We start from the raw sequence: 57,671 nt of genomic DNA on the forward strand, positions 1-57,671 counted from the left end.
CAAGATTGTAGTGCAAGTATGTTTGCAGCATTCCAATCGTTAGCAATGGTTTCATTATCTGTTCCATTACATTCTATGGTTTCATCTACAACCGTACAAGCAGTAAGGTCTGGACCGATAGAATCTTCAAGGGTAAGTGTCGCAGTAATAGATGCTTCGTTTCCACAATCATCTGATCCTGTATATATAACTTCAATACTACCACCCGAACCGCAAGTAGAAACAAGATTTGAAAAATTATAATTGGAAACAACAGTATAGGTAGCAGTAGCATTGCAATCATCGACAGGACAAGTTTGTAACGCTAAAATGTTTGCAGCATTCCAATCGTTAGCAATGGTTTCATTATCTGTACCATTACATTCTAAAGTTTCATCTGTAATAGAACAATTTGATAAGTCTGGTCCAATAGAATCTTCTAGTGTAAGTGTCGCAGTAATTGATGCTTCATTTCCACAATCATCTGATCCTGTATATATAACTTCGATCGTACCACCAGCACCACAAGTAGAAACAAGGTTGTTAAAATTATAATTAGAAACGATAGTATATGTTGCAGAAATATTACAATCATCAATTGGACAAGTTTGTAACGCTAAAATATTAGCAGCATTCCAATCGTTAGCAATGGTTTCATTATCTGTTCCATTACATTCTAAAGTTTCATCTGTAACAGAGCAATTGGAAAGATCTGGGGGTGTAGTATCTTCTATTGTAAGCAAAGCAGAAGTTGTAGTAGTATTTCCACAAGTATCTGTAGCAGTAAAAGTTACAGTTGTAGATCCAGCTGCACCACATTGGTTATCTGATAATCCAGTGTAATCATTAGTCCAATTTATTACACAATCACCAACAACACTGGCACCACCAGCTGTGGTTAACCAATCATTTACTTCTGTTGTATTCCCTGAGCCATCACATTCTACAGTAAGATTTGAAGCTGCGCTATCGATTTCTAAAGAAGGAATAACAGTTATTATAATTGGTTCTGTGATTGGGTAAGCTACACATGGAGCATCTTGATAACCACTATTAAATTTTATAAAAAATGGGCTATTAGAAACCGCACCAGTACCTGTCATTAATGCACTTGATAAGGAAATTATCGGGCTACAGTTAGGTGGGTTAAAAGCTTCACAGTTCGTAGAAGCTTCTATATCAAAAGATAGAGTAGCTAGTACATCACTAATATTATTTGCTTCCGGTAAATCTCCAAATTCCCATATAATACCTCCATTAGTACCAAAAGCGGCATCATAATAAGGTACAGCAGAAGTGCTTGCTGGAGCATTTACTTGGTATTGAATACTTCCAGGATTAAAAACACCAGTTTCTGGAATTGGTATTTGTATTAAAAAATCTTCTAATGCTTCATTACCATTATTATGAATATCAATGTCAAATTGTACTGTTTCTCCAGGATTAATAGTATAAGGTTCAGTAACTGAATTGTCGCCGTTTATATTATTTATAGCTACTTGGCCATCAATAGAAGGAACAAATGCATCAATAGCCATTGCAATATTAAAAATGATATAAGTATCTTGAATGGATCCATATCTAAAGCTAGTATTAGTTGCTCCATTATCAATAATATCATTGTTGGTATTGTCAATATAAAACATACTAATATCTAAACCAGTATTGTTTGTTAAGTTTGGATTTCTAGCATTACCTCCAGTTTCTATAGAAGAATTAAAAAAGTTTCCGGTAGAATTTCCGGAATGAGATAAAGGAGTCCATTCATCAATAGCAGGGATTATACTCGTATCTATAACACCATCGTCATCTTTATCTTCCCAGATTTCTAAATAATCTCCAGCAATTCCTCGATCACCTTCCCCAGCAATTAATCCTAGTTTTACATTTACAGGGCCGTTTTGTATTGCATTGAAACCGCTAACATCTAAAGTATTACTAGCTATTCCACCAACTACATATGCATACCCATCAAAAACAGTAATATCTCTCCATTCCATTAAATCATTGTCGTAAACAACAACCATTGCCCAACCACCATAATAACCTGTTCCACCACCATTACCAGTACCTACTTCTACATTTCCAGTAAAATACTCACCAGTACCATTTGCGATAACTATATCTGTTACTTCAGCATAAGCAGCATACATATTACCATCTCCAGGATAATATATATCATTAACATCTGCTACAATATCTTGATAACTTGTTTGACTTGCATGTCTAAACTTTACACTTCTTTTTGCAAGAGATACATTTGAATTATTTGTTCTACCAGTCCAATATAAACCTGCATAAATAATATTAGAACATTCTGGTATAGCACCATTTTCTGTACTAAAATTTAACGTTGCAGAGGAAGAGTTTGTTGTCTCTGGAAAACTAACTCCATCTACATCTACTTCAACCATAGTATTATTACCATTTTGAGTATTTACACCATAATTTTGTAATGTTAAATTGGTATTTCCAATTAATGTAAAATCTCCTTTTATACTATAAAGAGTTTGACCAGGAGTAGCTGCTGCAGTTCTTTGGGTAAAAGGGACTCTAACTTGACTGTAAATATTATTTAAACTAAAAAAGCATAGACATAAAATGACTACTACTTTTAAAAATGAATTAGTATATGTTTTCATAGTCTATGTTTTAAGAAGCTAATTGTTTCGTGTAATATTGTTTTACTGTAACTGGTAAACAATTAAACTTTTGTAATTCACTATTATTTTTAATATCTATTTGATATCTATAGTAGATGTACTTTAGGTTATCAAATTGTTTAAGTTTAGAGCAGTCTATTGCTTCTAAATTTAAATTTGGTTTTAAAATATCTATGATTATCATTTCTACAGAACTGGAGAAATTTAAGGATGTATTTAATTTATCAATATTACTACTTGTAACTCGAATTAACTTAATACTATTTTCGGTATTGTAAGTCTTTGTTTCATTTTGCTCTAAGTAAGCAACACCAACTTCTGCTTCAGTAGCTAAGTATTTAAATCCTTCTAGAGAATTACTTTTCATATATTGACTATTCATAAAATCAGAATAATCAAGTTTAACTAATTCTTGTGCGAAACCAAATTGTGATATTAGGCATACCACAAATAATAAGATTACTTTTCTCATAATTATATAAATCTTAAATTTTTAACTAATAAAAATTACTTTATTGTTCAATACCGTTTTTGACACAAAAATAGTATAAAAGTCACTTTTATAAATTAAAATAATTATATTTTAAAAATAAACCAAAATGTAAAGTAAGACGTTAATCTTTAGAGAGGGAAGTACATTATTTTAAATGTGTTTAGATTAAGTTTAATTATTAAATTTGGGTTATTAATTAATAGCTTATGTAACAAATTAATAGCGATTTTAGTTTTCCATCAAATAAAAGTGCTAAGTAACTCAAAAATTCGACAAAAGGAATAGCGATTACATTTAATCGTTAAAATATCATAATTTAACGAATAGAAAAATGAAAAAAATCACAATAATTAGACATGCAAAATCCTCCTGGGAACACCAAGTGATAGATTTTGAGAGACCGTTGAAAAAGAGAGGGTTAGAAGATGCTTTTTTAGTTTCAACACATTTAGATAATCAAATTATAAAACCAGATTTAATTGTTTCAAGTGATGCAAATAGAGCTAGAACGACTGCAGAGATTTTTATTAAAACACTAAATTTTCAACACATTGATTTTCAAACAAATAGTAAATTGTATGATTTTTCTGGAAATGATTTAATTCAAGTCATAAAAAACTATGATAATCGTATTAATCATTTAATGGTTTTTGGTCATAATTTTGCTATCACATCTTTTGTAAACACCTATGGTTCTGTTATATATGATAACGTACCAACTAGCGGTTTAGTTAGTATAGATTTTAATATAGATAAATGGAAGCATTTAGTACCTGGAAAAACGGTATTAAAAATTTTTCCGAAGGATTTAAAATAACTTAAATCTATATCTTTTTTGAACTAAAAAAAGTATTAATTAATTTATATTTGTTTAAGAAAACACTACTAAATGACTAAAGCAGAAAAATTAAATAACATATATATTAATAGAGAAGTTAGCTGGTTACAGTTTAATGCTAGAGTTTTACAAGAGGCAGAAGATGAGGATGTTCCGTTAATTGAAAGGTTACGTTTTTTAGGGATTTTTTCTAATAATTTAGATGAATTTTTTAAAGTAAGATACGCCACAGTAAAACGTATTGTTGAAGCTGGAAAAGGAGGTAAAAGCGAACTAGGAGGAATAAAAGCTAATGATTTATTAGAAAAAATAACACAAATAGTTATTAAACAACAAAGTGAAAGCTTAAAGATTTTACAGGTTATTCAAAAGAAGTTAGAATCTGAAAATATTTTCATAATTAAGGAAAATCAAATAAATAAAGAGCAACATCAATTTATTAAAAATTACTTTCTTCAAAAAGTAAGTCCAGCATTAGTAACTATCGTACTTAACGAGTTTGTAAAACTTCCAAACCTTAAAGATAGTGCGGCTTATTTAGCAGTAAATATGATGCTTAATAATAATGAAAATCAGTATGCACTAATTGAAATATCTAAAGCAATGAATAGGTTTGTTGTTTTGCCTAAACAAGATGACAAAAACTATATTATTATGGTAGACGATTTACTTCGTTATTGTTTGGATGATATTTTTAACATATTTGATTACAAAAGTATTTCTGCTCATATGATTAAAATCACCAGAGATGGTGAATTAGATTTTGAAAGTGATTTAAGTAAAAGTTTTATTGAAAAAATATCAGACAGTGTAAAAGACAGACAAATTGGAGATCCAGTTCGTTTTGTATATGATAAAACAATAGACAAAACAACGCTTCAATATTTCATGACAAAAATGGATATTGAAAATACAGATAGTATTATTCCAGGTGGAAGATATCATAACAGAAGAGACTATATGAGCTTTCCTAGTTTAGGAAGAACCGATTTACTCTACAACAAAATTGAAGCTTTACCAATAAAAGGTTTAAGTCTTGAAAAAAGTATATTTAGCGAAATAGCAAAAAAAGATTATTTGCTATATGCACCTTATCACACCTTTTCATATATCGTTAAATTTTTACGGGAAGCTGCTTTAGATCCTTCTGTTAAAAGTATTAAAATAACGATCTATCGATTAGCGCAAATATCGCATGTAGCAAGCTCACTAATTAATGCTGCAAAAAACGGCAAAAAAGTTACGGTATCTATAGAAATTAGAGCCAGGTTTGATGAACAAGCGAATATAGATTATGCCGAACAAATGCAACAAGAAGGCATCCATCTATTGTTTGGAGTTCCTGGTTTAAAAGTGCATAGTAAAATGTGTGTGGTAGAGCGCGAAGAAAACAATAAAAATGTGCGTTACGGATTTATTAGTACAGGTAATTTTAACGAATCTACAGCAAGAATATATACCGATTATACCCTTTTTACTTCCAACCAAAAAATATTAAAAGACATCAATAAAGTGTTTAGTTTTTTCGATACGAATTATCGTGTTTTTAGATACAAACATATTATTAAATCACCACATTATACCAAGTCGGCATTTTTTAAATTAATTAATCAAGAAATAGAAAATGTAAAAGCAGGTAAACCAGCATATATTAAGCTTAAAATGAATAGCATGTCTAGCTATAAAATGATAGATAAACTATACGAAGCTAGTCGAGCTGGTGTGAAAATTCAATTAATAATTAGAGGTCTTTGCTGTTTAATTCCTGGTAAAAAAGGAATGAGTGAAAACATAGAAGCTATTAGTATAATTGATAAGTTTTTAGAACATACAAGACTCTTCGTTTTCTGTAATAATAACAATCCTAAAGTTTATATTTCTTCTGCAGATTGGATGACAAGAAATATAGAAAATAGAGTAGAAGTAAGCTGTCCTATATATGATGAAGAAATTAAACAGGAATTAATAGACACCTATAATATTTGCTGGAATGATAATGTGAAAGCAAGAATATTAAACGCAAGTCAAAATAATAAATATAAACGTAATGATAAACCAAAGGTTAGAACACAATTTGAGACCTATAATTATTACCTAAATAGACAATAAATGTTATCTATAAAAAAATACGCAGCTATAGATATTGGATCAAATGCTGTAAGACTATTAATAGCAAATATTATAGAAGAAAAAGGGAAAGCGCCTCGATTTAAAAAAAGTTCGTTAGTACGTGTGCCAATTCGTTTAGGAGCAGATGTTTTTGTAAAACAAAAAATATCAAAAGAAAACACTAAAAGAATGCTAGATACTATGCTAGCTTTTAAATTATTAATGCAATCGCATAAAGTAGAAAAGTATAAAGCATGTGCAACATCTGCTATGCGTGAAGCAGTAAATGGAGAAAAAACTGCAGCACTTATTTTAGAACAAACGCAATTAAAAATAGATATTATTGATGGTGAAGAAGAAGCTGCAATTATTGCTGCAACAGATTTACATGCATTTATAGATAAAAATAAAACCTACTTATATGTAGATGTTGGTGGAGGAAGTACAGAATTTACAGTTATAAGAAACGGGGAATCTGTTACCTCAAGGTCCTTTAAAATTGGAACCGTTAGATTGCTAAACGATATAGTTAAAAAAGAAACCTGGTACGAGTTGGAGCAATGGATAAAGGAAAAAACGTCTATTTACGATAAAATAGATGTCATTGGTTCTGGTGGGAACATTAACAAAATATTTAAAATTTCTGGTAAGGCATTTGGTAAACCGTTAACCTATTTTTATTTAACAAGCTACTATAATATGTTGCAAACGTATTCTTATGAAGAACGTATAACAGAACTAAATTTAAATCAAGATAGAGCAGATGTAATTATTCCAGCAACAAGAATATATTTATCTGCAATGAAATGGAGTGGGGCAAAAGACTTATATGTACCTAAAATTGGTTTAGCAGATGGTATTATAAAGAGTATGTATTACGATACTGTTTCAAGTAATATACAGTAAAAATTTGCTTTTTATCTTTTATATGACTGAAATTTAGGAATTTAATTTATATTTATCCACCTTATATAAACATCACTTATAAATTTTGTGTGTATTATAAAACAAAATTTAAAATGAATAACAAACCATTTTTAACCTTAATCAATACTTTTATTAAGATGAAAAAAACAATACTATTTATAACCCTTTTATGCAGTTCTTTTTACGGTTTTTCACAAGAAAAAGATGTGCTTTATGGTGTTAGAGGAGGACTAAATATTTCTAATTTAGATTTTGATCCTGCTCCAGAATTTACAAACCAACACAGAAATGGTTTTGCTTTTGGATTTTTTGGAGAGTTTGATTTAAGTGATACAATTGCATTGATGCCAGAACTTCAATTTTCTGCTGAAGGTGCTAAAGAAAAATCGTTACGTATTGACTATATTCAAGCACCAATTCTTTTTAAATATAGAATTACAGATAAAATTTCGGCAGGTGCAGGACCTTTAGTAGGTGTGAAAATTCATGAAGAAAATGATGGGTTTAAAAACTTTGCGCTTTCTGGAATTATAGGAGGAGAATATATGATTACAAGCGAAATATTTGTAGATCTAAGATATAGTTATGGTTTTACTAATAAAATTGATAAAGAATCTGATTATAAGGTGAGACAAACAAATATTCAATTTGGAGTAGGGTATAAAATCTAGTTTTATTCTTTTAGAAACTTTTTTATTATTACTTTAGTCTTTTAATTTATAATTTATAAACAATGAGAAAAAATTTACTATTAATAGCTTTTTTATTTACTGGTTTTTTAATGCAAGCACAAGATGTTACTTCTGGTGTTCGTGTAGCAGTAAACATTTCTAATTTAGATTTTGAACCAGATCCAACTTTTGATAATACACATAGAAATGGTTTGGCTATTGGTGCTTTTGTAGACTATGCTTTTTCTGAAAAAATATCGGTTATGCCAGAATTAATGTATTCTGCAGAAGGAGGAAAAGACAGAAGTTTAAGAGCTAATTATATACAATTGCCTATTACTTTACGTTATCATATTGGTCAATTATCTATTGGAGTTGGACCGCAAGCAAATTTAAAAATTTGGGATTATGAAGATGGTTATAAAACTTTTACTTTTTCTGGAGTAGGAGGATTACAATATGATTTATTTGAAAATTTCTTTATAGATGCTAGATTTAGCTATGGATTTGGTAATATTTTAGATGATAATGAAGCAAATTTGGAAGCTAAAAATTCAACCATTCAATTAGGTATTGGTTTAAAAATATAAGTAGTTAATACATCCTATAAAAAAAGCCTTCAAGAACTATCTTGAAGGCTTTTTTAGTTAACCATGTATACTTTCGCTTTTACTTAAATCTTTCATTATTTCTGCTTCATAATCTAATAAGCTTTGCCATTTTTCATCTACTTCTTTTCGGTTTCCGTATTGCCTTGCAAAGCCTAGAAACATGGTATAATGATTTGCTTCACTAACCATTAAGTTTTTATAAAAAGTAGCTAGTTTTTTATCTTCTAACGCTTCCGAAAGTAATCGAAAACGTTCACAGCTTCTTGCTTCAATTAAAGCTGCATAAAGTAACCTATGCACTAATTGTGTTGTTCTGCTTCCTCCTTTAGGAAAGAACTTTAATAGCGCTATTACGTATTCATCTTTTCTATCTCTACCAAGTGTCCAGCCTTTTTCAAGAATAATATCATGTACCATTTTAAAATGGCTAATTTCTTCTTTTACCAAAGCAACCATTTCTTGTACAAGTTCTGTGTACTCTGGAAAACTTACAATTAATGAAATTGCTGTACTTGTTGCTTTTTGCTCACAAAAAGCATGGTCTGTAAGAATATCTTCTATATTCTTTTCTACAATATTTACCCAACGCGGATCTGTTGGTAGTTTTAATCCTAGCATATTATTTTACTTCTTCAACTATTAAACCTTCTTCATGAAAGTTAAATCGAAACAACCTGTTTTTTTTAGATTTTGGATTTACATATTTTAAAACAAGAATAGGAAATCCATCTTCTTGATCTAGGTTTTCTAACCAAAAATCGGAAACCAAATAGGTTGTAGTTTCGTCTTTATTTAATATTTTGTTTTCTAATAAAAAAGCTTTGTCAATAGTATTATTAAAAATTTCTTTATTGTCTTTAGATACTTTTATATCAATTAAAATATCTCTATAATAAGTTTTTAAATCTGCACTATCTTTAATAATAAGACCACTTTCCATACTAGAGTAAAATTTAGTATGTATTTGGTAACCATTACTAAATAACGTGTCTGTAACGTTTTCAAAATACGTTTCTGGAACAATAGTAATAGCTCCAGAAAAAGTATCCAATACTTTGTTTTCAATTAAATCTTGTTGTGCAGTTCTGTGTTTTTTGTCACGGCCATCACAACTAAAAAGTAGAATGATAACTAGTAAAAAGAGTAGTGGAAGGTATTTTTTTAAACTAGACATCTAAATCAAATGTTTTTCTAAGCAATTCCATATTAGGGTTTTTCTCCATTAACTTTTCAAATTTATCTTTAGAAGTGTATGCGTATTTTTTCTCCAATTGTTCGTTTACAGTAACTTCTAAATGAATATCATAATTGTTAAGTTTCTTCCTAATAAAACCTAAAAGTGGATATTGTTGTCTTTCTACTTCCACTTTATTAGTAGCATTTGGATATTCTACATGAATGGTATTTCCAGAAATTTTTGGTTTGTCTATAGATAAAATAGAAGCGAGATTATATTGTCCGTTTTCTTCTATTTTTTTAACAAAAGCATACCAAGCTTCAATAGCTGCTTCTTCTGTAAATGCGTCTGATGGTAAGTCTTCTTCATCAAGAACAACTTCCATTTGTTTAATTTGATGCTCTTTTTTAAGTCTAATACTACGTAATGATAAACCAGAAGATGATTTTTTTTGAGAATTTAAATCAATTTTTGGTGTTTGTGTAATACTAGTTTTTTTAGCAATAGGCTTTGAAGTATTGGTGGATACCGCTTTGTTTTCTTCTTTCTTAGGAAGGCTTTTTTCTTCCGCTTTGGGTCTTTGTACAGGAATTGGAGTAATTCCTTTTTTTATAAAGTAGGAAGCTGGAATTATGTAGTTTTTGCTATTTTTTTTTTCTCCATCGAAAGTGATAGAGGCAAGCTGCATTAAAGTTAGTTCAACGAGTAATCGTTGATTTTTACTGCTTTTATATTTTAAGTCACAATCATTAGCGAGTTCAATTCCTTTTAGCAAAAAAGCTAGTGAAGCTTTTTTACTTTGCGCTATATATTTTGCTTTAGTTTGTTCTCCAACTTCGAGAAGTTCTATGGTTTGTTCATTTTTACAAACCATTAAATCTCTAAAGTGACTTGCTAATCCAGCGATATAATGATGTCCATCAAAGCCTTTAGATAAAGTGGTATTAAATTGAATTAGTAATTCTGGTATTTTATTTTCTAATATAAAATCGGTACTTGTAAAGTAGGTCTCATAATCTAAAACATTTAGATTTTCAGTAACAGCTTGACGTGTTAAATTTTTTCCTGAGAAACTAACTACACGATCAAAAATAGAAAGTGCATCACGCATTGCTCCATCTGCTTTTTGAGCAATAATATGAAGCGCATCATCTTCGGCTTCTACTCCCTGTTCTTTAGCGATGTACTTTAAATAATTTTTTGCGTCTTTAACGGTAATCCTTTTAAAATCGAAAATTTGACAACGTGAAAGAATAGTTGGAATTATTTTGTGCTTTTCGGTAGTTGCAAGAATAAATATGCAATGTTTTGGCGGTTCTTCTAAAGTCTTTAAAAAAGCATTAAAAGCAGCTTGAGAGAGCATATGTACCTCGTCAATAATATATACTTTATATTTACCAACTTGTGGTGGAATACGAACTTGATCTGTTAAATTTCGAATATCATCTACAGAGTTGTTAGATGCAGCATCTAGTTCAAATATATTAAAAGCAAAATCTTCATCTTCCTTTTCTGTACCATCACTATTTATCATTTTAGCAAGAATACGAGCACATGTTGTTTTACCAACACCACGAGGACCTGTAAATAATAATGCTTGTGCTAAGTGATTGTTATCTATTGCATTTAGTAAGGTATTTGTAATAGCTTGTTGCCCAACAACGTCTTTAAACGTTTGTGGTCTGTATTTTCTAGCAGATACTACAAAGTGTTCCAATTTGTTTTTACGTGTTTTAGCATCTTTACATGCTAGTTAATGAATAGAATAACAAAGTTAAAAATTAAGCGTAAAATATAGAATAATGAATGCGAATTTTAATAGGAGTTATTAACAATTTATTTCGTTAAATGAGGGAATCTTGTGTATTCCTTTTTTGATCTTTATTAGTTGTATTTTATAAAATTTCTATTGTAACTTTGCAACAAGTATTTCGCCTTATCGCTGTCCCGATAAATCGGGATGGAGGAAAGTCCGAACACCATAGTGTAACATAGTGGTTAACAGCCACCAGTCGTGAGATTAGGAAAAGTGCAACAGAAAGTATGTACAGGTAATGCTGTAGTGAAACCAGGTAAACTCTATGTGGTGCAATGTCATGTAAACTAATGCTTGAGCGTACACGCGCGATGTTAGAGGGTAGGCAGCTAAAGTGTATTGGTAACAATACACGTAGATAAATGATAAGGACTCTTTTAGAGTACAAAATTCGGCTTATAGATTTACTTTATCTAACAAGCCCTTTGCTTTGTGCAAAGGGCTATGTTTTTTGCTATAAAATCAACTCTTCCTTGAGAGGAATTATTGTTATTTCTTTGGCTTATTTAATTAGGATACTTCTAAGGTAATAAAAAAAAAAGAATATAAAAACATACGCATAGTAATAGGCGTATTAATACGTAGGAAAAGTAAATACTTTTTAAATAAATTTACTCGTTTTCTGCTATTTCAAAAAAGCTAAACATATTCCCTCCATAGCCTTTAGAGTGTGAGTAGTTAGCTAGGTGAGAAATATCTGTATGTTTAGAGTGTTCTATAATAAGTAATCCTTCTTGTTCTAATAAGTTATTTTGAAAAATTAGTTCTGGTATTTTAGAAAACTTTTCAACTGGAAAATCGTAAGGAGGATCTGCAAAAATGATAGTGTGTTTGGTAGAAGATTTTTCTAAAAAGCTAAATACATCACTTTTTATGGTTTGTATTTGCATATTAAAAGCTTCAGCAGTTTCATTAATAAACTTAATACAACCATAGTTAGCATCTACACTTGTAATTTGTTCTGTTCCTCTGGAGGCAAACTCATAACTTATATTTCCACTTCCGCTAAATAAATCTAATACAGATACATCATCAAAATAATATTGGTTATTTAAAATGTTGAATAGAGATTCTTTGGCCATATCTGTTGTTGGCCTGATTGGTAATTTTTTTGGAGCAGTTATTCTTCTGCCTTTGTATTTGCCGGATATTATTCGCATTAAAAGCTATGCTTTAAAATATAATTAGAATGTTTTGTTTCTTGGTCTACGATGTAGTTGGTATTTGGTGTGCCAAATGCTATATGCCTTATGTACTTAAATGCAATGTTATAGAGTTCATTTTCTGCAACAATATTACCTAAAAATACAAGTTTTAACGTTTCAGGGTTAAGTTGTAATTGCTCTGCTGTAAAAAGAATATAGTATATAAAATCTTCTTTTGTTGTAAATGTAAATGTATTGTAAAGATCTAAGTTGCCTTGGTTGGTTACAATTATTTCAAAATGGTTATTGTTTACATGCACATACATTTTTTTATCTTGTGCATGTTTTTCTTTAAGCAAAATCTCTTCAACTAAAATAGTTGAAAAATGTTTATAGGCAAAGCTGCCAAATTTGTCGTATAAATAATTATTAATATTCATGTAAGGTACATAAACATTTACACTGTTATTTATAACAATAACGTCTTGCGCTATATAGTCTGTTTGTAGTATTTTAGAGTTAAATTTTAAATAGTCTGCAATAGCATTTTCATTAAATAAAGGCTTTGGTACTAAAGTAGAAAGTTCGTTGATGTACACAACGTTTAAAGCGTTAAAATTACTTTGTAGAGCTTGTGTGGTATTAAATATCTTTTTTAATTCGTCTAATACTTGAAAAGGGGTTTGTTTTTGACTAAAATTAAAATGTTTTAAATAAGCAATAGTGTTTGTATCTGGATGTAGTATACAAAAAGAAAGTCCATTCAAACTTATTTGAATGGACAACTCTTGGTTAATTAGTATGTTTGTTGTATTACTCGCTGTCGCCATAAGTTTTTGGCCAGTTACCACTAGTATTTATTTCTTCTAAAGATCCAACTCTAATTGCATCTCCATTAACACCATCTACAGATACTGTTTCATTTTCTTGCGCTAATAAATCTTTGTTTTGATCGGCTAAAATGATATTCTTAGATAATTTTGCTTCAAAAACAGGAATCTTGTTTTCACCTTCTTCTCCAAGTAAGCCAGATTTCATTTCAATTTTAGCTCCTTCAATAGAAGGTATGTTCATCATGGATCTATATCTATCCGAATTTTTGAATAAAGAATCTTTAACAGCTACAGTACCTAGAGTATCAATAACAGTGATATCTTTCATGGTTTCAACACCACCAAAAAGTCTAGTTCTTTCTTTATCTAAAACCGTTTCAACTCTACGTTGAGTAATTGTAAACTCTGCAGTGTCAATAAATTTAATTAGGCTTTCAAAATCTGGAGCAAAATCACCATTAACTTGTCTGTGTGCTAATTGAGAATCTCTAACATCTACCATTTTAGCAATTACTTCTGCATAACGTTTTTCTTTTACCTTATTAAATTTAATAGGCTCGTAGATAGAATTAAATGTTTGATAACCTAAAAAGGCTATTAAAGCCCAAAGAGCTATCATTAAAACTGGTCTTAACTTCGTTGGAATGAACTTATCTATAAGCCAAACTAACCCAATAGTTACAAGAATTACTGCAATTGCAATTAATATTAATTTCATAGTATGATTAATTAAATTTTAATAAAGGTCTTTCGCAAATCTACAATTTTTTTTTAATCGTTAAAACCAAAGTGCATAAAAATCATCACTATATTTGATGAAATTTTATTACACAACTATAATTAATGACCGAATCCCAATTTTATTCCCTTATAAAACAGCAGTTTCCGTTTAAAACAACAGAAAAACAAGATATCGTTTTATTACAACTTTCTGCATTTATTTTTTCTAAAAACTCAAATGCGCTTTATTTATTAAAAGGATATGCTGGGACAGGTAAAACCACCATAATAGGTACCATTGTTACCCATTTATGGCATGCTAAAAAAAGCGCTGTGTTAATGGCACCAACTGGTAGAGCTGCAAAAGTAATCTCTAATTATTCTAAAAAAACAGCATTTACTATTCATAAAAAAATATATTTTCCAAAAAAAAATAAAGGTGGTGGTGTAAATTTTGTGTTGCAACCAAATAAACATAAAAACACTATTTTTATAGTAGATGAAGCTTCTATGATTCCAGATACTCCTGGAGATTCTAAACTTTTTGAAAACGGTTCGTTACTAGATGATTTAATGCAATATGTATATTCTGGTCATCAATGTAAATTATTATTGATAGGAGATACCGCACAATTACCTCCTGTAAAATTAGATTTAAGCCCTGCATTAGATGAAAATACCTTAAGTCTTAATTATAATAAAGACGTTACTAGAATGGAATTAGACGAAGTGGTACGACAAGAACAGGATTCAGGAATATTAGAAAATGCTACTATATTACGAGAAGCTATTTCTAGCGCTTTCGCGGAAACGTTTAAATTCGACTTAAAAAACTTTAAAGATATTGTTCGTCTTGTAGATGGTTATGAAATTATGGATGCCATTAACGATTCTTATAGCAACTTAGGAAACGAAGAAACAGCTATTATTGTTCGAAGTAATAAACGGGCAAATATGTACAATCAACAAATTAGAGAACGTATTTTGTTTAATGAAAACGAGCTTTCTGCTGGTGATTATCTCATGGTTGTTAAAAATAATTACTTCTGGCTTAAACCAACAACCGAAGCAGGTTTTATTGCAAATGGCGATATTATCGAAGTCTTAGAAATATTCTCCATCCAAGAATTATATGGTTTTCGCTTCGCGGAAGTAAAAATACGTATGGTCGATTATCCAAACATGGTTCCTTTTGAAACCGTTTTACTTCTCGATACTATAACTGCCGAAACACCTTCGTTAGCTTATGAAGATTCTAACCGACTATATCAAGAAGTACAAAAAGACTTTGAAGATGAGACAAGTAACTATAAAAAATTTTTAAAGATTAAAGGAAACAAACACTTTAATGCGCTACAAGTAAAATTCTCTTATGCTATTACTTGTCATAAATCACAAGGTGGGCAATGGAATACCGTTTTTGTAGAACAACCTTATTTGCCAAATGGGATCGATAGAGATTATCTTCGTTGGCTATATACTGCAGTTACAAGAGCTAAAGAAAAATTGTACCTCATTGGTTTTAAAGATGAATTTTTTCAGGAAGTAGAATAAACTACTTAAAATCACAATTTTGATAGTATTAAAAAATAAGTTAGATTTAATTTTAATAACTAAATAAATTTTTCCCTTAGGGAAGATGTTACAAAGGGAGAAAAAGGAATGACAACAGAAACAATTTTAAGTGTTTTTTTAGGAGTAGGGCTTGCTGCTTCTGTCGGTTTTAGAGTGTTTGTACCACTATTTGCATTAAGTCTAGTAGCACATTTTAATGTTTGGGAACTTAATGATTCCTGGCAATGGGTTGGTAGTTTAACAGCAGTAATAACACTTGGTGTTGCTACTATTGTAGAAATATTTGCTTATTATATTCCATATGTAGATAATTTATTAGATTCTATAGCAATACCATTAGCAGCTATTGCAGGAACAGCAGTAATGGTATCTACAGTTGCAGATTTGAGTCCAGTTATAACATGGGCTTTAGCAATTATTGCAGGAGGAGGTACAGCGGCTGCAGTTGCTGGAACATCAAGTGTAACAAGACTTGCTTCTACTACAACTACAGCAGGTTTCGCTAACCCAGTAGTTGCTACCATAGAAACGGGTACATCTATAATAATGACCATTATTTCCATATTTATTCCTGTTTTAGCTATCCTACTTGTTCTTATTATACTTCTCGTTATTTTTAGACTTTACAAAAAGTTTAAATCTAGTAAAGCATAAAATCTATTTAAAAGTTATATTTTTGAAACACTTAATTAAATTAATATTTATGATTAAAAAAGTCACTTATCTTGTTGTTTTATGTTTCCCTTTCTTATTGTTTTCACAAACTAATGCAGTAACAGAATATGGAGATCAAGTCATTTTAATGGATGATGGAACCTGGAGTTATTTAGATGAAGAAGCAAATTTAATAGAAGAAATACCAGAAAATAATTCTATTTTCGAAAAAGATAAAAACGCTAAATTTTTATTAAAAAGTTCTGTTTTTAATATTGGTATTTGGATGAATACTAAACAGTGGAAGTTTAGCAAAGCATCCGAAAATGAGGATGCAGAATATGAATTAGCACTAAAGGGAGAAGATTTATATGGTACAGTGATTACCGAAAAAGTAGAAATACCCTTAAAAGCACTTCGCGAAATCGCAATTTCTAATGCTAAGGATGTTGCTCCAGATACAAAAATTACCGACCAAGAGTACAGAACCGTAAATGGTGTAAAAGTACTTATGCTAAAAATGAGTGGAACCATGTCTGGCATTAAATTTGCCTACTTTGGTTATTATTATTCTAACGATAAAGGAACTGTTCAAATAATACTTTTTACATCGCAAAACTTAATGGAAGAATACAATTCTAAAGTAGAAACGCTATTAAATGGATTTGTAGAACTATAAACATATGAAAATAATATCCATGATTCCTGCACGCTATAGTGCAACTCGTTTTCCAGGTAAGCTTATGCAAGACCTTAATGGCAAAACGGTTATCCTTCGTACCTATCAAGCTACTATGGCAACTAATCTATTTGATGCTGTTTTTGTTGTAACAGATAGTGAAATTATATTTAATGAAATTACAAGTAATGGCGGCAAAGCAATTATGAGTATTAAAGAACATGAATGTGGTAGCGATAGAATTGCCGAGGCAGTCCAAAATTTAGATGTAGATATCGTTGTTAATGTACAAGGGGATGAACCTTTTACTGAAGTAGATTCTTTAAAAAAGTTGATTGATGTGTTTAAAAAAGATGAAGCGAATCAAGTAGACTTAGCATCATTAATGGTGCATATTACAAATGAAGAAGAAATAAAAAACCCAAATACAGTAAAAGTAATAGTCGATCAAAGCAATTTTGCTTTATATTTTTCTCGTAGTCCAATTCCGTATCCTAGAGCAATAAATGTAGGAGCAAAGTATTATAAACACAAAGGAGTTTATGCATTTAGAAAACAAGCATTATTAGACTTTTATACATTACCAATGTTGCCTTTAGAAGCTTCTGAAAAAATTGAATGCATTCGCTATTTAGAATATGGAAAACGTATAAAAATGGTAGAAACAGATGTTGAAGGTGTAGAAATTGATACTCCAGAAGATTTAGAAAGAGCTAAAAAACTCTGGAAATAGTTAGTTATTTCATTTAAAAGAATCTAATAAATTGAATAAAGCATATCAAAATATAAAAGTAATTGGCTTTGATGCAGACGATACACTTTGGGTTAACGAAACTTATTTTCGAAACGCAGAGTTAGAATTTGCTAAGCTTTTAGGAGGTTTTGAAACAGCTAATAAAGTAGACCAAGAACTTTTTAAAATGGAAATAAAAAATCTTCCACTTTATGGTTATGGTGTTAAAGGATTTATACTATCCATGGTTGAAATGGCTTTAGAGTTATCTAACTATACCATTTCTAATACAACTATTGAAAAGATTTTAAACATTGGTAAAGAAATGCTTAATGCACCTGTAGTGTTATTAGATGGAGTAGTAGAAACATTAGAAACATTATCTAAAAAATATAGATTAATCGTTGCTACAAAAGGTGATTTATTAGATCAAGAACGAAAATTAGAAAAATCAGGCTTGCTAGATTATTTTCATCATATTGAAGTATTAAGTGACAAAAAAGAAGAAAATTATTCTAAATTATTAAAACATTTAGATATAAATCCTGCAGAATTTTTAATGATAGGAAATTCCTTAAAATCGGATATTCTACCTTTAATAAACATCAACGCTAATGCAATTCATGTACCATTTCATACTACTTGGGCACACGAACAAGTTACGGAAAAGGAAACAAAGGATAAAGCATTTAAAACCGTAAAAAACGTAAGAGAAATTTTAAATCTATTAGATTAATTTGAAAGAAATAAATTTAAAAACATGGAATAGAGAAGAACAGTTTCATCATTTTAGTAAAATGTTGGACCCTTATTTTGGTGTAACTATTCCATTCGATCTTACAAAAGCTTATCAGTTTTCTAAAGATAATGGAATTAGTTTTTTTGGTAAATATATGCACGCTTGTACGCAAGCAATCAATAGTATCGAAAATTTAAAATATAGAATTGTTGATGAAAAAGTAGTTCTTTATGATGTTATTCATGCATCAGCTACCATTATGAGAGAAGATAAAACATTTGGATTTTCATTTATCGAGTATCATGAAAATTTAGATGTTTTTCTAAAAAATTTAGAGTCTGAAAAAACAAGAATTGAATCTTCCAAAGCTTTATTTCCAAAAAGAAATGGTTTAGATTGCATACATTGTTCTGCTTTACCTTGGCTCCATTTTTCAGGACATAAAGAACCTTTTTTCGGAGAAAAAGATTCAGTACCAAAAATTGCATTTAGTAAAGTAAAAAAAGAAAGTAATATGTTAAGCATGAATGTAGCAATCTCAGTCAATCACGCACTTGTTGATGGGTATCATGTTGGATTATTTTCTGAAAAATTTCAATATTTTTTAAATCAATAGGAATAAAAACAATAGTATTTATATTTTTGTTAAACAATTATAATAAATGAGTTATAAAAATTACCCAATGGTGTCCAGAGTAGTTTATGGACGTGGAAGTTTTAACCAGTTAAACGAAATTTTATCGCCTAAACGATTAAGCGTTAAAGCACCATTTATATTTTTGGTAGATGATGTCTTTAAAGGTAAACCTTGGTTAACATCAAGAATTCCTTTATCTTATGAAGACAAGTTACTATACATCTCAGCAGAAGAAGAACCAAAAACGACACAAGTAGATGCGTTAGTAGAACAAATTATTCTCGATTATAAAGAAAGACCTTCGGGTATTATTGGAATTGGAGGCGGAACCATTTTAGATCTTGCTAAAGCCGTTGCTTTAATGCTTACAAATGAAGGGGAATCTAAAGATTATCAGGGTTGGGATATTATCAAAAATCCAGCAATTTACCATGTTGGAATACCTACTATTTCTGGTACAGGAGCCGAAGTTTCTAGAACTACTATTTTAACAGGTCCAGTTAGAAAATTAGGAATCAATAGCGATTACACTCCTTTTGATCAAGTAATACTAGATCCAGAATTAACTAAAGATGTACCAAAAGACCAATGGTTTTATACTGGAATGGATTGTTATGTGCATTGTATAGAATCCTTAAAAGGCACCTACTTAAACGCATTTAGCCAAAGTTATGGTGAAAAAGCCTTAGAACTTTGTAAGGAAATCTTTCTTGAAGATACTCTAAGTCAAAAGGATGCCGCAGATAAATTAATGATGGCTTCTTGGCATGGAGGAATGAGCATTGCATATTCCCAAGTTGGTGTTGCACATGCATTAAGTTATGGTTTAGGCTATTTATTAGGTGTAAAACATGGTGTAGGTAACTGCATCGTTTTTGAACACCTAGAAGAATATTATCCAGAGGGAGTTGCCATGTATAAAATTATGCGTAAAAAACATAATATCTCTATACCACAAGGTGTTTGCGAAGGTTTAAGCGATAAAGAATTTGACATTATGATTGATGTTGCTCTAAGTTTAGAACCACTTTGGGAAAATGCAATAGGAAAAAACTGGAAAAAAACAATTACCAGAGAAAAGCTTAAGGATTTATATCAAAAAATGTAATTTATTTATGCTTACATTCATATACAAGTTTATATACTTTAAAATTATGAAATGGAAACTTGTAGGTGAGTTTCCAAAAGATTTGAAGAAGTACGTTGTAATAGCTGTTCCTCATACTAGTTGGCATGATTTCTATATTGGTTTATTAATTAGAAGAATTGCAAATACTAAAATTAATTTTCTTGGTAAAAAAGAAATATTCATATTCCCTTTTGGTTATTATTTTAGAGCCGTTGGAGGGCATGCATTAGATAGAACACCTGGACAAAATAAAGTAGAAGCTATAGCTAAACTTTTTGAAAAAAATGACGAACTACGTCTTACTTTAGCTCCCGAAGGGACTAGAAATAAAGTAACAGAATGGAAAACAGGTTTTTATCACATAGCCAAAGCTGCAAATGTACCAATTGTGATGGTGACTTTCGATTTTGGTAAGAAACAAAATAAAATCTCCGAACCTTTTTATCCTACAGATAATCAAGAAGCAGATTTTGCATTTATGTATCAATTTTTTAAAGGCGTAAAAGGTAAAATACCTGAAAAATCTTTTAATGTTTAATGATATTTTTCTAAAACATAAGTGCATCATTATTTTTTCTCTTCACAAATGTTAACTTTTATTCCGTTATTATATTAAATATAGATTGCTTTTTTTAAGCATACTACAGACAATGTAACGTATCAATAATACCAAGTATTAAATATAAAAAACGAAACGTGTTTCAAAAAACTGTATTTTGTAATAGGCTAATTATCAAATAATTACGATTTAATTTTTGTATTATTACCGTGTTTTTGCAAGTTATAAACAATTGATTTTCAGTTGTTTAAAATTAATAAAATGTATAAATATCTGATTATTAACACGTTAATATTTGTGTTAAGCATAAATTTTATTACATTTACATTCTTCCTAACTTTTTTATAGCTGTATTTCCTAAAATACAAATTGAAAATGACTAATTTCTTTTAGTGGCATTAATTTTAAAACCATAAACCATGGGTAAGAAAAAAACCACTTCGGGAAAATCTGCTCCGAAAAAAAAGACAGTTTCACAAAAGGGTACTAAAGCAGAATTAAAAAAAGTTGAAACACGAAAAAAAAACCTTAGCAAAACTAAATTCGTAACAGGAAAAAATGCTATTATAACAGCATTAGAATCTGCTTCTTTTAGAAGTAAAAAATCGGTAACAGATGCTGTTAAAAAATGTAAGTACAAAGCAGTAGAACTTGCTCCTGCAGTAAGAATGATGTTTCAAGAAAGCGAAAACAAGGCGGTTAAACTATCCGAATCCTATGCAAAAACCATTAAAGACCCAAAAGATCATAGAGAATTCTTTCAAGGTGTTGCACAAATGGAAAAAAAAGAAAGATGCGCAGTTATTAAAGGATATCGTAACGCAAATCAAGGTAGAGGAGTAGTCCATGCTATGAGCCAATTGCCTAGGCAACAATGCAGAACCATAATGCAGGATTTTGTATTTGATGATAAAGGAAATAAAGACAATAATGGCATTAATGAAGTGATGATTTGGCTTCGAGATGCTGGTGCACAAATACGAAAAATTGAAGGACACACACCTGTTTTTTCTGATGGAGAAACTGATGATGCAGTTGTTGAATTTTTTGAAGATGTAGCCGATTTTATAAGAGAAGCTATTACAACTATTGTTGACGAACTTACAGGTTTTTTTGAAGATTTAGTAGATGCTTTTGTAGAAGCCGTAAATTGGGTAGTAGAAGAAGTAGCAAGTCTTGCTAGAGCTTTAGTCGAAGCTGGACAAGAATTATGGAAGATACTAAAAGCCGCTGCAGAATATACTTTTTCTGTAGTCAAAAAATTTGTAGAAGCCATAAAACTAATAGGCAAAACTTTTATAGATATTATGGAAGATGTTTTCGCTTTTGCCAAAGATATTATTGAAGCCGTAATTAAAGCCATCGATCAACTTGGTGAAGTATTAGCAGACTTATTAAAATGGCTAGCAACAAAAACATACGAGTTTATTAAAGCTGGAGTGGAAGCTTTAATTAGTATTGGTAAAACTATTGGTAATATTCTCAATCAAGCACTTCAATTTGGTATTACACTTATTAGAAATACGGTTAGAGTACTTATCGAAATAGGGGAAACTATTGGCTCTATTTTAGTAACATTGGTTACCCGCCCTAGAGATTTGGTAAATGAAGTAGTTAGAGCTTTTACCGAATTAGGAAATACTTTATCCGAAATTATTCAAGAAACTGCAAATGCTGCTGCCGATTTTGTAAATGAAGTAGTTAGAGCAGCTTCAGAAATAGGTACCGCTTTAGTAGAGTTTACAGATTTTATTATCGATACTACTAAAGAATTAGCAAATAAGGTTGTAGAAGGTTTATTAGCGGCTGGTAGAACATTAATCGAATTAATTTCAACTATTGCTAATAAAAGTATTGCGGCAATTAAAAAAATTGTTGAAGCTGCTTTCGAACTTGGTAAATCTATGGTAACTATTTTAAAAGATGTGTTTGATTTAACAGTCGATCTTTTAAAAGAGACCATTAAAGCAATGCTCGAACTTGGTAAAAAAATTGCCGAATTTACAAAAGCTATGATTGAGTTTACGTATAGAAGTGCAGCAAGACTAATTGAAGCTGCAATTGCTGCAGGAGCTACTATTGCAGATATTTTAGAATCTGTAATAGAAGAAACTTATTTTGTATTCCGAAAAATTGTTAATGGCATTTTACAGGCTTTAGGTCCTGTAGGAGATATTTTTGAATGGTTAATTGCAAGAGGCGAAGCTTTAGCTTCCGAAATTTGGAGACAAACTGTTTTAGCAATTCGATTTGTAAAAGAATCGGTTACAGAAATTATGGACTGGGCTTTAGAACAAGCAGACACCATTTTTGATAGAATTTTAGAACTTGTTGAAGATATTGGAAGTAGAATTTCTGAAGTGATTGATTGGGCAATTGCTGTAGGTGATGAAGCTTTAGAACTTCTAGGAGAAGCCACAGAACGTATTGGTAATTCTATTAATTATGTATTAAATTATCTCGAAAATGATTTTATTCCTGGAATCCGAAAATTTGTAGAAGGCGCTTTAAGAGCAGCAAGTGCTATTGCAGGTTTAATTTCTTGGGTTGCTAATAAAACATTAGAAATAATGAAAGAAGTTATACTTGGTGCCTTAGCAGCTGGAGTTGCTTTAGTTACTTTATTAACCGAAGTAATGTTACATCCTGATCAAGCACTAGATAATTTTATTGCTGCAACTAGAGATATTGGTAACTCCTTACAAGATATTTATCAATCTGTTTTAGATACTGGAGAAGAATTTATAGAAGAAGTTACTCAAACGCTTCAAGAATTAGGAGAGTCAGTAGAAGAGATGTTGGAAGCTGTATTTGAAGTAAGTGCTGGAATGTTAGGTGCTACAATATCTGTGCTATTTGAAATGCTCGGTAGTTATCGAAGTTTAACTGCAGATGAAATAGCAGATGGTCAATTTGTATTTGGAGATTCTATTGATTGGGATAATACATTTATTGCCAAAGAAGGTCCGTTAAATGATATTGTTTTTGGAATACAAGATTTCTTTACAGGTAATCCAAATTCACGTGCCTTTGTAACTGGTAACTTAATTAATTTTGATGTAGATGATGATTTTAGTAGAGCTACTTTAGTTCATGAATTAACGCATGTTTGGCAAAACCAAAATATAGGACCTGTTTACTTAGCACATGCAGTTGCAGCACAATTAGTTGGTGCAGGTTACAATTATGGTTATAATGAAGGGGATAGCGATGTTGGTATTAATATTCCTAATGCATATTTTACACCCGTTGGAACACCACCATCAACAACTTTGTCTAATGCTTCCGAAGGAAGATTTACAGGAGCAGGAGGAGAAACTGTTTTAGATAATGCTACTTCTTTTAGTGATTTTAATGAAGAACAACAAGGTCAAGTATTAATGCAATACTTTGTTAGAGCTCGATTGTTAGGTCAAACAGGTGCAGATATTAATAGATTTATTCCTTTTATAGATGAAGTTAAAGCAGCAGCATAAAACAATTTTAATTGTTAAACCACAATTTTCTTCCGATGTTAAATCGGAAGAAAATTTTATCCTACTTCAAAACACCTATAAAAAGTATGGTATAGAAGTGCATGTAATTTCATATAATATACGTCCTAGTTATAATGAAATTCAAAGTCAAGTGCAAAATCAAGATGCAGTTTTGCTTATTGGTGATGCTAAATGTTATCCAAAAAACGCTTTAAAATTTCCATTTATTAAAACTTCAGAAAATAAAAATATACCAATTGCTTGGTTACCAATTCGTAATAGTGAAGACCTTTTCACCTTTTCTAAAACAATAAATGAAGTACATGGTAGAAAGCAAGACCAATGTGCAGTAGCATTACTATCGCAAAAACATCCTAGGTTTACTAGAATTGTAGATCGAATGGCAACAATACTTAATGCGCCAAGTTTATCACCATATAAATGGAGTAGTAATTTGTTATTAAGAGAAAGTATGATTGAAGGTCTCGAAAGTGGGTTAGGTTTAGCAACTTACTTTGGGCATGGAAGACCAATTGGCTGGGTGGGTTACTATGGTTTACGTTCACATCATTTTGAAAACAAAAAAGCAAAACCGGTAGGAGCTTTACTTTCCTTATGTTGTAAAACGGCAAGTAGAAAAAACACAGCTATTTCTTTTTGTGAACAATTGGTTTTAGATGGAAAAACAGCAGTAAGTTTTGGAGCGGTTGATAGTACATTACATACCGATAATACTAGATGGTCTGTTGGGATTACGAAAGCGTTATTAAGTGGCGCAAATACGATTGCCGAATTAATAGTTCAGGCTACTCCCAAAAACCTTTCATCATACACACATTACCGATTAATTGGAGATCCTTTAGCGCCAATTTATTCTACAAAGGAAACAGCATTATTTGCTAATAATATTAAAACGTACCCATGAAAAATATAATAAATACCATATTATCTCATTTTAAAGATGTAAAACCTACTTTAAAAATAGAGTCTAACGATTCTAATTTTAAATATGAATTAGGTGTAGATTCTTTAGATATGGCAGAGTTTATAGCTAGAATAGAGCAAGAGTATAGAATTGAAATTCCAGACGAAGATTGGTCGCAAATAGCTAGTATAAATTTACTCGCAAAATATATAGCAAATGCTAACCAATAATAATATAGCAGTAACAGGCCTTGGTGTTGTTTGTTCGCTGGCAAATAATATAAACGATTTTTGGAGTGCATTGTTAAATGATAGCTGCGGAATAAAAAACTGGGAAGATTTAAAACATTTAGATTTTAAATATACGCATGCTTCTCGTGTAGAAAACTTTGAATGTGATGCCTTACAAAGAGGATTTCTTTTTTCGGTTGCAGCAATAGATCAAGCCATACAACAAGCAAAAGTTGCATCTCAAGAAAAATGGGGATTGTTTTTAGGAACTACAATGGGAGAATCTGCTGCTTTTGAAGCAATAGCAGAAAAAAATAAGACATTAATTCCTGAAGATTATACAGGCTTTGGTATTTGTAAACGTTTGCAGCAAAAATACCCTAAAATTAAAACTTTTCAATGTTTTGCTACAGCTTGTGCAGCTGGAAATTACGCGTTAAATGCAGGATTAGATGCTTTGCGTAAAGGTGATATTACTATTGCTATAGTTGGTGGAGTAGATCCTTTTTCTAAAATAGCAATGACTGGTTTTAGTAGAAGTAGGGCCATGAGTCCTTCTGGGATTTGTAAGCCTTTTGATCTAGATAGAGATGGAATGATTTTAGGAGAAGGAGCAGGTTTCTTGGTGCTTGAAAAAGTAGAAAATGCTACCAAAAGAAATACGAATGTTCTAGCTATTATTAACGATTGTGCCTTATCTTGTGATGCATATCATCCTACTGCACCAAAACCAGATGCTTCTGGAATTATAGATTGTTTTAATCAAATATTAAAAAATAATGTTCTTAAACATTCTAAAATAGATTGGATTTCAGCACATGGAACAGGTACTAAATTATCTGACCAATCGGAAGCAAAAGCAATTTCTAATGTTTTTAAAGCCTACAAGCCTTATGTTTCTAGTATTAAACCTAAAATTGGGCATACCTTAGGTGCAGCAACTGCAATTGAAGCTATTGTTTCTGTGCTTTCTATTCAACATAATACAATTCCACATACAATAAATCATACCAATTCAGAATTTGATATTCGTATTCCGAAGCAACCCGTTTACACGGAAGTAAATCACGTATTAAATTGTGGTTATGCCTTTGGAGGATTAAATTCTATAAGCTTATTTTCATCATGGAATTAAATTGGAATACCTACGAAACAACTGGAAATACAGAAGCGGACTTGGCTAAAAAATTTGTTGATGCTATTCATGTTGAAAACAATTTCGAGTTTTATGGTAACCAAACTGCGGTATGTTTTATTACTTTAAACGCAGGAACTTTTTCTTCTATTGCATTTTGGGAAAACGCTTTAGAGCATAGTCCACGTTTTGCTAACCCAGGAATTTTTCCTTGGACACTTGCAAATGCAACTTCTGGTTATATTGCTAGAAAATTTTCTATTACAGGACCTAATTATACCATTATAGATAATAGAATTAATGAAAAGCAATTGATTTCTAATTTTAAAACAGATGTATTAAAGTATTCTATAAAAAATGTATTCTGTGTGTATTGGGATATAAAAAAAACAAACAAGCAATTTTCTTTAATTGCTAAATGGTCGTTAATTTTGGCATAATATTTGAAAATAAATAACCAGTAGGAACTAGTGAAACATAAAGTAAACTATAAGTCTCTAAAAAGAAACATTAGTTGTACTACTTACAAAAGCTATTTTAATTTAAGTTGAAGTAGCTTTTTTTAGTTTGCTTCTTCTGGTGTTACTTTAAAGTTTTTCATATCATTTAAAGGTTCTAAAACATTATAATCTTTCCATATGGAAGCATCATATGTTTTAGGGTTTTCAAAATCAATTCTAGTTTTTTCGGTGTAGTTATTATAATTGTTAGCTTCTATATCTTTTCTAGAAATAATTAATAGTTCTGATTTGCCCTTAAAAGTTCCTTCAATTTTAAAATTAAAGGCAACTTTATTTCGAGAATTTTCATTTTCAATAAACTTAATAGGTCTGTTAACATAAAAGTATCTATCAATTTGTTTATTTATATAACTAGGGTAGTAGTAGTTGTCTTCTCCCTTTTTATAAACGACAATTCCTTTCTGGTTTTTTTCAATATATTTAATGCCGAATAAAAGCCTTAAGTTTAATTTTTCACCAACTCGGTTTTCATAAAAAGTATAATCTGCTCGAATCACAGCAAAATTTTCGTTAGATACATACATCGTTCCAGTATATAATGCAGAAGATCTTTTTGGTTGAAAGTCTATAATGTATACCATTTCGCTATCTAAAAAAGTGACATCTCTAAGCGTGTATTTATATTTTTTTGAATTTGTAACAAAGTCTAAACCAGCATCCGGATTTGCAAAATTACTGTTACTTATTAGACTAAAGCTTTCTTTTTTAGCATAACGTAACGTGTTTACAGTATCCTGTCTTTTTTTTATTTCTTCTTTATTTAAGGTTGCCGAGTCTGTAACTTTAAAAAAACCAGATTTTACAGTATACATTTTATCTTTATCTAAATGTTTCATTACAATTTCTTGTCCGCGTTCGGCAAGACTTTCCATGGATTGATCATTTTTTTCATCTCGTAAGCTAATAGCTTTTTCTACTTCTAATTTAGCATTGTCTTTATCTAAAACCTTTAGTTGTCCAACAAAATCAGTATATTGTTTGGAGGTATTATTGACAAGTGAAGTTTCGAGTTTGTCAAAATCATCATTAAATGCTTGTAACTGTTTTCTTTTAAAACCTGTGGATTTTTTAATTTCAAAATCGGCCAAATCACCAACGATATAATCTGTTTTTCTGCTAAATATTTTAAATTCATTTAAATCTAATCGGTAATTATTTTTAACATTAGTATTTACATAATATATAATAGAATCTGCAGATAACGCGGTATGGTTTAAAAACACTTCAGATAGTTCATTTACTTTTTCTTTTAAGACATATTCTTTAGCGGTAAAGTTTTGAAGTAAAAAACCATTTTTTTCGAACCCTAAACAAGAAATAGTAACCGAATCAGTTTCTTTAAAACCTTTAGTATCTATGGTAAAGTTACCTTCTTCATTAGAAATCACACCATAGTCATTACCAATTTGAATTGTCGCAAAAGGAATTTCTTCATTAGTAGAAGATATAACTTTACCAGAAATGGTTTGAGCATGTGTAAGGTTGCTAAATAGGGTTAAACAAAGAAGCGATATAGCATATTTAAATTTCATAAAGATGTTTATTTAGTATAACGATTTACAATACATAATGTTACAAAAAAAACCTAAACTAATTGTTTAGGTTTTCTTAAATTTATAAATATTTATTAGTCAACATATTTTCATTATTCTTCTGTAGATTCTTCCATAGTATGATATACATTTTGCACATCATCATTATCATCTAATTTTTCTAAAAGTTTCTCTACATCTGCTGCTTGTTCTGGAGTTAGTTTTTTAGTTACTTGTGGAATACGTTCAAAACCAGAAGAAAGAATTTCAATTTCACGAGATTCTAATTCTGCTTGAATAGCACCAAAACTTTCAAAAGGCGCGTAGATTAAAATGCCGTCATCGTCTGCAAAAACTTCTTCTGCACCAAAATCGATAAATTCTAATTCTAATTCTTCTGGGTCTAATCCTTCGGCATTAATTCTAAAATTACAAGTATGATCGAACATAAATACAACAGAGCCAGAAGTACCTAAACTACCATCACATTTATTAAAATAACTTCTTACATCTGCAACAGTTCGTGTATTGTTATCTGTAGCAGTTTCTACTAAAACGGCAATTCCATGTGGTGCATAACCTTCAAAAACAACTTCTTTATAATCTCCTTGACTTTTATCACTAGCTCTTTTAATGGCACGTTCTACATTGTCTTTAGGCATGTTTACTGCCTTTGCATTTTGAATAACAGCTCTTAGGCGTGAATTACTATCTGGATCTGGTCCTCCTTCTTTAACAGCCATTACAATATCTTTACCAATACGTGTAAAGGCTTTACTCATTGCAGACCAACGTTTCATTTTACGTGCTTTTCTAAATTCGAAAGCTCTTCCCATTTTAATATTATTTTTTGGTTTCCGCCAAAGCGAAAATTTTTAATTAATTATTTAGTATTACAAATTTAAAAAAAAACCTTAATCCTTAGGAATGTGCTTGTCTAAAAATTTATCTTTAGTAATATCTAATGTGTTAAATGCTTTTTGACGATTGTTATTTAGTATTGTATTTACTTTGTTATAGTTTTTTACAGCTTTGTTTATTTGCTTAACTTTATCGTTATAGTCGTCAATTTGTTTTTTAGTACGTTTTTTTTCTGGAGTTTTTTCTAAGGTATTACTAATGGTTTCCATATCGTCGTTTAATACTAAAAAATCTAATAACTGTGGCATTTTATTGTCTGCTTCATCTATAAAAAAATCAAAAATTGCTTTTGTAGCCTTTACTATGGTAGCATCATTTTTATATAAAGCTGTGTTTTCTAAAATAGTGATGCCTTCTTTTGCAGATTGGCTTAGTGCATTTGTGTTTTGTTGAATTGCGCTAATATCATTTTTTTCTAATGCTTCCATTAAATATATTTCATTAATATAGACTTTAAAAAAGATAAGATATAACTCATTATAATGATTAAATACTTCTCCCGAAATTTTCATTTTTTTACTTAAATCGGAATCACTTTCAATAATATTAATATCGTGTTTTTTAGCAAAAGCGTAAAAATTGTTTTCGTATTCTGCTTGCGCTTGTTCCATTTTTTCATCTGCCATTTCCTGAGCAAGAATGTATGCTTCCATTAAATCGTAGGATTGCTCTGCAATAGCTTTCATATCTAAAATTTCGGCGTAATCGTTATTTAAGATATTTTTATTAAAGGTTAAATGTTTTAGTACTTGGTTTTTATATTCGTCACCATCATAACCTTCTGCTTTTTGTACTTTAAGAAATGCTTTTTCTACAGATTTTAGTAACACTTTTCGTTTGCTAGCAATATTTTTATCATTTTTACTGTGGGCAATAGCCTTTGTATATTTCCAGTTGTTTTTTGCAATAACTTCTAATTCATCTCCAACAAATGTTAAGTAATCGGAAGGGTTGTCAAATTTTTGTGCAATACTATTTTGTGTTGAAAAACATAAAAGAATGACAATTAATATTTTAGTAAAGTTGTTCATAAATTATTAGTTAGGGTTTATAAAATTGCTAAGAATTAAATAGGCTTCATGAATATAAATGTCTTTAGATAAACTGCCTAATAGCATTTGGTTATTTGTTTTTTCATTTTCATTATAGCTTAATAACTCTGTAGTTGAAAGCGTATTGGAAACTGCAATTTTTGTTTCTGTTTTTTTATTATCGAAAATTGATTGCCACATGGTTTTGTAATCTTGCTCGTGTTTATATACATTATCTAATGTTAAAGCAAGGGAATCTTCGCTATAGTAATTTTCTAATAGTTTTTTATTTGCGGTTTTTACTAAAGCAAAATCTGCGCTTTTATTAACACGAGCATTACTTTTAGTAATTAGATTTGAGAAATTAATTTTTGGAAGCGGAACATGTTTAAGTGTTGCTAGAATGGTATCGTTAGGTAATGCATAAGGTTTATCTTTTTCATTAAACTTAAAATCATCGTAAATAGAAGGTAACTGGATATCTGGAATTACACCATTAGCCTGTAAACTCTTTCCTGTTACTCTATAAAATGCTTCGACAGTAATTTTACAAAAACCTAAATTATTTTTTTCGCTTAACGGAAGAATAACTTGCGCACTTGACTTACCATGTGTTGTAGAACCAACAAGAATTGCCCTATTATAATCTTGCAAAGTACTTGCAAAAAACTCGGAAGCAGAAGCACTATAATTATTTATTAATATTATTATAGGTTTATTAAAAAAAGTACCACGACTAGGGTCTCTAAAGGTAAACTGTTCGTTTTTATTATCCCTAATAATAGAAACTGGACCTTTGTTTATAAACATACCGCTTAGTTCTATAGCTTCTTGCATAGAACCTCCACCATTAAATCTTAAATCTATAATAAGTCCTTTTATATTTTCTTTTTGAAGTTTATATAATTCCTTAGCAAAATCGGTGGTTAATCCTCTTTTATTATAAGATTCTAAATTGGTGTAAAAACTTGGTATTTTAATATAACCGAAAGTAACATCTTCACCAATAATGTATCCTGTAATCGAATTCTCTTCAACTTTTAAAACCGTTTTGTTTAGCTCAATATCTAATATAGAACCATTACTTTTTTTAATTTTAAAAGTTACAGTTTTGTTGTGGCTGTTATTTAAAAATCGAATTATATCTTCGTTTTTTATACAATGAATTTGTAAAACATTGTCTTTTGAAGTTAATGATTTTATTACATCATCTTCTTCAAAAGCACCATTTTTAAAGGCTGAACTTCCTGGAATGATATGGCTAATTACAATTTCCCCGTTTTTATTTTTTTTAGTTAGTATACCAAATGTTTCTTGTTGAATGGCCAAGGAATTCTCAAACACCGTTTTCTCGGTTTCATTAAAATAAGTAGAATTTGGATCTTGGTATTGTATAAATGCATTCAAGAAATTTTCTGTAACCAAATTTGAAATTCCTCCTTCTTGGTTTAAAATTTCATAAAGTAAACAGATTTGATTATCTATTATTTTTTCTTTGTTTAAATTTTCAAAAGTTTTAAAATTTGCTTTTACATTTTCGAAAATAGAATCTTGGTCTATAATATCTAATATCAATAAATATCGTACTTTTTTAGACCAATATTTTTTTGAATCTTCTTCGTTTTTATAAAAACGCACATCTTTGTTTTGCGTAAAATTTAAAATATCTTTTCCCGAATAATCTAGTTCTTGTTGCTTTAAATTTTCTAAATACTCAATAGATTGCTCAATTCTTAAGGTTAATACTTGTATGTATTTCGTTATAAAGTCACAATTTTTATTTTCTAAATAATCATCTATTTGAAAAGCATCTGTCTTAAATTTTGCAATATCTTTTTGTGTAAAATATCGTTTGTCTGTATCTAAATTTTCTATAAATAATTTGAAAACATGTTTAGAAAGGCTATCGTTTATAGCTTTAGGTTTATAATGCGCAACTTTTATTAAAGAATCTAGAGCTGTTAATTGATTACAAAATACATGGTCTTGTGCATTTGTAAGTATAGGAATACAAAGTAAAAAAGAATAGAGTAGGTTTTTAAACATAAAAATGAAAGGAAGATAGTAAATTATTCGTCTTCTGGCACTACAATTGTTGCAATAGCTTCGGCTAGTTTAAAGTCCTTAATGGTAACTCCATTTACATCATGAGTTGAGAGGCTGATTTTTAGAACATTATAAACATTAGACCAATTTGGATGGTGGTTTAGTGCTTCACATTCAAAAGCAATTCTACTCATAGCACTAAAGCAATCTTTAAAATTATCGAATTCAAATTCTGCGTGAAGTGCATTTTCATAGAATTCCCAATCTGGAAAGTGTAACAAGCGTTTTTCAATATCTTCTTCCGAAATTTTCATTATTTGATGTCGTTTTATTCAAACTACAAAATACTCATTTTTAATACATCTTTACTCTCAATTTGTAAGTTTTTTGGCAATAGATTTTCTTTGGGTAAAACTGCTAGATATCTATCGTCATTTGTTGTGTAAACTTGTTTATAAATAGGATTGTATACTACTAGAGAAGTTACAATTTCTTTTATAAATTCATCATGATGTATTAGGTCTGTACTTCCTAAGTGAAAAATTCCTGATTTATTCCTATTGATGATATAATGTATTTGTTGCGAGAGTTTATCGTCTGTCGTTACATTTATTATTAAGTTAGGAAAAACCTCTATTGGCAGTTTTTCTTTTAGGTATGTTTTTATTTCTTCTATTCTTGGAGCACCTTGACCAAAAACCATAGGAACTCTTAAAATAGCCCATTTTCGTTTTGGTAAACGCATGAGCATATTTTCGATTTTGATTTTAAAATGGCCATAGATACTAGAGCTTAGAGTTTTGTCTAGCTCGTAACTTGGATAATTTTTATAGGCATCAAATACATTTGCAGACGACAAGAAAATAATCTTACAATCGTTTTGTTTTATATATTCAGAAATATGCTGATGTGCAATCGTTTGGGTTGCAAAGTTGCCGCGAAGCGCAGAAATAATAATACTAGGTTTTGTTGCTTCTAATATTTCTACGACATCATCTTCTTCGTGGTTGTAATGAAAAAATTGTTTGTTTTTTTCTAATACAGTACTGGATGTTGCATAGGTTCCAAAAACTCTAAAATAGGGATATAGTTCTTTGTAAATAGCATTACCAATAAAGCCATTTACACCTAAAACAAGTATTTTGTGTTTCTTTTTATTCGACATGAATCGAGCAAATCTTTAAAAAATAGAGAGTTTTGTTTTGGTCGTAAAAGCTTCTAAAGCTTGCATACCAATTTTAGAATTTCCTCTAGGATTTAATCCTGGAGACCAGGTAGAAATAACAAGATTATTAGGAAGTAGTGCAACAATTCCTCCGCCAACACCACTTTTTCCTGGTAAACCAACTTCAAAAGCAAACTCACCAGCTTCATCATAAAATCCACAAGTAAGCATAATGGCATTAATACGTTTTATCTGGCTAGCACTTAACCATTGTTTGTTTTGTAAACAAGTACCATGATTTGCAAATAAATAAAAAGCATTGGTTAATTGTTCACAGTTCATTTCGATAGCACATTGGTGAAAATAAAAATCCAGTACGGTATCTACATCATTTTCTAGATTGCGAAACGATTTTAAAAGGTTCGCTGCTGCAAAATTATTAAAACCTGTTGCTTTTTCTGATGCTGCTACCTCTAAATTATAATCAATCGTTTGATCGTTTGCTAAATCACGAACAAATTGTATTAAATCTTCTTTTGGATTTTCTAATTGTGAAACTAAAATGTCTGCTATTACAATAGCTCCTGAATTGATAAAGGGATTTCTTGGTATTCCATTTTCTAATTCTAATAAGGACAACTGATTAAATGGATCTCCAGAAGGTTCTACATCCATACGTTTCCAAAGTGCGTCTCCTTGTAATTGAAATGCTTTAGAAAGCGCAAATACTTTTGAAATACTTTGAATGGAAAACGGAACATGAGATTCTCCAACCGAAAAGCTTTCTCCAGAAATTAACTTTAAGTGAATACCAAAATTTTTGGCATCAATATGCGATAACTCAGGTATATAATTAGCTACCAATCCACGATCAATTTCATTTTTTAAATCGGTATGAATTGTATTAATTATTTGTTGAAAATCTTGCATGTTATCCTTTGTAAAATGGTAATTTAACAACTGTTGCAGGAACAGCATTTTTACGTATTTGAATATGTATTTTACTATTTACATCTGCAAATACTGTAGGCACATAACCAAGACCAATACCTTTGCCTAGCATTGGGCTCATGGTTCCAGAAGTTACATTGCCTATCTTTTTACCTTGACCATCTACAATATCATATCCTTGTCTAGGGATTCCTCTTTCGTCTAACTCAAAAGCGATAAGTTTACGTGTTGCACCACGACGTTTTTGGTCTGCTAAAGCTTCAGAGTTTGTAAATTCTTTGGTAAATTTAGTTACCCAACCTAAACCTGCTTCAATAGGAGAAGTGGTATCATCTATATCATTTCCGTACAGACAATATCCCATTTCTAAACGTAAAGTGTCTCTTGCAGCAAGTCCAATTGGTGTTGCTCCAGCTTCGGTTACTTTATCCCAAATTTGTTTGACTTCATTATTTTTACAATAAATTTCAAATCCGCCACTTCCTGTATAACCAGTAGCAGAAATAATTACGTTTTCAATTCCTGCAAAATCACCCACTTCAAAATTGTAAAATTTAATAGCTGCTAAGTCCTTACTAGTTAAAGTTTGCATAGCTTCAACAGCCTTTGGTCCTTGAATTGCAAGTAAAGAATAGTCTTCACTTAAATCACGCATTTCTGCATCTACAGTATTTTTAGAGCTAATCCAATTCCAATCTTTTTCAATATTACTTGCATTTACTACTAATAGATATTGCTCTTCTTTTAATTTATAGATGATTAAATCGTCAACAATTCCACCATCATCATTAGGTATACAGCTGTATTGCGCTTTTCCAATAGTAAGTTTACTAGCATCATTACTACAGGTTTTCTGAATTAAAGCGAGTGCATTAGGACCAGAAATTAAGAATTCTCCCATATGGCTCACATCAAAAACACCAACACTTTTTCTAACAGTTTCGTGTTCTATGTTAACGCCTTCGTATTGTACCGGCATGTTATAACCAGCAAAAGGAACCATTTTTGCTCCTAGAGCTTCGTGAGTAGCAGTTAATGCAGTATTTTTCATTGAAATGTATTTTATTGTTTCCATGAAAATGGAAAACTAGTTTTGTATTGTTTGAAAAACAAAAGTATTGAAAAAAAATGAGTTGCTTTTAGGAATTCTATTAATATGGAGTTAAAGTTAAATTTCTTCAACGCATATAAAAAAACGGCCTTTATCCAGGTAATTAAACAGATAAAGGCCGTTTATGTTTTTTAAGAAATCTTTAATTTTTGATACAGCGACATGCCAATCCAACAGTATTTTCAGTAGATTCTAATAACAAACGGGCTCTTTCAAAATCTAAATTGTAAGAAAAGGAATAATTAGAATTAGAGTTAGTAACAGTCGCAGACCACCATAGTCCTATATCTCCAAAATTTTGAAAATCCCCGTTAAAACCTTCTCTACTACGATAACCACTTGGAAGGGCATTGAATCCACTAGAATTATCTGCTCCTGTATTTGGGTAATTCCAAAATGTTGTTGTTTTCATTTTACCACCTGCAACCATTTCTCCACCTAGGTAATCTCCTAAAGTAGTCCAATCTGCAACCGTTGGTACACGCCATCCAGAAGGGCAAATTTCTACAGTATTTATAGCATACCAATTGTATAATTTCCCAAAGATATCTTCAAAGGTTGCATCATTATTATAATAACACCATGCTGGTTGTTCGGTGTAGTTTCCATTATTATAAATAGCACTCCATACTGATGTACTAGTTACTTCTTCAATATTTCCAGCATAGTTTAAATTTTCAGCAAACCATGTTTGATCGCCAATTTTTACTATATCGTAAACTTGTCCGTCGCGGGAATCTGTAATTGTTGTCTCTGTGTCCTCTGAGTTGTTAAGGTCTTTTATTTCATCTTCTATACAGCTTGTTGTTAAAAAGAAAGATAGTAAAATTGTAGTTGAAATTTTGGTTAAGTTTTTCATAGGTTTATTTAATTGATTAATAGTTTCTTACTCTATTTTAGTCTTTTCAGATTCCGACTTTTTTAATAAATTCGAAAATATGTATATTATTTGAAAATTAAATTTTTATTCGTCAATTTTTTCCCTTTCACTATTATTTTTTTTCATCATAATATATTCGGTTTTTCTTGTTTTAATTGGGGATTAATTTTTTAAGGCTAAAAAATTAATTAAGTGAAGAGATTTGCTTATTTACACTCCCTTTTTTTGTATTCAAGTTATTTATTTTTTTTCGTAATGGGGTTTCAATGTATTTATAACTAAAAGCAGCACTCACTATAAGAACAATAAGTGAGATATAAAAAACAAGCACTAAGTTGTCTATTTTTAAATAATAAAAGATACTGCTAATATATAAGTATACTGGTTTTTGAAGTATGTAAATACCATAACTTATTTCTCCTAAAAAAACGAGTGATTTTGTATTCGAAATTCTAGTTAACATACCTTTATTAGATGCTATTAAAAGTATTAATGGAACAAAAACAAATGCTAACATGCCATTGTGAAATATGATGCCAACGTTCTGTTTTAATAACAATACGGAGCATATTAGGATCACAATAATTAACCAATCGTAATTTCTTTTCTTTATTCCTTTAATAAAAAAAATACCCGCTAAGTTTCCAATTATAAACTCATTTAAATGCATTAGTGGAAAGTAAAAAATAAAATCATGCCCTTTAGATGGGTAGCCTTCATAAAATGAAGAATAGAATAATACATGAAGTATTATTTGACTAATTATAAAAAATAATAAAACAAGAATTGTTGTTTTTTTTAGCGTACATTTCTTGTAGAATTGATTAAATATTAAAGGGAAGGACAAATAGAAAAATAACTCCACAGCTAATGACCAGCCAGGTGTATTAAATGATAATGCATATCCAGGAAACCAACTTTGAACCATAAAAAGATTAGCTAATAAACCATAAAAATCTATTGATTTCCCTGCAATAATTAAATATAAAAATACGAGTATAATAGCTAGTAAATAAACGGGGTATATTCTTGCAAACCGCCTTTTAATATAATTTCGAAAATCTATCTTATTTTTATTCCCGTAAGCAATAATCATCACAAAACCAGAAAGAATAAAAAAGTAGCTTACACTAACATTAGATTGACTAAAAAGGTCTTTAACACTATCTAAATGAAAAGGAAATGCATTTTTTCCATAATGAAATACAAAAATGGAAATCGCAGCGATAAATCTAGTAAAAGTTAATTGTTCTAATCTCATGTTTGTTTTTTGCATACTATTATTAGTATCAATTATGTATTTTATTAATAAAGTATGTCCTGTTTTTGTTGCTCTACAACTTTTATCTCACCAGAATTAATACACTTATTATTACTATGATGGTTATTTTTAATTCCCCATAATATAGCGATAGATTTCACTAGATTATTTTGAAAAGTATTGTCCTTAATATGCACATTAATAATTCCTGTAGTCTTAATTAATATGTCACTTTTTTCCTTTTTGCCACAGGCAATAAACGTATTGTTGTTTATTATTAAGTTTCCACCAATAGTGGACTCGTCATAACCACCACGATAAAAATGAATCACATTCTGTTGTACGTTATTAAATTCACATGCATTAAATGTTACCATTTCGGCATTATAATCTCCTTTTATATCTGCTGCTAAAACAAAACCATTTTCACAATTCTGAATACTTGTATGGTTAAAATGAAGACGATCAGCAAAGGAACCCTTAGTCGCTTTTAAAGCATAATTAAACCCATTTATTATGCAATTATCTATGTTTAAATTATATGCGGAAGCCATATTTTTATCTAATGGAGCAAATGCCAATTGATTCTTTTGTCCTTGTAGAGAAATATTATTTAAATTTAAGTTTCCATTTGGATGCATTAGAAAAACAGGAGTGTTATCAGCTCCTTTAAAAATTAGTGGCACTTTATTAGTTCCTTTAGATTGAATAGTAATTTCCTTATCTATTTGAAGAGAATGATTAATAATATATTTCTCTTCATTATTTAATTCTATTATATCTCCAGAACTTGCTTGCGCTATTGTTTTTGCTAGATCTCCTTCTTTTGATGAAGCTGTAAAAGTTTTCGTTTTAGAAATTTCTTTTTCTTTGGAAAACCATTTAGGGCCGTATTTGCTTTTATCTATTTTAAATTTTTCAGCAGTTGCTAAATCATTAATTGCACCAATTTTACTTTTTTTAACTCTAGAAGCACCAAAAACATCCTCTTTAATTTTCGCAAAATTATAGCCATTAAAAACGGAGTCTAAGCTTTCGTTTTTTACTTCTGTAGGAACAAACAACCAATCGTTAAGTTGTTTTATTTTTATTTTTTTACTCTGAAGAATAGCATATTCGGTATAAGCAATACCATTATTATCAATGCTATTATTTTTAAATAAAATACCTTCCATATTATCATGATTTATAAAAGGAGTTTTATCTTCTTCAGTATTATAAATTAAATTATTTGCAATTGTAGAACGAATAGGAGGAGCAGAGCGAATTTCACTCTTAGGAAGCACATTGGCACTAGCTATGTTTTGACCAACACCTATTTGAATTGGCGATTTACAATCTACCCAAGTATTGTGAGCAACCACAATATCTGTAACTTGTTTGTATCTATTTAATGGGGTCATAGGAATTCCATTCATTATGGCTAGCGGGCTTCTAAATGCTTGACCTTTTATCTTATAGAAATAGTTATTTGTAATCCAATGTCCAGTATTTATTGCTCGAATTCCTCCATAAAAATTAGAATCATCACCTCCAATAAAAATATTAGCATTTACTGTTGCATAACTGCCATGACGTAAAACTAGAGAGCCTTCACATTTGTAAAAAATATTGTTTGTATACGAGTTGAAATTGGTTTTATCTGAGATGATTTCTACTTCACCATTACAAGCATCAAAATAATTGTTTGATACATTTACATAGCCAGGAGAAACGCGAGTTTTACTATCACCAACTCGAATTGTTTCTGCTCTTGGACCACCTTTTCTTGGTCTAGGGCCAAAATAATTATTTACAATTTGGTGGTTTGTATTAATATGTTGATTTCCTGTAAAAAAGACTCTTAATGTTTCACCATCATTCGACTTTCCAGAAATATAACAATGATCTAAAGTGTTGTTTTTACCGTAGAACTCAATCCATCTATCGTTTGTAGATCGATTAGGTTTAGTAAAATCTTTAATAACAGTATTCGTTACTCTTGTATTAAAAGCTACGCTATCTTCATTTATTTTAAAACGAATGATACTTTCTGGAGCATAACCATTTTTAAAATACAAACCATCTACAATTAAATGTTGTCCTCCTAAATGCAGAAAAGATTGTCCTTCAAGAATTACTTTCCCAGGGGTTTCGGCACGAAGTGTAATTGGTTTTTCTTTCGTCCCGTTTCCGTAAAAATGAATAGCTGCATTTTTCCAAACACCATTTTTTAAGACGATTTCATCACCAGCAATAGCAGAATTTATCGCTTTTTCAAGTGTATTAAAATCGGTTACAAGATTTTTTTTTGTTTTTAAATCTGAATTACAAGCAAATAAAAATAAAGTGATAAATGTAAGTTGTATGATGTTTTTCATTGAAAATATTTTTAAAGTATCCTATTATTAACGTGCCATCCAACCTCCATCAATAAGAAGAATACTTCCGTGCATGTATTTGGAAGCCTCAGAACATAAAAACACGATTGGTCCAGCAAAATCTTCAGGATTCCCCCAACGTGCTGCAGGAATTCTAGTAAGTATCGCCTCAGAACGTATGCTGTCTTTTCTTAATGCTTGGGTATTATCGGTACTAATATAACCGGGGGCTATAGCATTAACATGCACACCACTTTTTGCCCATTCATTTGCAAAGGCTTTTGTAATTTGTCCAATAGCACCTTTACTTGCAGCATAACCAGGAACTGTAATTCCACCTTGAAAAGTAAGTAATGAAGCAGTGAAAACAATTTTACCTGTACCTCTTTTAACCATGTCTTTACCAATTTCTCTAGTAAGAATAAATGGTGCTGTTTGGTTAACCTCAATCACTTCATCCCAAATTGCATCTGTATGTTGTGAAGCAGGTGCTCGTTTTATAGTTCCAGCATTATTTACTAAAATATCTATAATAGGAAAGTCTTTTTTTACTTCTGTAATGAATGTATTTAATGCATTACGATTACTAAAATCACAACTATATGCTTTAAATGTACGGCCTAATTTTAGTACTGCTTTTTCAATCTCACTTCCAGAGGTTTCTAAACTTGCACTAACACCAATAATATTTGCTCCAGCTTCGGCCAAAGCAATCGCCATTGCCATACCAATACCTCTTTTGCAACCAGTAACTAATGCTACTTTTCCATCTAATTTAAATTGATTTAATACATTCATGAAAATAAAAATTTTGTTGGTTTTATTATTCCAACACAAAGGAGTTTTTTTAATATTATGTCACTTAATTAAGAGATAAAATGTTAAGGGTCTAAAGGACTATTGGACCTTTTAAATACTTCTTGACTTGGTATAAAACTTGTTTTGTAAAGCGATAAAAAACGAAATTTACCAACCTTATAACCTAATGTTTTTTTACTAGAACTTTGATACGTAGATATGGCTTGAGCGCCAAAATAAAAATTTTGACCAAATGAAGTAATAATTAAAGCTCTTTCTAGATTATGTTTTAACATAAATCTACCACAATTTCTCATATTGGTTACAGACGTTCTTGCATAAGGATCTAAAGCAATTTGGTTTTCGTTAAGATTAAACTTTGACATTAATACTTGTTTCATTCCGTAAGCTTCATTGTTTGGAGTTTGTGGTGGTCTTACATTTCCTCCAGAAACCATAATTAGTGGTACACCAAATTTTCGCATTGCTTTTATTGCTCTTCCAAGTCGTTTAATCTCTTGTTTGTTGGTTCCTTCCGGTTCTGTTATATTTCTAGGTGTAAAACCAGGAACAATAATCATTTGATATTTTAGCTTTTTTATATGTTCAATATTGTTTTGAATAGCTAGACTTACAGCAGTATTTTCTGTTGTAATATTTATAGCAACATTACCTTCAAAAGCAACATTGGGATTTGCATATGCATATAAATTAGGTTTAATAGGAGTGATTATCATGTTTTTATACTTTCAAATTTAAAAGAACTACTAGTTGTTTTTTTATATTATTTAAGTTGCTAAAAATTACTTTCTTCAGTCATTTTAACGACTCCAACTGTTAGTATCAAATTAGCAAAACGACGCTGTTCTCCAGTTTGAATAATTAATGTAGTATTTGGGTCTCTTATCTTATCATAAAAAGACCAACGCTCAATAATATCCCAGGTTACATCGTCTCCCAATAAATTTTTATATGCATCGTGAATTTCGGCATTTGCTTCTGCTGGTTTTTCCATAACAATTGCACCTTGAACTGGGCATACTTGTAATATACCATCAAGTACTGTTAGCGCGTCTAATAATCCAGGACGAAAGTTAAGGTGTACAGTAGTAGAATTTGGACCTGTCATGGCGCCAACTGGTAAATTTCCATCTGCGATAACTACTTGTGCAAAATGCCCTGAACGGGCAAGTACTTCCATTATTGTTGGGTGTATTACAGGAGTTTTTAACATAAACTTATCTTTGAAATATAATTAAAAATAGAATGAATTACTGAATTAAATTTATTGTCATACTTTTTATAGTATTGACTTCATGATTCATGGTAGGAATCGTTTAAGTTCGAAGTTCGTCATTTTTATTGAGATAGTCAAACTTATATATTCATTGTATAATGAGATTACTTTATTTTTCCTCTTAGCATGCTACCACCAAACTACAAAACATTTTTCGGTTTTAGCATTTGGTTTTTTTAACCAACATAAAGGAGCTTTTTCTTGTTTTAAAAATGGTGTTAATTCTTTTAGAAAAGTATGGTAATCTTGCCAGAAATTATGTGTTGGTATATCGGTAAGCCAATCTCTTTTTTCTGGAATATAAAATTGATAATCAGTAAATTGATCAAGTTCATTTTTTCTAATGTAAAAACCTTTTACACAATTAGAGTTTATAGTTTTAAAAGAGACATCTTGCTTATTGTATGGTAAAAATAATTGCGCTTTAAAGCATACTTTTTGAAGTACTTCTTCAACATGTAAATCTAGTTTTTCAATGGTCGCTTTTGTGCAACTATTATAGAGTAGTGGTAGTTGCTTTTGGGTTAGCTTACTAAGTTTTAGTATAAGACTATCTTTTCTGTTTGGTCCAATCCAATGATCAATTTCTTTTGTACCAACAGTTGCATCATACAAATAAAATTTATAAACTATTTCTAAATGAATAGGTTGATTATTTTGCTTTAAAAGACAATCTATTTCACCTATAGTTATTTTTCTATCTTGTATTTGAAGGTTTTCAGCAAGAATTGAAATAGAAGAATCTTGCTGTAATTGATGACTAACAAAACGTTCTACTAGTTTACCAAGACGTAATTTAGGATTGTTTTTAGTAAAACAATTAGAAATAGAATTACCAATTTCTAATTGTTCTATTTTAATTTCTGAAGGATTTAACCACAAATTTGGAGTATTTAAAAAACCCAAATATTGCAAGTTTATATCGTTCATTTATTGTAATAAAAAGTTCTTTAAATCTTCGTAAGTACTAATTTTATTAGCTTCTTTTGTTTTACCCATCACTGCTTGAATTTGTTCTGGCAATGCTTGCTTTTGAGGAATAACTTCTTCTACAACATCTAAAAACTTAGTTGGGTGTGCAGTTTCTAAAAACACACAATGTGCATTTGGGTTTTCTTGTAAATACGATTTACAACCTAAATAGCCAACTGCTCCATGCGGATCTGCAACATAATTATAATTGTTATATATTTCTAACATGGCTTCTTTAGTTACAGCATCTGAAAAACTAAAAGAAGACAAGTTGTTTTTTAAACTCTCAAAGTTATTTTTATAGATTTCTTGAATTCGAATAAAATTACTTGGGTTACCAACATCCATTGCGTTACTAATAGTTTGTACAGACGCTTTTGGATTATATTCTTCGGTTTTTAGATAGTTTGTAACTACGTTATTTTCGTTATTAGAAGCAATAAAGTGTTTAATTGGTAAACCTAATTGTTGTGCCATCATACCAGCGCAAACATTTCCAAAATTCCCACTAGGAACAGAAAAAACAATGTCTTTATGTGTTTTATGTAATTGCTTATATGCAAACATAAAATAGAAAAGTTGTGGTAACCAACGTGCTACATTAATAGAATTTGCTGAAGTTAGTTGCATTGTACTCGTTAAAGTATCGTCTAGAAAAGCACGTTTAACCATATCTTGACAATCGTCAAAAACACCATCTACTTCTAACGCTTTAATGTTTTGACCTAAAGTTGTTAATTGTTTTTCTTGAATATCACTTACTTTTCCTGAAGGATATAATATTACTACATTAACGCCTTTTACACCAAGAAAACCATTAGCAACAGCTCCACCGGTATCACCAGAAGTAGCTACTAAAACAGTTACTTCGTTGGTGTTATTTTGATTAAAATAGCCTAAACATCTAGCCATAAATCTAGCTCCAACATCTTTAAAAGCCATGGTAGGACCATGAAAAAGTTCTAAAGTAGAAATATGATCATTTAATTGTATTACAGGAAAATCAAAAGAAAGTGTTTCTTCTACAATCGTTTTTAAAATGTCTTCCGGAATTTCTGGCGAAACAAACTGTTTAATGGCTTGGAAAGCAATTTCAGAATAGGATAGGTTATCTATATTATCAAAAAAAGATTTTGGTAAAGGTGTGATGCTTTCTGGAAAGTATAATCCTTTATCTGGAGCTAATCCTTTTATAACTGCATCTTTAAAAGATGTGTTAGGTGCTTTATGGTTTAAACTGTAGTAATTCATGTTTATTTTCCGCGAAAGCGGTAATCTTTTAATTATTGTATTTTTTATAATACTTCGACAAGCGTAGTGTAATTTTTTTATTATTTACTTTCTATAATTTTAATTCCTTCTGCGTTAATTTTGGAAGTGAATGTATAGAATTGTATTCCTGTTTTAGTATATACTTCTTGTATTGCTTTTTCTACTTTTTTTGCTGTTTCTATGTCTTTAGATAAAGAAAAAATAGAAGGACCAGAACCTGAAATACCACTTCCTAAAGCGCCGTTTTTAATTGCAGCTTCTTTTACATCAGCATAATACGGGATTAATTTGCTTCTAAAAGGTTCGACAATTACATCTTGTAACGATTCTCCTAATAAATTATAATCATTGGTATGTAATGCATGTACCAAACTACCAACATTAGACCACTGCGTAATAGCATCTTGCATAGGCACATTTTTTGGTAAAATATTTCTAGCATCTGCAGTTTTTACTTCTATTTGTGGATGAATTAACGTTGCATATAGATTAGATGGAGTAGGTAGTTCTAGTATTTTTAATGGCTGATTACTTTTTACTAAAGTGAATCCGCCAAAAATTCCAGGAGCAATATTATCTGCATGTTCACTGCCACTTGCTACAGCTTCACCTTTCATAGCAAAGTTTGATAATTGGGTTTTGTTATATGGTTTTGCTAGTAGTTCGTTAATAGCAAAAACGGCTCCTGAAGCACTAGCAGAACTACTCCCAATACCACTTCCTGGTTTAATTTTTTTATAGATTTCGATTTCAAATCCGAATTCCGGATTAGCATCCTCATAAATTGCTAAAGCAGCAACTCCAGCAACATTTTTTTTTGTTTCTAAAGGCAAATCAAAACCATCAATTTTAGTGATTTTAATACCTTTTTCAACAGTTTTTCTAATAATCATTTCATCACCAACGGTGTCTAAACAAAAGCCTAACACATCAAATCCACAAGATACATTGGCAACCGTTGCTGGTGAGAATATTTTTATTTCGTTCATTTATAATTTCGTTTGCGTAAGCACAGCTTACTGCTACTAAATACTGTAAACTTATTTGTTTGCAATTTGAATAATATCTGCGAATAAACCAGAAGCAGTAACATCTGCTCCAGCACCAGCACCTTTAACAATTAAAGGTTGTTCTGGATAACGCTGTGTATAAAACATAACAATATTATCTTTTCCTTCTAGGTTATAAAAGGGATGACCTACCGGAATTTCTTTTAAACCAACTTTTGCTTTTCCATTATTATATTCTGCAACGTATTTTAACTGACAGTTATTTGCTTTTGCAGAAGCGTATAGTTTTTGAAAATGAGCTTCATCTGCCTTTAATGTTTCGTAAAAATCATCAACAGAATCACTTTCTAAATTTGCTTTGGTTAAAAAGGAATCATTTTTAATATCATCAATTTCTATTGAGCCACCATTTTCACGAGCGAGAATTAATATTTTTCTTGCTACATCAATTCCGCTTAAATCTATTCTAGGATCTGGTTCTGTATAGCCTTCAAATTGTGCTTGTTTTACTGTGTCATGAAAATTTCTTTTATCACTAAAGTTATTAAACACAAAATTTAGACTACCTGATAAAACAGCTTGAATACTGGTTACTTTATCTCCAGAAGCGATTAAGTTTTTTAAGGTGTTAATAATAGGTAATCCTGCACCAACATTAGTTTCGTATAAAAAAGGGGCATTGTATTTTAGTGATAAATTTTGTAGGTTTTTATAGCTTTCTAAAGTACTAGAACAAGCAATTTTGTTACAGGCGACTACAGCAATACTATTTTTAAGATAGTCTGCATAAAGTTTAGAAACCGCTTCGTTTGCAGTGATATCAACAAAAATACTATTACGTAGATTAAGTGCAATTACTTTATTTAAAAAGCCTTGTAAGCTTGATGCATCTGCATGATGAAATTGTGCAGCCCAATTGTTTAAATCGAGGCCTTTTTCATTAAAAATCATTTTTCTAGAATTAGCCATCCCAACAATTCGAACATCAATTTTAAGATTCTTTTTTAAATAAGCATGTTGCTGTTGTATTTGGTCTATTAGTTTTTCGCCAACATTTCCAACTCCAGTAATAAATACATTAAGCTGTTTTGTGTTTTCTTCAAAAAAACGTTCATGTAAAGTATTTAAAGCTTTCTTAACATCTTTGTCTGCAATTACTGCAGAGATGTTTTTTTCGGAAGCTCCTTGCGCAATCGCTCTAATATTTATATTGTTTTTACCAAGTGTACTAAACATTTTTCCGCTAATACCTTGATGACTTTTCATATTATCACCAACAAGAGCAATTATAGATAAATCTTTTTCTAAAATTAAAGGCTCTATTTTATGAAGGGATATTTCGTTTTCAAAAGTTGTATCTATTGCTTCTTTTGCAACTTCAGCATCTTTGGTTTCAATACCTAAACAAATAGAATGTTCTGAGGACGCTTGCGTAATTAATACAATGTTTATTTTTTCTTGAGCTAAAGTTTCAAACAAACGTTTAGAAAAACCAGGTATACCAATCATTCCACTTCCTTCTAGTGTAAGTAAAGCGATATTACTAATATGACTGATTCCTTTTATTGGTGATTTTCCAGTAGATTCATTTTTAGAAATAATAGTTCCAACTTCTTCTGGTTTCAAGGTGTTTTTTATATGAATAGGAATATCTAAATTTAAAACAGGTTGCACCGTTGGAGGATATAGTACTTTTGCACCAAAATGGGATAACTCCATAGCTTCTTGATACGAAATTTCATCGATAGGAAAAGCTTGTTTAACCAATTTAGGATTAGCGGTAAACATACCACTAACGTCTGTCCAGATTTCTAATTGTTTTACTTGTAAAGCAGCTGCAATTATTGCAGCAGTAAAATCGGAGCCACCACGACCTAGTGTTGTAATTTCTCCAAGTTTCGATTTAGAGACAAAACCGGGTAGTATGGTTATTTTTTGATTTGCTTTATTAAAATAGTCTTTTATATTTTGGTTGGTTGCATCATATTCTACTTCAGCTTTTGTGAAATTAGAATTGGTAACCACTAATTCTTGGCTATTTTTTACTTCTGCATTAATACTTCTGCTTTTTAAAGTTTCGGCAATAATAAAAGAAGACAATAACTCACCAAAACTTACTAGTTTGTCCGATGTTTTAGGGGATAATTCATTAATTAAATAGATACCATCTAGTAAGCTTTTTAAATCTTCCAACATACTCTCCACTTTGCTTAAAACAACTTTGTTTTGCTTTGGAATTAATTCTGAAATAATATTAAAATGCGTTTTTTGAATTGCCTCAAACTCCTTTACATACGTTTGGTCTTTATTGTTTGCTAATGCTCCAGCTTTTAATAGTCTATCTGTAATACCTCCAACAGCAGAAACTACACATATTATAGCATCACTTTTAGAATAATCTTCTAAAATGCTAATCACTTTGTTTATGTTTTTTGAGGTTCCTACAGAAGTCCCTCCAAATTTTAATACTTTCATTGATTTCTACTTAATTATATAAGTTTTAATATACGTTTCAAAAGTATTACATTTACTTCTAAAAAAATATTAAAACAGTATTTTTGAGGAATTAGTAAAATAAGTTCCATATTATTAATAAAAATGAAACATTCCTGATAATACTGAAGTTTGATGAAGAATGATTAAAGGAATATAATCAGGACAAAAATAAAAGCAATAAGAATTAACAAATGAAAATATTTTCGAAAGAACAAATCTACGAAGGAGACAAATTAACAGCCGAAAAACAAGGGATTAATTCTACAGATTTAATGGAGCGTGCTGCAACCCAAATTTTTAATTGGATGCACATGCGAATGCAAGGAGCACAAGTACCAATTCATGTATTTTGTGGTATAGGTAATAATGGAGGTGATGGGTTAGTTTTAGCTAGACACTTGATTACACATGGTTATAATGTAAAAATGTATGTAATTAATTGTAGTGATACAAGATCTAAAGATTTTTTAATTAATTATGATAGAATAAAAAATGTCACTAAATCTTGGCCTATATTAATGACGAATTCCGATGAGTTACCAGAAATACATTCGGATGATATTATTGTAGATGCCATTTTTGGTATAGGTTTAAACAGACCAGTTGTAGATTGGGTAAAAGTTTTATTTCAACATTTTAAAGCTTCTAAAGCATTTACGCTATCTATAGATTTACCTTCTGGAATGTTTCCGGATAAGGTTCCAGATAATGAAAATGATGTAGTTTGGGCAAATTATACTTTAAGTTTTCAGACTCCAAAATTAATATTCTTTTTACCAGAAACTGAAAAATATACAGTACAATGGGAAGTGTTAGATATTGGTATTGATCCAGAATTTTTGCACACAACAGATACCGTTTACGAGTTGATTGGAAAAATGGAAATGCTACCTCTATATAAGCCTCGCAAAAAGTATTCTAATAAAGGCACTTATGGTCATGCTTTAATTGTAGGAGGGAGTTATGGTAAAATTGGAGCAGTTACACTTGCAAGTAGAGCTGCTTTATCTTCTGGAGTTGGATTAGTTACAACGTATATACCTAAATGTGGATATACTGTTTTACAGTCTTCTTTTCCCGAAGCTATGGTAATTACAGATACAAATGAAGAAATTATTACCAATATTAAATTTGAAATAAAACCAAATGTAATAGCTTTTGGTGTTGGAGTAGGAACTGCTACAAAAACGATAACTGCTTTTGAAAACTTTTTAAAAGCAAATAAAACACCGTTAGTAATTGATGCAGATGGAATTAATATTCTTGCCAAAAAGAAAGCGCTACTAAAATTATTACCAGAGCTAACCGTTTTAACACCACACCCTAAAGAGTTGGAGCGTTTGGTTGGTGTTTGGAAAGACGATTTTGATAAGTTAGAAAAAGCGAAAGCGTTATCTAAAAAATACAACCTTATTATTGTAATAAAAGGAGCGAACACGATTACTGTTTTTCAAGATAAAGGATATGTAAATACTACTGGGAATCCTGGTTTAGCTACTGCAGGAACAGGAGATGTGCTTACTGGAATTATAACCGGGTTAATAGCACAAGGATATGAATCACTTTCTGCTACGCTTTTCGGAATTTATCTGCATGGAAAATCTGCAGATATCGCAATAGAAGATTATGGTTATCAAAGTTTAATTGCTAGCCATGTTATTGAAACTATAGGTGAAGCATATATCGATTTATTTAAACAGCCAGAACCACCGCAAGTAGAAGAGGAAGCCGAAGAAAATAAAACACAGAAAAAATAATATAATTTATTTATAAAAAAAAGCCACTCTAAAGAATGACTTAACAAAGTTAAACAGAGTGGCTTTTTTTTATACTATAAATCTAAAGAAGCGAAAAGCTTATTAAATTTTGGACTAGATGGTCTTGGTGCATCCGCATTAACTACAACACCATTAGGATCTATTAAAATAAATCTAGGAATACTATTTACTTTATATGCAGCTATAAAATCAGATTTCCAATTTTTATCTGAAAACAACTGAATTCCGCCCATTTCTTTTTCGGTTATCATTTTCTTCCAACCCTCTTTCGAAGCTTCAAAAGATCTGTTTTTATAACCTCTTCCGTTATCGACAGAAATACTAACAAAAGAAACTTTTTTACCGTGATATTCTTTTTCTGCTTCTTTTAGAGCAGGAAGTTCAGCTAAACACGGTCCACACCATGTTGCCCAAATGTCTATATATACATAATTACCTTTTAAATCTGCTAAAGAAGTGGTTCCTCCTGCAAAATTTTCATAGTCTTTAAAAGTAGCAGATGGTTGACCAATATAGCTAGCAAATTGTTTTGCACGTTCTACTTCTCTTTCTTTATTCTTAACAAAATAGCCTAACATTTTTTCCTCAAATCCATCTACATCCTCTTTTTCTGTAGTATATAAAGAAGGTTCAATATCTTTGTTTTGCTCTAAAAACTCAGCTCTTTTTTTGTTGATTTCTGTAATATTTTTTTTAAAATCGGCTTCTTCAAAATCAAAAAGGCTAGGAGGAAAAAGGGTTTCTTCCATTAATGCTTTTTTAGCTAAATAATTATTTGTTTTATCTCCAATTCCGGAATAAGCAATAGTTTCATCAAACATTTTTGTGTCTAATGTCATGTTAAGATCATATCCATTTTGTAGGTAAAGATTCGAACTTTCTCCGCCATCATAAAAATTATATATTCCTGCATCTACTTTTAAAGTGTCGCTAAAAGTACCATCTTGGTTAACTTTAATCGTTTTAGAATATGTTTGGGTTCTTAAAACAATAGAATCACTATTTTTGTCTATAATTTTTCCAGAAAAAGTAACATAATTTTTAGCTTCTTCTTTACAAGCAATCATGCTTAAAGCGCATATTGCAATCCATAATTTTCTCATTATTTGTGTTTTATTTCTTCAAAAATAGTAATAATATTTTATTAAACCCTTTAATTAATTATTAACAATAGTTGCATAACTAGTTTTGAATTATCATTTTTGATTTACTTAAAACATATCATGAGCAATTACCATTATATATCTTCTGAAAAACTTGACATTGTAACGATTTACAATATTTTTAACGATAATAAAAAGCTAAAACTTTCAGAAGAATCTGTAAACAAAATAAAAGCTTGTAAAAAATATTTAGATACAAAATTAAGTGAAGCAGAAAAACCATTTTATGGTATAAACACTGGTTTTGGCTCTTTATATAATGTAGAAATATCAAAAAAAGACTTAACTAAATTGCAAGAAAATTTAGTAATGTCACATGCTTGTGGAACAGGAGAACGTGTTCCGGAAAGTGTTGTAAAAGTGATGTTGCTTTTAAAAATACAATCTTTAAGTTATGGGCATAGTGGTGTGCAGTTAGAAACGGTAAACCGATTGATAGACTTTTTTAATAATGATGTTTTTCCTTTTGTTTTTACCCAAGGTTCTTTAGGAGCTTCAGGTGATTTAGCTCCATTAGCACATTTGGCTTTACCATTAATTGGAAAAGGAAAGGTGGTACATGATAAGCAAGAAAGAAATGCAAGTACTATACTTAAAAAGTTTGGTTGGGAACCTATAAAATTAGAAGCTAAAGAAGGTTTGGCTCTTTTAAACGGAACGCAGTTTATGAGTGCTTATGGGGTTTACCTTTTATTGATGTCGCATAAAACATCATATTTAGCAGATGTAATTGCAAGTATTTCACTGGATGCTTTTGATGGTAGATTAGAACCATTTCATGATTTAGTACATCAAGTCCGTCCACATCCTGGACAGCTAAAAGTAGCACGACGTTTTAATGAATTTTTAAAAGGAAGTGAAATTATTATAAGAGAAAAACAACATGTACAAGATCCATATTCTTTTCGTTGTATACCTCAAGTGCATGGAGCAACAAAAGATACTTTAGATTTTGTGGAACGCGTTATTTTAACCGAAATTAATTCGGTTACCGATAATCCTAATATTTTTCCGGAAGAAGATTTAATTATTTCTGGTGGAAATTTTCATGGGCAACCTTTAGCTTTAGCATTGGATTATTTGAAAATTGCAATGGCAGAAATTGGTAATATTTCGGAGCGTCGTGTGTTTCAATTAGTTTCTGGTTTACGAGGATTACCTGCTTTCTTAGTAGATAATCCAGGTTTAAACTCTGGTTTTATGATTCCGCAATATACCGCAGCAAGTATTGTTAGTGCTAACAAGCAATTGGCAACTCCTGCAAGTGTAGATAGTATTGTTTCTAGTAATGGCCAAGAAGACCATGTTAGTATGGGGGCAAATGCTGCAACGCAAGCATATCGTTTAATTAGAAATGTGGAACGTGTAATTGCTATTGAATTAATGAATGCTAGTCAAGCAATTGCATTTAGAAACCCATTAAAAACCTCTCCATTTTTAGAATCCTTTTTAGAACTTTACAGAAAAGAAGTTTCGTTTGTTAAAAAAGATCGCGTATTACATGATGATATTGAAGCCTCTATTGATTTTTTAGGTGCTATTGATATAGAAATAGAGGAGTTGTTTTTAAATAATTATGGTGTTTAAATTTTCTTCGATTTTGAACAAAGTGTATTTGCCCAAGAAATAGCTTCATCTAGTTCTTTAAACATCTCGAAAGGTTTATCGAAAAAAAGTTTTTCTATTAAAGCGTTACTCATATCAATTTCTTTTTCAGAAACGACAGCAAAACCAATAAGGTTTTTAATTTTTTTTGTTTCAAAATATACAGCTGGATTAACAGCATAAGAGTTTACACGATTGGTGATGTAAACAAATTCTTGATCGGAATAAAAGGTCTCAGTTAGTTTTATTAGTTTTTGATTATCTTCTACAGTAACAGTTTCTCCTTGGTTTATTTCCATGATGAGATAATTTTCAAAAATACTAACGAAGCCTATTCCTAAATCTATGTGTGTAGTTTTTGTCATTAGTTAACTTTAAGAGGATTGTATTTGTTAAGATACAAAAAAAAAGAGGTTAACTAAAATTAATTAGAAAACCTCTTCATTAAATATTGTAAGTTATTAAGACTCAGCAGGTTTTTCTGCTTTTTCAATTTCAACTTTTAATTCATTAGATTCTTTATCTAAATCCATCATAATTTTATCTCCTTCCACTAATTGAGAAGTAATGATTTCTTCAGCTAAAGCATCTTCAATATACTTTTGAATAGCTCGCTTTAAAGGTCTAGCTCCATATTGCTTATCAAACCCTTTATCTGCAATATAATTTTTGGCAGCTTTGCTTAATTTTAAAGTATAGCCAAGATCTTTTATTCTTAAAAGAAGTTTTTCTAATTCAATATCAATAATTTTATTGATATCCTCTTTTTCTAAAGCATTAAACACTACTACGTCATCAATTCTATTTAAAAATTCTGGAGCAAAGGCTTTTTTAAGAGCATTTTCAATTACGCTTTTTGCGTTTGCATCTTCTTGTGCTTTTTGAGAAGATGTACCAAAACCAACTCCTGTTCCAAAATCTTTCAGCTTTCTAGCTCCAATATTGGAAGTCATGATAATAATGGCGTTTCTAAAGTCTATTTTTCTACCAAGACTGTCTGTTAAATACCCATCGTCAAGCACTTGAAGCATCATGTTAAATACGTCTGGATGTGCTTTCTCAATTTCATCTAATAAAACGACAGCATAAGGTTTGCGTCTTACTTTTTCGGTAAGTTGACCACCTTCTTCGTAACCAACATATCCTGGAGGAGCACCAACAAGTCTGGATATTGCAAATTTTTCCATGTATTCGCTCATGTCGATTCTAATTAAAGAATCTTCAGAATCAAACAATTCTTTTGCTAACACTTTAGCTAACTGCGTTTTACCAACTCCAGTTTGCCCTAAAAATATAAAGGAACCAATTGGTTTGTTAGGGTCTTTAAGTCCAGCACGATTACGTTGTATTGCTTTAACAACTTTTGCAACAGCTTCATCTTGACCAATTACTTTTCCTTTTATAAGTTCTGGTAATTGAGCGAGTTTATTGCTTTCTTTTTGCGCAATTCTATTTACAGGAATTCCTGTCATCATAGAAACGACATCTGCTACGTTGTCTTCGCTAACAGTTTCGCGATGTAATTTGGTGTCTTCTTCCCATTTTTCCTGTGCAATGGCAAGATCTTTTTCAATACGTTTTTCATCATCACGTAGCTTTGCTGCTTCTTCGTATTTTTGTTTTTTTACTACTGAAGATTTAGTTTCCTTAACTTCTTCTAACTGTTTTTCTAATTCTAGAATTTGTTTTGGTACTTCAATATTTGTGATATGAACTCGAGATCCTGCTTCATCTAAAGCATCAATGGCTTTGTCTGGTAAAAAACGATCTGTCATATATCGATTAGTAAGCTTTACACAAGCTTCAATAGCTTCTGGAGTATACTCTACGTTGTGATGCTCTTCGTACTTACCTTTAATATTATTAAGAATCTCTATAGTTTCATCTACCGTTGTAGGTTCTACAATTACTTTTTGAAAACGACGTTCTAGCGCACCATCTTTTTCGATGTACTGTCTATATTCATCTAAAGTAGTTGCACCAACACATTGTATTTCTCCTCTTGCTAAAGCGGGTTTAAACATGTTTGAAGCATCTAAGCTTCCAGTTGCTCCACCAGCGCCAACAATGGTATGAATTTCGTCAATAAAAAGAATAATATCATCATTCTTTTCTAGCTCATTCATAACGGCTTTCATACGTTCTTCAAACTGACCTCTATATTTTGTTCCTGCAACTAGGCTAGCTAAATCAAGAGTAACGACTCTTTTGTTAAAAAGAATACGAGATACTTTTTTGCTAATAATTCTGTTAGCAAGTCCTTCAGCAATTGCAGATTTACCAACCCCTGGTTCTCCAATAAGAAGTGGGTTGTTTTTCTTTCTACGGCTTAAAATTTGAGATACACGTTCTATCTCTTTTTCGCGACCAACTACAGGGTCTAATTTTCCTTCTTCTGCCATAGCAGTAAGGTCTCTACCAAAATTATCTAAAACAGGAGTTTTAGATTTTTTGTTAGATTTTCCTCCAGAAGGAGAATTAAAAATATCTTTAGACGCATCTTCTGGAGAAGAAGTATCGTCATCAGGAAACTCTGCTTTTGGTTCTATATAGTTATCGTCGTTAGTAATCATAAATTTAAATTGTTCTTTAACATTATCATAATCCACTTTCAACTTATTTAAAAGTTTAGTAGTAGGATCGTTTTCATTTCTTAGAATGCACAATAATAAGTGTGCAGTATTAATCGACGTACTTTGAAATAGCTTAGCTTCTAAAAAAGTAGTTTTTAAAGCACGTTCTGCTTGTCTTGTAAGATGTAGGTTTTTCTTTTCGTTAGTAGCTACAGCAACATTTGGATTCGCAGGACTTAAAATTTCTACTTTACGTCTTAAATGATTTAAATCAATATCTAATGCGTTTAATATGTTAATAGCTTTGCCATTTCCATCTCGTAATAAGCCAAGCATTAAGTGCTCAGTACCAATAAAATCATGGCCTAAGCGTAAGGCTTCTTCTTTACTAAATGCAATTACATCTTTTACTCTTGGTGAAAAATTATCATCCATAAATTGTTTCTTTCTTCATTAAAAATACTAAAATCCTATTACTAAAATCAAAAACTATACCTTAATTTATAGGATATATGCTAATAGACGAAAAAAAGTTTATAAAATCAAAATAATTAACAGCATACTTATTAACTAAAAAAGCACTCTCAATTGTTAATAAAAAGTCTTAAAAAAATCATTTGAAACGCTTACTATGACTAATGAAAGTTTTATATTAGCATGTTTTGAAAATAAGAGAATAATTTAATATTTTATATATATGGCAGAAGGAGAAAAACTCATTCCTATTAACATTGAAGATGAAATGAAATCGGCTTACATAGATTATTCTATGTCAGTCATTGTGTCACGTGCTTTACCAGACGTAAGAGATGGTTTAAAACCAGTGCATAGACGTGTACTATATGGTATGCATGAACTAGGTGTTAGAGCAAATAGCGCACACAAAAAATCTGCAAGAATAGTTGGTGAAGTTTTAGGTAAGTATCACCCACATGGTGATACATCTGTTTACGATGCAATGGTACGTATGGCTCAAGAATGGAGTTTGCGTTATATGTTAGTAGATGGTCAAGGGAACTTTGGATCTGTAGATGGCGATAGTCCAGCTGCAATGCGTTATACAGAAGCTCGTATGCGTAAAATATCGGAAGACATGTTGGCAGATATTGACAAAGAAACAGTAGATCATAAATTAAATTTCGATGATACTTTAGAAGAACCAACGGTTTTACCAACGCGTATTCCAGGACTTTTAGTTAATGGAGCTTCTGGTATTGCAGTAGGTATGGCTACCAATATGCCACCGCATAATTTAACCGAAGTTGTAGATGGTACTATTGCATATATTGAAAATAAAGATATTGAGATTGATGAGTTAATGCAACACATTAAAGCACCTGATTTTCCTACTGGAGGAACCATTTATGGTTATGATGGTGTTAAAGAAGCATTTCATACAGGAAGAGGACGTATAGTAATGCGTGCCAATGCTATTATAGAAGAAGTACAAGGTCGAGAGTGTATTATTGTTACCGAAATCCCTTACCAAGTTAATAAAGCAGACATGATTAAAAAGACTGCAGATTTGGTTAATGATAAAAAGTTAGATGGAATTTCTACTATTAGAGATGAATCCGATAGAAATGGAATGCGTATTGTTTACGTATTAAAGCGTGATGCAATACCTAACATTGTTTTAAATAAATTATATAAGTATACTGCATTACAATCTTCATTTAGTGTAAATAATATTGCACTAGTAAATGGAAGACCTCAATTGTTAAATCTAAAAGAGCTTATTCATTATTTTGTAGAGCATAGACATGAAGTAGTTGTAAGACGTACTACTTATGAGTTGCGCAAAGCGGAAGAAAGAGCACATATTCTAGAAGGTTTAATTATTGCTTCCGATAATATTGACGAAGTAATTGCGATTATTCGTGCATCATCTAACGCAGATGAAGCAAGAGCAAACTTAATTAAGCGTTTTGAACTTTCCGAAATACAAGCTAAAGCTATCGTAGAAATGCGTCTACGCCAATTAACAGGCTTAGAGCAAGACAAATTACGTGCTGAGTATGAAGAAATAATGAAAACCATTGAAGACCTTAAAGACATTCTTGATAAAAAAGATAGAAGAATGGATATTATTAAGGAAGAACTTCAAGTCGTTAAAGATAAATATGGTGATGATCGTCGTTCTAAAATTGAATATGCAGGAGGAGACTTAAGCATTGAAGATATGATTCCTAATGAAAAAGTAGTAATTACCATTTCACATGCAGGATATATTAAACGTACATCACTAACCGAATACAAAACACAAAATAGAGGAGGAGTAGGGCAAAAAGCTTCAACTACTAGAAATGAAGACTTCTTAGAACATTTATTTGTAGGTACCAATCACCAATACATGTTATTCTTTACGCAAAAAGGAAAATGTTTCTGGATGCGTGTTTACGAAATTCCTGAAGGAAGTAAAACTTCAAAAGGTAGAGCTATTCAAAACCTAATAAATATAGAACAAGATGACAA

49 protein-coding genes, 1 other RNA gene and 1 pseudogene (1 of these 51 running past the window's edge) are annotated in these 57,671 nt (G+C 30.6%); 22 read left to right on the top strand and 29 right to left on the bottom strand.

The genetic code is table 11. The annotated features are described in order from the left end of the window. Together Q4512_RS13580 and Q4512_RS13585 are read right to left on the bottom strand one after the other, a co-directional pair. Positions 1-2,621 (bottom strand): annotated as a pseudogene (locus Q4512_RS13580) (hypothetical protein); the annotation flags it as partial. Between the two features lie 10 nt (positions 2,622-2,631). Next, the gene (locus Q4512_RS13585) at positions 2,632-3,114 is read right to left on the bottom strand and encodes a hypothetical protein (protein ID WP_303425638.1); all 483 of its coding nucleotides are present in this window, start codon (positions 3,112-3,114) and stop codon (positions 2,632-2,634) included. A 352-nt stretch (positions 3,115-3,466) separates the two neighbouring features. On the opposite strand from Q4512_RS13585, the gene Q4512_RS13590 reads away from it, so the two are divergent. The 5 genes from Q4512_RS13590 (at position 3,467) to Q4512_RS13610 (ending at position 8,270) form a co-directional block, all read left to right on the top strand. Further along, a complete protein-coding gene (locus Q4512_RS13590; protein WP_303425640.1) occupies positions 3,467-3,952 on the top strand; it encodes a histidine phosphatase family protein in 486 nt (161 codons plus the stop codon). 72 nt (positions 3,953-4,024) lie between these two features. Beyond that, positions 4,025-6,082, top strand: a complete 2,058-nt coding sequence (gene ppk1 / locus Q4512_RS13595; RefSeq protein WP_303425642.1) for a polyphosphate kinase 1 — start codon at positions 4,025-4,027, stop codon at positions 6,080-6,082. Continuing rightward, entirely contained in the window at positions 6,083-6,988 is a 906-nt protein-coding gene (locus Q4512_RS13600) for a Ppx/GppA phosphatase family protein (protein WP_303425643.1), read from the top strand. It begins immediately after the preceding gene. A gap of 113 nt (positions 6,989-7,101) precedes the next feature. Continuing rightward, entirely contained in the window at positions 7,102-7,680 is a 579-nt protein-coding gene (locus Q4512_RS13605) for a porin family protein (protein ID WP_303425645.1), read from the top strand. Between the two features lie 62 nt (positions 7,681-7,742). Continuing rightward, complete coding sequence (locus Q4512_RS13610) at positions 7,743-8,270, top strand: porin family protein (RefSeq protein WP_303425646.1); 528 nt, start codon at positions 7,743-7,745, stop codon at positions 8,268-8,270. Positions 8,271-8,327: 57 nt separating this feature from the next. Here Q4512_RS13610 and Q4512_RS13615 read toward each other — a convergent pair whose 3' ends face one another. Genes Q4512_RS13615 through dnaX form a run of 3 tightly spaced genes read right to left on the bottom strand, consistent with a single transcriptional unit; the run spans position 8,328 to position 11,185 of the window. Beyond that, complete coding sequence (locus Q4512_RS13615; protein ID WP_303425648.1) at positions 8,328-8,909, bottom strand: tRNA-(ms[2]io[6]A)-hydroxylase; 582 nt, start codon at positions 8,907-8,909, stop codon at positions 8,328-8,330. A gap of 1 nt (position 8,910) precedes the next feature. After that, positions 8,911-9,465: a hypothetical protein gene (locus tag Q4512_RS13620; protein ID WP_303425650.1), complete on the bottom strand. Its 555-nt coding sequence runs from the start codon at positions 9,463-9,465 to the stop codon at positions 8,911-8,913. Then, positions 9,458-11,185, bottom strand: a complete 1,728-nt coding sequence (dnaX, locus tag Q4512_RS13625) for a DNA polymerase III subunit gamma/tau (protein WP_303425652.1) — start codon at positions 11,183-11,185, stop codon at positions 9,458-9,460. The genes Q4512_RS13620 and dnaX overlap by 8 nt, the downstream gene beginning before the upstream one ends. Positions 11,186-11,391: 206 nt before the next feature. Between dnaX and rnpB the strand changes: the two genes are divergently transcribed. Beyond that, positions 11,392-11,699, top strand: an RNA gene (gene rnpB / locus Q4512_RS13630) — RNase P RNA component class A. A 196-nt stretch (positions 11,700-11,895) separates the two neighbouring features. Here rnpB and rsmD read toward each other — a convergent pair. The 3 genes from rsmD to Q4512_RS13645 are packed head-to-tail and all read right to left on the bottom strand — an operon-like array spanning position 11,896 to position 13,980. Then, positions 11,896-12,444, bottom strand: coding sequence for a 16S rRNA (guanine(966)-N(2))-methyltransferase RsmD (rsmD, locus tag Q4512_RS13635; RefSeq protein WP_303425653.1), 549 nt, complete (start codon positions 12,442-12,444; stop codon positions 11,896-11,898). Then, complete coding sequence (locus Q4512_RS13640) at positions 12,444-13,259, bottom strand: DUF3822 family protein (RefSeq protein WP_303425655.1); 816 nt, start codon at positions 13,257-13,259, stop codon at positions 12,444-12,446. Before Q4512_RS13640 ends, rsmD begins: the two co-directional genes overlap by 1 nt. Then, positions 13,243-13,980: a hypothetical protein gene (locus Q4512_RS13645; protein WP_303425656.1), complete on the bottom strand. Its 738-nt coding sequence runs from the start codon at positions 13,978-13,980 to the stop codon at positions 13,243-13,245. Before Q4512_RS13645 ends, Q4512_RS13640 begins: the two co-directional genes overlap by 17 nt. Before the next feature lie 125 nt (positions 13,981-14,105). Between Q4512_RS13645 and Q4512_RS13650 the strand changes: the two genes are divergently transcribed. The 13 genes from Q4512_RS13650 (at position 14,106) to Q4512_RS13710 (ending at position 26,893) form a co-directional block, all read left to right on the top strand. Beyond that, a complete protein-coding gene (locus Q4512_RS13650) occupies positions 14,106-15,536 on the top strand; it encodes an ATP-dependent RecD-like DNA helicase (RefSeq protein WP_303425657.1) in 1,431 nt (476 codons plus the stop codon). 108 nt (positions 15,537-15,644) lie between these two features. Beyond that, positions 15,645-16,211 carry a DUF4126 domain-containing protein gene (locus Q4512_RS13655; protein ID WP_303425659.1) on the top strand — a complete coding sequence of 189 codons (567 nt, stop codon included), beginning with the start codon at positions 15,645-15,647 and terminating at the stop codon, positions 16,209-16,211. 49 nt (positions 16,212-16,260) lie between these two features. Next, a complete protein-coding gene (locus tag Q4512_RS13660) occupies positions 16,261-16,890 on the top strand; it encodes a hypothetical protein (RefSeq protein WP_303425661.1) in 630 nt (209 codons plus the stop codon). Between the two features lie 4 nt (positions 16,891-16,894). Then, complete coding sequence (gene kdsB, locus Q4512_RS13665; RefSeq protein WP_303425662.1) at positions 16,895-17,623, top strand: 3-deoxy-manno-octulosonate cytidylyltransferase; 729 nt, start codon at positions 16,895-16,897, stop codon at positions 17,621-17,623. A 31-nt stretch (positions 17,624-17,654) separates the two neighbouring features. Then, entirely contained in the window at positions 17,655-18,359 is a 705-nt protein-coding gene (locus Q4512_RS13670) for an HAD family hydrolase (protein ID WP_303425664.1), read from the top strand. A gap of 1 nt (position 18,360) precedes the next feature. Continuing rightward, positions 18,361-18,978 (top strand): CatA-like O-acetyltransferase, encoded by a 618-nt coding sequence (locus Q4512_RS13675; protein WP_303425666.1) that lies wholly within the window; start codon positions 18,361-18,363, stop codon positions 18,976-18,978. A gap of 46 nt (positions 18,979-19,024) precedes the next feature. Continuing rightward, positions 19,025-20,107 (top strand): iron-containing alcohol dehydrogenase family protein, encoded by a 1,083-nt coding sequence (locus Q4512_RS13680; protein WP_303425668.1) that lies wholly within the window; start codon positions 19,025-19,027, stop codon positions 20,105-20,107. 46 nt (positions 20,108-20,153) lie between these two features. Next, positions 20,154-20,666, top strand: a complete 513-nt coding sequence (locus tag Q4512_RS13685) for a 1-acyl-sn-glycerol-3-phosphate acyltransferase (RefSeq protein WP_303425669.1) — start codon at positions 20,154-20,156, stop codon at positions 20,664-20,666. A 440-nt stretch (positions 20,667-21,106) separates the two neighbouring features. Next, positions 21,107-24,163 carry a hypothetical protein gene (locus tag Q4512_RS13690; protein ID WP_303425670.1) on the top strand — a complete coding sequence of 1,019 codons (3,057 nt, stop codon included), beginning with the start codon at positions 21,107-21,109 and terminating at the stop codon, positions 24,161-24,163. Further along, positions 24,141-25,088 (top strand): C25 family cysteine peptidase, encoded by a 948-nt coding sequence (locus Q4512_RS13695; protein WP_303425671.1) that lies wholly within the window; start codon positions 24,141-24,143, stop codon positions 25,086-25,088. The genes Q4512_RS13690 and Q4512_RS13695 overlap by 23 nt, the downstream gene beginning before the upstream one ends. Next, complete coding sequence (locus Q4512_RS13700) at positions 25,085-25,318, top strand: acyl carrier protein (RefSeq protein ID WP_303425673.1); 234 nt, start codon at positions 25,085-25,087, stop codon at positions 25,316-25,318. The genes Q4512_RS13695 and Q4512_RS13700 overlap by 4 nt, the downstream gene beginning before the upstream one ends. Further along, entirely contained in the window at positions 25,305-26,453 is a 1,149-nt protein-coding gene (locus tag Q4512_RS13705) for a beta-ketoacyl-[acyl-carrier-protein] synthase family protein (RefSeq protein WP_303425675.1), read from the top strand. Before Q4512_RS13700 ends, Q4512_RS13705 begins: the two co-directional genes overlap by 14 nt. Then, the gene (locus Q4512_RS13710) at positions 26,444-26,893 is read left to right on the top strand and encodes a hypothetical protein (RefSeq protein WP_303425676.1); all 450 of its coding nucleotides are present in this window, start codon (positions 26,444-26,446) and stop codon (positions 26,891-26,893) included. The genes Q4512_RS13705 and Q4512_RS13710 overlap by 10 nt, the downstream gene beginning before the upstream one ends. Before the next feature lie 122 nt (positions 26,894-27,015). On the opposite strand, the gene Q4512_RS13715 is transcribed toward Q4512_RS13710, so the two are convergent. The 18 genes from Q4512_RS13715 to thrA all read right to left on the bottom strand — a co-directional run bounded on the left by Q4512_RS13715 (position 27,016) and on the right by thrA (position 48,056). Continuing rightward, positions 27,016-28,506 carry a carboxypeptidase-like regulatory domain-containing protein gene (locus tag Q4512_RS13715; RefSeq protein WP_303425678.1) on the bottom strand — a complete coding sequence of 497 codons (1,491 nt, stop codon included), beginning with the start codon at positions 28,504-28,506 and terminating at the stop codon, positions 27,016-27,018. A gap of 113 nt (positions 28,507-28,619) precedes the next feature. Next, complete coding sequence (locus Q4512_RS13720) at positions 28,620-29,342, bottom strand: YebC/PmpR family DNA-binding transcriptional regulator (protein ID WP_303425680.1); 723 nt, start codon at positions 29,340-29,342, stop codon at positions 28,620-28,622. A gap of 78 nt (positions 29,343-29,420) precedes the next feature. Beyond that, the gene (locus tag Q4512_RS13725; RefSeq protein WP_303425682.1) at positions 29,421-30,458 is read right to left on the bottom strand and encodes a hypothetical protein; all 1,038 of its coding nucleotides are present in this window, start codon (positions 30,456-30,458) and stop codon (positions 29,421-29,423) included. Positions 30,459-30,464: 6 nt separating this feature from the next. Continuing rightward, entirely contained in the window at positions 30,465-32,504 is a 2,040-nt protein-coding gene (locus tag Q4512_RS13730) for a carboxy terminal-processing peptidase (protein ID WP_303425683.1), read from the bottom strand. A 23-nt stretch (positions 32,505-32,527) separates the two neighbouring features. Beyond that, positions 32,528-32,818 (bottom strand): 4a-hydroxytetrahydrobiopterin dehydratase, encoded by a 291-nt coding sequence (locus tag Q4512_RS13735; RefSeq protein WP_407941822.1) that lies wholly within the window; start codon positions 32,816-32,818, stop codon positions 32,528-32,530. Between the two features lie 23 nt (positions 32,819-32,841). Beyond that, positions 32,842-33,669 carry a sugar nucleotide-binding protein gene (locus Q4512_RS13740; RefSeq protein ID WP_303425685.1) on the bottom strand — a complete coding sequence of 276 codons (828 nt, stop codon included), beginning with the start codon at positions 33,667-33,669 and terminating at the stop codon, positions 32,842-32,844. 15 nt (positions 33,670-33,684) lie between these two features. Then, on the bottom strand, positions 33,685-34,599 hold the full coding sequence (locus Q4512_RS13745) for a glutaminase (protein WP_303425687.1): 915 nt from the start codon (positions 34,597-34,599) through the stop codon (positions 33,685-33,687). Between the two features lies 1 nt (position 34,600). Continuing rightward, positions 34,601-35,671 (bottom strand): glycine cleavage system aminomethyltransferase GcvT, encoded by a 1,071-nt coding sequence (gcvT, locus tag Q4512_RS13750; RefSeq protein ID WP_303425689.1) that lies wholly within the window; start codon positions 35,669-35,671, stop codon positions 34,601-34,603. Between the two features lie 202 nt (positions 35,672-35,873). After that, positions 35,874-36,590 carry an FISUMP domain-containing protein gene (locus Q4512_RS13755; RefSeq protein WP_303425690.1) on the bottom strand — a complete coding sequence of 239 codons (717 nt, stop codon included), beginning with the start codon at positions 36,588-36,590 and terminating at the stop codon, positions 35,874-35,876. Between the two features lie 205 nt (positions 36,591-36,795). Continuing rightward, positions 36,796-37,872, bottom strand: a complete 1,077-nt coding sequence (locus tag Q4512_RS13760) for an acyltransferase (RefSeq protein WP_303425692.1) — start codon at positions 37,870-37,872, stop codon at positions 36,796-36,798. 44 nt (positions 37,873-37,916) lie between these two features. Beyond that, positions 37,917-40,232 carry a chondroitinase-B domain-containing protein gene (locus tag Q4512_RS13765; protein ID WP_303425693.1) on the bottom strand — a complete coding sequence of 772 codons (2,316 nt, stop codon included), beginning with the start codon at positions 40,230-40,232 and terminating at the stop codon, positions 37,917-37,919. Between the two features lie 27 nt (positions 40,233-40,259). After that, positions 40,260-41,030 carry an SDR family NAD(P)-dependent oxidoreductase gene (locus Q4512_RS13770; RefSeq protein ID WP_303425695.1) on the bottom strand — a complete coding sequence of 257 codons (771 nt, stop codon included), beginning with the start codon at positions 41,028-41,030 and terminating at the stop codon, positions 40,260-40,262. 83 nt (positions 41,031-41,113) lie between these two features. Next, positions 41,114-41,767 (bottom strand): YdcF family protein, encoded by a 654-nt coding sequence (locus tag Q4512_RS13775; RefSeq protein WP_303425696.1) that lies wholly within the window; start codon positions 41,765-41,767, stop codon positions 41,114-41,116. A gap of 59 nt (positions 41,768-41,826) precedes the next feature. Beyond that, positions 41,827-42,264 carry an RbsD/FucU family protein gene (locus Q4512_RS13780; protein WP_303425698.1) on the bottom strand — a complete coding sequence of 146 codons (438 nt, stop codon included), beginning with the start codon at positions 42,262-42,264 and terminating at the stop codon, positions 41,827-41,829. Between the two features lie 192 nt (positions 42,265-42,456). Beyond that, positions 42,457-43,257 carry a DUF1853 family protein gene (locus Q4512_RS13785; RefSeq protein ID WP_303425700.1) on the bottom strand — a complete coding sequence of 267 codons (801 nt, stop codon included), beginning with the start codon at positions 43,255-43,257 and terminating at the stop codon, positions 42,457-42,459. After that, entirely contained in the window at positions 43,258-44,550 is a 1,293-nt protein-coding gene (gene thrC / locus Q4512_RS13790) for a threonine synthase (RefSeq protein ID WP_303425701.1), read from the bottom strand. Positions 44,551-44,630: 80 nt separating this feature from the next. Next, positions 44,631-45,560, bottom strand: a complete 930-nt coding sequence (locus Q4512_RS13795; RefSeq protein ID WP_303425702.1) for a homoserine kinase — start codon at positions 45,558-45,560, stop codon at positions 44,631-44,633. Between the two features lie 51 nt (positions 45,561-45,611). Next, on the bottom strand, positions 45,612-48,056 hold the full coding sequence (thrA, locus tag Q4512_RS13800; protein WP_303425704.1) for a bifunctional aspartate kinase/homoserine dehydrogenase I: 2,445 nt from the start codon (positions 48,054-48,056) through the stop codon (positions 45,612-45,614). A 212-nt stretch (positions 48,057-48,268) separates the two neighbouring features. Between thrA and Q4512_RS13805 the strand changes: the two genes are divergently transcribed. Next, positions 48,269-49,834 carry an NAD(P)H-hydrate dehydratase gene (locus tag Q4512_RS13805; protein WP_303425706.1) on the top strand — a complete coding sequence of 522 codons (1,566 nt, stop codon included), beginning with the start codon at positions 48,269-48,271 and terminating at the stop codon, positions 49,832-49,834. A 74-nt stretch (positions 49,835-49,908) separates the two neighbouring features. Here Q4512_RS13805 and Q4512_RS13810 read toward each other — a convergent pair whose 3' ends face one another. Continuing rightward, positions 49,909-50,958, bottom strand: coding sequence for a TlpA disulfide reductase family protein (locus Q4512_RS13810; RefSeq protein WP_303425708.1), 1,050 nt, complete (start codon positions 50,956-50,958; stop codon positions 49,909-49,911). 120 nt (positions 50,959-51,078) lie between these two features. Between Q4512_RS13810 and hutH the strand changes: the two genes are divergently transcribed. Next, positions 51,079-52,605, top strand: coding sequence for a histidine ammonia-lyase (gene hutH / locus Q4512_RS13815; RefSeq protein WP_303425709.1), 1,527 nt, complete (start codon positions 51,079-51,081; stop codon positions 52,603-52,605). Here hutH and Q4512_RS13820 read toward each other — a convergent pair. Together Q4512_RS13820 and Q4512_RS13825 are read right to left on the bottom strand one after the other, a co-directional pair. After that, positions 52,602-52,988 (bottom strand): hypothetical protein, encoded by a 387-nt coding sequence (locus Q4512_RS13820; protein WP_303425710.1) that lies wholly within the window; start codon positions 52,986-52,988, stop codon positions 52,602-52,604. The genes hutH and Q4512_RS13820 overlap by 4 nt on opposite strands. A 96-nt stretch (positions 52,989-53,084) precedes the next feature. Then, positions 53,085-55,631, bottom strand: coding sequence for an ATP-dependent Clp protease ATP-binding subunit (locus Q4512_RS13825; protein WP_303425712.1), 2,547 nt, complete (start codon positions 55,629-55,631; stop codon positions 53,085-53,087). Positions 55,632-55,893: 262 nt separating this feature from the next. Between Q4512_RS13825 and gyrA the strand changes: the two genes are divergently transcribed. Next, on the top strand, positions 55,894-57,671 hold the 5' portion of the coding sequence (gene gyrA / locus Q4512_RS13830; RefSeq protein WP_303425713.1) for a DNA gyrase subunit A. The gene runs 772 nt beyond the window's last position; 1,778 of the gene's 2,550 nt are visible here — the first part of the coding sequence; its start codon is at positions 55,894-55,896; its stop codon lies off the right edge, out of view.

Origin of the sequence: Oceanihabitans sp. 2_MG-2023 (assembly GCF_030547245.1) — a bacterium.
Classification (GTDB): domain Bacteria; phylum Bacteroidota; class Bacteroidia; order Flavobacteriales; family Flavobacteriaceae; genus Oceanihabitans.

Bases quoted from the DNA above. Each gene is read 5' to 3' on its own strand.
- Q4512_RS13655 (WP_303425659.1), top strand. From the start codon at position 15,645: ATGACAACAGAAACAATTTTAAGTGTTTTTTTAGGAGTAGGGCTTGCT.
- Q4512_RS13775 (WP_303425696.1), bottom strand. From the start codon at position 41,767: ATGATAATCACTCCTATTAAACCTAATTTATATGCATATGCAAATCCC.
- rsmD (WP_303425653.1), bottom strand. From the start codon at position 12,444: ATGCGAATAATATCCGGCAAATACAAAGGCAGAAGAATAACTGCTCCA.
- Q4512_RS13600 (WP_303425643.1), top strand. From the start codon at position 6,083: ATGTTATCTATAAAAAAATACGCAGCTATAGATATTGGATCAAATGCT.
- Q4512_RS13615 (WP_303425648.1), bottom strand. From the start codon at position 8,909: ATGCTAGGATTAAAACTACCAACAGATCCGCGTTGGGTAAATATTGTA.
- Q4512_RS13700 (WP_303425673.1), top strand. From the start codon at position 25,085: ATGAAAAATATAATAAATACCATATTATCTCATTTTAAAGATGTAAAA.
- Q4512_RS13760 (WP_303425692.1), bottom strand. From the start codon at position 37,872: ATGAGATTAGAACAATTAACTTTTACTAGATTTATCGCTGCGATTTCC.
- ppk1 (WP_303425642.1), top strand. From the start codon at position 4,025: ATGACTAAAGCAGAAAAATTAAATAACATATATATTAATAGAGAAGTT.
- Q4512_RS13645 (WP_303425656.1), bottom strand. From the start codon at position 13,980: ATGAAATTAATATTAATTGCAATTGCAGTAATTCTTGTAACTATTGGG.
- Q4512_RS13755 (WP_303425690.1), bottom strand. From the start codon at position 36,590: ATGAAAAACTTAACCAAAATTTCAACTACAATTTTACTATCTTTCTTT.
- Q4512_RS13680 (WP_303425668.1), top strand. From the start codon at position 19,025: ATGAGTTATAAAAATTACCCAATGGTGTCCAGAGTAGTTTATGGACGT.
- Q4512_RS13650 (WP_303425657.1), top strand. From the start codon at position 14,106: ATGACCGAATCCCAATTTTATTCCCTTATAAAACAGCAGTTTCCGTTT.
- Q4512_RS13605 (WP_303425645.1), top strand. From the start codon at position 7,102: ATGAATAACAAACCATTTTTAACCTTAATCAATACTTTTATTAAGATG.
- Q4512_RS13715 (WP_303425678.1), bottom strand. From the start codon at position 28,506: ATGAAATTTAAATATGCTATATCGCTTCTTTGTTTAACCCTATTTAGC.
- Q4512_RS13820 (WP_303425710.1), bottom strand. From the start codon at position 52,988: ATGACAAAAACTACACACATAGATTTAGGAATAGGCTTCGTTAGTATT.
- Q4512_RS13770 (WP_303425695.1), bottom strand. From the start codon at position 41,030: ATGAATGTATTAAATCAATTTAAATTAGATGGAAAAGTAGCATTAGTT.
- Q4512_RS13765 (WP_303425693.1), bottom strand. From the start codon at position 40,232: ATGAAAAACATCATACAACTTACATTTATCACTTTATTTTTATTTGCT.
- thrC (WP_303425701.1), bottom strand. From the start codon at position 44,550: ATGAATTACTACAGTTTAAACCATAAAGCACCTAACACATCTTTTAAA.
- Q4512_RS13725 (WP_303425682.1), bottom strand. From the start codon at position 30,458: ATGAACAACTTTACTAAAATATTAATTGTCATTCTTTTATGTTTTTCA.
- Q4512_RS13585 (WP_303425638.1), bottom strand. From the start codon at position 3,114: ATGAGAAAAGTAATCTTATTATTTGTGGTATGCCTAATATCACAATTT.
- gcvT (WP_303425689.1), bottom strand. From the start codon at position 35,671: ATGAAAAATACTGCATTAACTGCTACTCACGAAGCTCTAGGAGCAAAA.
- Q4512_RS13590 (WP_303425640.1), top strand. From the start codon at position 3,467: ATGAAAAAAATCACAATAATTAGACATGCAAAATCCTCCTGGGAACAC.
- Q4512_RS13740 (WP_303425685.1), bottom strand. From the start codon at position 33,669: ATGTCGAATAAAAAGAAACACAAAATACTTGTTTTAGGTGTAAATGGC.
- Q4512_RS13710 (WP_303425676.1), top strand. From the start codon at position 26,444: ATGGAATTAAATTGGAATACCTACGAAACAACTGGAAATACAGAAGCG.
- kdsB (WP_303425662.1), top strand. From the start codon at position 16,895: ATGAAAATAATATCCATGATTCCTGCACGCTATAGTGCAACTCGTTTT.
- Q4512_RS13730 (WP_303425683.1), bottom strand. From the start codon at position 32,504: ATGTTTAAAAACCTACTCTATTCTTTTTTACTTTGTATTCCTATACTT.
- hutH (WP_303425709.1), top strand. From the start codon at position 51,079: ATGAGCAATTACCATTATATATCTTCTGAAAAACTTGACATTGTAACG.
- Q4512_RS13780 (WP_303425698.1), bottom strand. From the start codon at position 42,264: ATGTTAAAAACTCCTGTAATACACCCAACAATAATGGAAGTACTTGCC.
- Q4512_RS13695 (WP_303425671.1), top strand. From the start codon at position 24,141: ATGAAGTTAAAGCAGCAGCATAAAACAATTTTAATTGTTAAACCACAA.
- Q4512_RS13805 (WP_303425706.1), top strand. From the start codon at position 48,269: ATGAAAATATTTTCGAAAGAACAAATCTACGAAGGAGACAAATTAACA.
- Q4512_RS13745 (WP_303425687.1), bottom strand. From the start codon at position 34,599: ATGCAAGATTTTCAACAAATAATTAATACAATTCATACCGATTTAAAA.
- Q4512_RS13705 (WP_303425675.1), top strand. From the start codon at position 25,305: ATGCTAACCAATAATAATATAGCAGTAACAGGCCTTGGTGTTGTTTGT.
- Q4512_RS13785 (WP_303425700.1), bottom strand. From the start codon at position 43,257: ATGAACGATATAAACTTGCAATATTTGGGTTTTTTAAATACTCCAAAT.
- Q4512_RS13610 (WP_303425646.1), top strand. From the start codon at position 7,743: ATGAGAAAAAATTTACTATTAATAGCTTTTTTATTTACTGGTTTTTTA.
- Q4512_RS13795 (WP_303425702.1), bottom strand. From the start codon at position 45,560: ATGAACGAAATAAAAATATTCTCACCAGCAACGGTTGCCAATGTATCT.
- Q4512_RS13720 (WP_303425680.1), bottom strand. From the start codon at position 29,342: ATGGGAAGAGCTTTCGAATTTAGAAAAGCACGTAAAATGAAACGTTGG.
- Q4512_RS13685 (WP_303425669.1), top strand. From the start codon at position 20,154: ATGAAATGGAAACTTGTAGGTGAGTTTCCAAAAGATTTGAAGAAGTAC.
- Q4512_RS13690 (WP_303425670.1), top strand. From the start codon at position 21,107: ATGGGTAAGAAAAAAACCACTTCGGGAAAATCTGCTCCGAAAAAAAAG.
- Q4512_RS13825 (WP_303425712.1), bottom strand. From the start codon at position 55,631: ATGGATGATAATTTTTCACCAAGAGTAAAAGATGTAATTGCATTTAGT.
- Q4512_RS13810 (WP_303425708.1), bottom strand. From the start codon at position 50,958: ATGAGAAAATTATGGATTGCAATATGCGCTTTAAGCATGATTGCTTGT.
- Q4512_RS13620 (WP_303425650.1), bottom strand. From the start codon at position 9,465: ATGTCTAGTTTAAAAAAATACCTTCCACTACTCTTTTTACTAGTTATC.
- Q4512_RS13735 (WP_407941822.1), bottom strand. From the start codon at position 32,818: ATGAAAATTTCGGAAGAAGATATTGAAAAACGCTTGTTACACTTTCCA.
- thrA (WP_303425704.1), bottom strand. From the start codon at position 48,056: ATGAAAGTATTAAAATTTGGAGGGACTTCTGTAGGAACCTCAAAAAAC.
- Q4512_RS13660 (WP_303425661.1), top strand. From the start codon at position 16,261: ATGATTAAAAAAGTCACTTATCTTGTTGTTTTATGTTTCCCTTTCTTA.
- Q4512_RS13640 (WP_303425655.1), bottom strand. From the start codon at position 13,259: ATGGCGACAGCGAGTAATACAACAAACATACTAATTAACCAAGAGTTG.